The organism is Paucibacter hankyongi (assembly GCF_037482915.1).
Classification (GTDB): Bacteria; Pseudomonadota; Gammaproteobacteria; order Burkholderiales; family Burkholderiaceae_C; genus Paucibacter_A; species Paucibacter_A hankyongi.
The window spans coordinates 1-57671 of record NZ_JBBHJX010000014.1; the positions used below are offsets into that span (position 1 = coordinate 1).

Annotated in this window: 46 protein-coding genes (1 of these 46 running past the window's edge); 29 read left to right on the forward strand and 17 right to left on the reverse strand. The window is 64.7% G+C overall.

The window, feature by feature from the left end; genetic code table 11:
- Positions 1–256: 256 nt before the first annotated feature.
- The 9 genes from WG899_RS17520 to puuE all read right to left on the reverse strand — a co-directional run bounded on the left by WG899_RS17520 (position 257) and on the right by puuE (position 10480).
- Positions 257–796, reverse strand: a complete 540-nt coding sequence (locus WG899_RS17520; protein WP_339596944.1) for a hypothetical protein — start codon at positions 794–796, stop codon at positions 257–259.
- The gene (locus WG899_RS17525; protein ID WP_339596945.1) at positions 774–2045 is read right to left on the reverse strand and encodes a hypothetical protein; all 1272 of its coding nucleotides are present in this window, start codon (positions 2043–2045) and stop codon (positions 774–776) included. Before WG899_RS17525 ends, WG899_RS17520 begins: the two co-directional genes overlap by 23 nt.
- Before the next feature lie 16 nt (positions 2046–2061).
- On the reverse strand, positions 2062–4476 hold the full coding sequence (locus tag WG899_RS17530) for a TonB-dependent receptor (protein ID WP_339596946.1): 2415 nt from the start codon (positions 4474–4476) through the stop codon (positions 2062–2064).
- 120 nt (positions 4477–4596) lie between these two features.
- Positions 4597–5019, reverse strand: a complete 423-nt coding sequence (locus WG899_RS17535; RefSeq protein WP_339596947.1) for a DUF2946 family protein — start codon at positions 5017–5019, stop codon at positions 4597–4599.
- A gap of 73 nt (positions 5020–5092) precedes the next feature.
- Positions 5093–5554, reverse strand: coding sequence for a copper chaperone PCu(A)C (locus WG899_RS17540; protein ID WP_339596948.1), 462 nt, complete (start codon positions 5552–5554; stop codon positions 5093–5095).
- Positions 5555–5638: 84 nt separating this feature from the next.
- Positions 5639–6484, reverse strand: a complete 846-nt coding sequence (locus tag WG899_RS17545; RefSeq protein ID WP_339596949.1) for a substrate-binding periplasmic protein — start codon at positions 6482–6484, stop codon at positions 5639–5641.
- Positions 6481–7734: a M20 family metallopeptidase gene (locus WG899_RS17550; RefSeq protein WP_339596950.1), complete on the reverse strand. Its 1254-nt coding sequence runs from the start codon at positions 7732–7734 to the stop codon at positions 6481–6483. The genes WG899_RS17545 and WG899_RS17550 overlap by 4 nt, the downstream gene beginning before the upstream one ends.
- A complete protein-coding gene (gene uraD, locus WG899_RS17555) occupies positions 7734–9518 on the reverse strand; it encodes a 2-oxo-4-hydroxy-4-carboxy-5-ureidoimidazoline decarboxylase (protein ID WP_339596951.1) in 1785 nt (594 codons plus the stop codon). Before uraD ends, WG899_RS17550 begins: the two co-directional genes overlap by 1 nt.
- A gap of 2 nt (positions 9519–9520) precedes the next feature.
- On the reverse strand, positions 9521–10480 hold the full coding sequence (gene puuE / locus WG899_RS17560; RefSeq protein ID WP_339596952.1) for an allantoinase PuuE: 960 nt from the start codon (positions 10478–10480) through the stop codon (positions 9521–9523).
- A 90-nt stretch (positions 10481–10570) separates the two neighbouring features.
- Between puuE and uraH the strand changes: the two genes are divergently transcribed.
- The 3 genes from uraH (at position 10571) to WG899_RS17575 (ending at position 13436) form a co-directional block, all read left to right on the forward strand.
- On the forward strand, positions 10571–10969 hold the full coding sequence (gene uraH, locus WG899_RS17565; protein ID WP_339596953.1) for a hydroxyisourate hydrolase: 399 nt from the start codon (positions 10571–10573) through the stop codon (positions 10967–10969).
- Between the two features lie 31 nt (positions 10970–11000).
- Positions 11001–11858, forward strand: coding sequence for a xanthine dehydrogenase accessory protein XdhC (xdhC, locus tag WG899_RS17570; RefSeq protein WP_339596954.1), 858 nt, complete (start codon positions 11001–11003; stop codon positions 11856–11858).
- Between the two features lie 342 nt (positions 11859–12200).
- Positions 12201–13436, forward strand: a complete 1236-nt coding sequence (locus tag WG899_RS17575) for a glycerophosphodiester phosphodiesterase (RefSeq protein ID WP_339596955.1) — start codon at positions 12201–12203, stop codon at positions 13434–13436.
- Positions 13437–13533: 97 nt separating this feature from the next.
- Here WG899_RS17575 and WG899_RS17580 read toward each other — a convergent pair whose 3' ends face one another.
- Positions 13534–14121 (reverse strand): DinB family protein, encoded by a 588-nt coding sequence (locus WG899_RS17580; protein WP_339596956.1) that lies wholly within the window; start codon positions 14119–14121, stop codon positions 13534–13536.
- Between the two features lie 199 nt (positions 14122–14320).
- On the opposite strand from WG899_RS17580, the gene WG899_RS17585 reads away from it, so the two are divergent.
- The 4 genes from WG899_RS17585 (at position 14321) to WG899_RS17600 (ending at position 23938) form a co-directional block, all read left to right on the forward strand.
- Positions 14321–15256 (forward strand): caspase family protein, encoded by a 936-nt coding sequence (locus WG899_RS17585; RefSeq protein ID WP_339596957.1) that lies wholly within the window; start codon positions 14321–14323, stop codon positions 15254–15256.
- Positions 15257–15335: 79 nt separating this feature from the next.
- Positions 15336–21275 (forward strand): CHAT domain-containing protein, encoded by a 5940-nt coding sequence (locus tag WG899_RS17590; protein ID WP_339596958.1) that lies wholly within the window; start codon positions 15336–15338, stop codon positions 21273–21275.
- Between the two features lie 152 nt (positions 21276–21427).
- Positions 21428–22615: a urate hydroxylase PuuD gene (locus WG899_RS17595; protein ID WP_339596959.1), complete on the forward strand. Its 1188-nt coding sequence runs from the start codon at positions 21428–21430 to the stop codon at positions 22613–22615.
- 36 nt (positions 22616–22651) lie between these two features.
- A complete protein-coding gene (locus WG899_RS17600) occupies positions 22652–23938 on the forward strand; it encodes a glycerate kinase type-2 family protein (protein ID WP_339597042.1) in 1287 nt (428 codons plus the stop codon).
- Between the two features lie 19 nt (positions 23939–23957).
- Here the strand turns inward: WG899_RS17600 and WG899_RS17605 are convergent, their stop codons facing one another.
- On the reverse strand, positions 23958–24545 hold the full coding sequence (locus WG899_RS17605) for a hemerythrin domain-containing protein (protein ID WP_339596960.1): 588 nt from the start codon (positions 24543–24545) through the stop codon (positions 23958–23960).
- An 82-nt stretch (positions 24546–24627) separates the two neighbouring features.
- On the opposite strand from WG899_RS17605, the gene WG899_RS17610 reads away from it, so the two are divergent.
- Both WG899_RS17610 and WG899_RS17615 read left to right on the forward strand, forming a co-directional pair.
- Positions 24628–25431, forward strand: coding sequence for a Crp/Fnr family transcriptional regulator (locus WG899_RS17610; protein WP_339596961.1), 804 nt, complete (start codon positions 24628–24630; stop codon positions 25429–25431).
- Positions 25432–25599: 168 nt separating this feature from the next.
- Positions 25600–26430, forward strand: a complete 831-nt coding sequence (locus WG899_RS17615; protein ID WP_339596962.1) for an HDOD domain-containing protein — start codon at positions 25600–25602, stop codon at positions 26428–26430.
- A gap of 34 nt (positions 26431–26464) precedes the next feature.
- Here the strand turns inward: WG899_RS17615 and WG899_RS17620 are convergent, their stop codons facing one another.
- Complete coding sequence (locus WG899_RS17620) at positions 26465–27748, reverse strand: citrate/2-methylcitrate synthase (RefSeq protein WP_339596963.1); 1284 nt, start codon at positions 27746–27748, stop codon at positions 26465–26467.
- A gap of 194 nt (positions 27749–27942) precedes the next feature.
- Between WG899_RS17620 and WG899_RS17625 the strand changes: the two genes are divergently transcribed.
- Both WG899_RS17625 and WG899_RS17630 read left to right on the forward strand, forming a co-directional pair.
- Complete coding sequence (locus tag WG899_RS17625) at positions 27943–30135, forward strand: TonB-dependent receptor plug domain-containing protein (protein ID WP_339596964.1); 2193 nt, start codon at positions 27943–27945, stop codon at positions 30133–30135.
- A gap of 212 nt (positions 30136–30347) precedes the next feature.
- On the forward strand, positions 30348–31565 hold the full coding sequence (locus WG899_RS17630) for a serine hydrolase domain-containing protein (RefSeq protein WP_339596965.1): 1218 nt from the start codon (positions 30348–30350) through the stop codon (positions 31563–31565).
- Between the two features lie 150 nt (positions 31566–31715).
- On the opposite strand, the gene xdhB is transcribed toward WG899_RS17630, so the two are convergent.
- The gene (gene xdhB / locus WG899_RS17635; protein ID WP_339596966.1) at positions 31716–34049 is read right to left on the reverse strand and encodes a xanthine dehydrogenase molybdopterin binding subunit; all 2334 of its coding nucleotides are present in this window, start codon (positions 34047–34049) and stop codon (positions 31716–31718) included.
- Positions 34046–35593 carry a xanthine dehydrogenase small subunit gene (gene xdhA, locus WG899_RS17640; RefSeq protein WP_444718866.1) on the reverse strand — a complete coding sequence of 516 codons (1548 nt, stop codon included), beginning with the start codon at positions 35591–35593 and terminating at the stop codon, positions 34046–34048. The genes xdhB and xdhA overlap by 4 nt, the downstream gene beginning before the upstream one ends.
- Before the next feature lie 80 nt (positions 35594–35673).
- On the opposite strand from xdhA, the gene guaD reads away from it, so the two are divergent.
- The 8 genes from guaD (at position 35674) to WG899_RS17680 (ending at position 45137) form a co-directional block, all read left to right on the forward strand.
- A complete protein-coding gene (gene guaD / locus WG899_RS17645) occupies positions 35674–36984 on the forward strand; it encodes a guanine deaminase (protein WP_339596967.1) in 1311 nt (436 codons plus the stop codon).
- A gap of 140 nt (positions 36985–37124) precedes the next feature.
- On the forward strand, positions 37125–38693 hold the full coding sequence (locus WG899_RS17650) for an ABC transporter ATP-binding protein (RefSeq protein WP_339596968.1): 1569 nt from the start codon (positions 37125–37127) through the stop codon (positions 38691–38693).
- The gene (locus WG899_RS17655) at positions 38680–39765 is read left to right on the forward strand and encodes an ABC transporter permease (RefSeq protein WP_339596969.1); all 1086 of its coding nucleotides are present in this window, start codon (positions 38680–38682) and stop codon (positions 39763–39765) included. Before WG899_RS17650 ends, WG899_RS17655 begins: the two co-directional genes overlap by 14 nt.
- Before the next feature lie 2 nt (positions 39766–39767).
- Positions 39768–40688 carry an ABC transporter permease gene (locus tag WG899_RS17660; protein WP_339596970.1) on the forward strand — a complete coding sequence of 307 codons (921 nt, stop codon included), beginning with the start codon at positions 39768–39770 and terminating at the stop codon, positions 40686–40688.
- Between the two features lie 22 nt (positions 40689–40710).
- Entirely contained in the window at positions 40711–41871 is a 1161-nt protein-coding gene (locus WG899_RS17665) for a BMP family ABC transporter substrate-binding protein (protein WP_339596971.1), read from the forward strand.
- A 57-nt stretch (positions 41872–41928) separates the two neighbouring features.
- A complete protein-coding gene (locus tag WG899_RS17670; protein WP_339596972.1) occupies positions 41929–43071 on the forward strand; it encodes an adenosine deaminase in 1143 nt (380 codons plus the stop codon).
- 63 nt (positions 43072–43134) lie between these two features.
- Positions 43135–44037: a phosphoribosylaminoimidazolesuccinocarboxamide synthase gene (locus WG899_RS17675; RefSeq protein WP_339596973.1), complete on the forward strand. Its 903-nt coding sequence runs from the start codon at positions 43135–43137 to the stop codon at positions 44035–44037.
- Positions 44034–45137 carry a hypothetical protein gene (locus WG899_RS17680; protein ID WP_339596974.1) on the forward strand — a complete coding sequence of 368 codons (1104 nt, stop codon included), beginning with the start codon at positions 44034–44036 and terminating at the stop codon, positions 45135–45137. The genes WG899_RS17675 and WG899_RS17680 overlap by 4 nt, the downstream gene beginning before the upstream one ends.
- A 39-nt stretch (positions 45138–45176) precedes the next feature.
- On the opposite strand, the gene WG899_RS17685 is transcribed toward WG899_RS17680, so the two are convergent.
- Positions 45177–46136 (reverse strand): tetratricopeptide repeat protein, encoded by a 960-nt coding sequence (locus WG899_RS17685; RefSeq protein WP_339596975.1) that lies wholly within the window; start codon positions 46134–46136, stop codon positions 45177–45179.
- Between the two features lie 120 nt (positions 46137–46256).
- Between WG899_RS17685 and purE the strand changes: the two genes are divergently transcribed.
- The 9 genes from purE (at position 46257) to WG899_RS17730 (ending at position 55643) form a co-directional block, all read left to right on the forward strand.
- Positions 46257–46754 carry a 5-(carboxyamino)imidazole ribonucleotide mutase gene (purE, locus tag WG899_RS17690; RefSeq protein WP_339596976.1) on the forward strand — a complete coding sequence of 166 codons (498 nt, stop codon included), beginning with the start codon at positions 46257–46259 and terminating at the stop codon, positions 46752–46754.
- Positions 46754–47923 carry a 5-(carboxyamino)imidazole ribonucleotide synthase gene (locus WG899_RS17695; protein WP_339596977.1) on the forward strand — a complete coding sequence of 390 codons (1170 nt, stop codon included), beginning with the start codon at positions 46754–46756 and terminating at the stop codon, positions 47921–47923. The genes purE and WG899_RS17695 overlap by 1 nt, the downstream gene beginning before the upstream one ends.
- 16 nt (positions 47924–47939) lie before the next feature.
- Positions 47940–48914, forward strand: coding sequence for an L-threonylcarbamoyladenylate synthase (locus WG899_RS17700; RefSeq protein WP_339596978.1), 975 nt, complete (start codon positions 47940–47942; stop codon positions 48912–48914).
- A gap of 29 nt (positions 48915–48943) precedes the next feature.
- A complete protein-coding gene (locus WG899_RS17705) occupies positions 48944–49900 on the forward strand; it encodes an esterase (RefSeq protein WP_339596979.1) in 957 nt (318 codons plus the stop codon).
- A 120-nt stretch (positions 49901–50020) separates the two neighbouring features.
- A complete protein-coding gene (tsaB, locus tag WG899_RS17710; protein WP_339596980.1) occupies positions 50021–50740 on the forward strand; it encodes a tRNA (adenosine(37)-N6)-threonylcarbamoyltransferase complex dimerization subunit type 1 TsaB in 720 nt (239 codons plus the stop codon).
- Positions 50737–51249: a ribosomal protein S18-alanine N-acetyltransferase gene (rimI, locus tag WG899_RS17715; RefSeq protein ID WP_339596981.1), complete on the forward strand. Its 513-nt coding sequence runs from the start codon at positions 50737–50739 to the stop codon at positions 51247–51249. Before tsaB ends, rimI begins: the two co-directional genes overlap by 4 nt.
- On the forward strand, positions 51246–52166 hold the full coding sequence (locus tag WG899_RS17720; RefSeq protein WP_339596982.1) for a uracil-DNA glycosylase: 921 nt from the start codon (positions 51246–51248) through the stop codon (positions 52164–52166). The genes rimI and WG899_RS17720 overlap by 4 nt, the downstream gene beginning before the upstream one ends.
- Positions 52159–54522: a putative bifunctional diguanylate cyclase/phosphodiesterase gene (locus tag WG899_RS17725; RefSeq protein ID WP_339596983.1), complete on the forward strand. Its 2364-nt coding sequence runs from the start codon at positions 52159–52161 to the stop codon at positions 54520–54522. Before WG899_RS17720 ends, WG899_RS17725 begins: the two co-directional genes overlap by 8 nt.
- Before the next feature lie 8 nt (positions 54523–54530).
- Positions 54531–55643, forward strand: coding sequence for a class I SAM-dependent methyltransferase (locus WG899_RS17730; RefSeq protein WP_339596984.1), 1113 nt, complete (start codon positions 54531–54533; stop codon positions 55641–55643).
- On the opposite strand, the gene WG899_RS17735 is transcribed toward WG899_RS17730, so the two are convergent.
- Positions 55629–56855, reverse strand: a complete 1227-nt coding sequence (locus tag WG899_RS17735; RefSeq protein WP_339596985.1) for a multifunctional CCA addition/repair protein — start codon at positions 56853–56855, stop codon at positions 55629–55631. The two genes, WG899_RS17730 and WG899_RS17735, sit on opposite strands and share 15 nt — an antisense overlap.
- Before the next feature lie 161 nt (positions 56856–57016).
- Between WG899_RS17735 and WG899_RS17740 the strand changes: the two genes are divergently transcribed.
- Positions 57017–57562 (forward strand): FxDxF family PEP-CTERM protein, encoded by a 546-nt coding sequence (locus WG899_RS17740; RefSeq protein WP_339596986.1) that lies wholly within the window; start codon positions 57017–57019, stop codon positions 57560–57562.
- 106 nt (positions 57563–57668) lie between these two features.
- Here the strand turns inward: WG899_RS17740 and WG899_RS17745 are convergent, their stop codons facing one another.
- Positions 57669–57671, reverse strand: the 3' portion of a protein-coding gene (locus WG899_RS17745; protein WP_339596987.1) for a glutathione S-transferase. Its footprint extends 681 nt past the window's final position; 3 of the gene's 684 nt are visible here — the last part of the coding sequence; its start codon lies beyond the right edge, outside the window; it ends in the stop codon at positions 57669–57671.

The window sequence follows — 57671 nt, forward strand, 5'->3', positions numbered from 1 at the left end:
CGGAGCCGGCTCCAAGTTGCGAGCAGCGCGAGGCAGTCGGCCCATCTGGGCCTACCCCCGAGCCATGAGCCCAGCGACGGCCTGGGCTGCCGTGCCTCACAAGTAAAACCAAGCAGTCCGCTCCGGGCACGTCGCCGTTACTGACCACCACAGAACGACCGGCTCCTGTGAGTGCGAAGGCGGTCATTGGGGCTGGATCGGCTCCAGGGCAGTCGCGGCCACTTTGGTGGCCTACAGACTTGCCAGTGAGCCGGCTTCAGCGCGGCTTGTTGTCCAACCAGTCGCGGAGCTCGGCAGCATCGGGCGGGCCGATGATGAAGCGCGCAGTGGCGCCGGGCTTCAGCAGGGCGATGTAAGGCGTCATGCCTCGCCACTGCGGGTTGACGGCATGACGCAGCACGGCGGACTGGCCTTCAAAAGCCATCAGACGATCGGCCCTGCGGTAATGCGGATTGGCCAAGAGCGCCGCGTCATCGCTGCCCGGTTCTTGGTCCATCACCACCGCAATGACGGGCACTTTCAAACGCTGCCTTTGTCGGTTCGCGGCCAGGTCTTGCAGAACACCCGGGCAATGGACGCAATCGGTGCTGGAGAAGACCACGATGGCGGGCTGCTTCAACTGGGCTTGCAGCGATTGCCACTCGTCGGCGCGAAAGGCTTCGACTTGCTTGGGCGCGGCCTGGGCCGCCAGCGAGAGCAGGCAGGCCGCGACGGCGGCCCCAAGCCAGCGCGCCCAAACGCTTCGGGCCGGGCCTTGCGCTTGCCGATACTTGTCAGGGCTGCAATGCAAGGACATGAGTCTTCTCCGTGGTGCGCCACAGCGCGTAAATCTCTTTGCCGCCGGGCACAAGGCGCAGCAGCAAGCGGGGATGGTCGTTGTCTGAGGCACTGCTGGCCAGCTCCTTCAGCTCAAAGCTTTGGCCGCCGTCCTTGGAGAGCCAGGCCCGCAAGCGATAGACCTGGCCATCAAAGCTGCGCCAAACGATGGCCAGTTGCTTGCCATGAGCCGCGAGGTCGGCATGCTCGGCGGCTTCGTCGGGCAAGGCGCGCACCGAACCCTCGGGGCGCCCCTGCGGGTCTAAGCGGCCATAACGCACCGCGCCCACACCATCACGCAGCCCAAACCAAACTGCGTGGTAGCCGCCTCGGGACTCGTCGGGCACCAGTCCTGGCCCGTGGTGCGGGCAGCCATCCACCGCCCACTGGTCTTGGCTGGCACGCTGCAGCGTTGGCGTTTCGCCTTGCAGCAGGGCAAAGGCATGGTCGCGCTGATTCGGCTCGAACACATGCCTCCACAGCGCCGCCAAGCCGCCCTCGGGCGTGGGGCTGAGGGCGATGCGGCAGCACTCGCAGCTGTGATCGGCCAGCTTGAGATCTGGCCCGAAACTGGCCCCGCCGTCCTTGGATTCGTTGCGATAAAGGGCCGCGCCCCGGTAGGCTTGTTTGCGAGCTTTGCTGCTTTCGATATCGCGCTTGTCGATCCAGACCGTGTGCAGCAGCCCCAGGGCATCAAAGGCGATGCTCTCGAAGCGGTGGGTGATCAGCTGCCGATCCGCATGCACGGTGATGGGCGCCGCAAAAGTCTGGCCGCCGTCAATGGAGCGCAGTAGGCGGATCTCACCGGTGTAGGGCTTGCTCAGCGGCTTGGTGTAGCTGATCACCGCCCAGCTTTTGGGGCCGTAAAACGCCAGCTTGGGGCGGTTCTCGCCGTCTGCAGACACCGTGTCGGCGCCGATGTCCAAGGGTCGGGCTGCGCCCCAACTTTGCCCCAGGTCCGTGCTGCTTTGAACGAATAAGCGACCCTGTGCGTCCAGTCCGGTGATCCAAAGATCGCCATTCGGTGCGAAGGCCGCGCCGGTGCCCAGAGCGATTTTCTTGGGCTTGGAGCTGGGCTTGGGCTCGGCCGGTTTCTCGGCGGCGGCTTGGGGCGCTACGGCCGAAGCCGCCGCGCTGGTGTGCATCGCGTGCTGGGCCTGCACTGCGAACAGGCCCAGGCCCATCAGCGCAGCGGTCAGCCAGTTTCGGAGCAGTTGAAGTTTGCGCATGAAACGGGCCCTCCGGTCAGAAGCTGGCGCGCAGTTCGGTGAACACCGTGCGGCCAGGGTAGGGGTGGGCTTGGTAGCCGCGGCTGTCGAAGGCATTGTCCAGGCCCAGCGCCAACTCCAGCTTGGGGCTGAACTTGTAGCTGGTGCGCAGGTCAACAAAGGTGAAGGAGGACACACCGCCATAGACGTTCGGGTTCGCGTCCAGGTTGTAGACGTCGTTGTAAGCCCGCCCGGAATAGCGCACGCCGACACTGCCCATCCAATGCCCATCGGGCCGGTAGGCTGCCAACACGTTGGCGCGCACCTTAGGAACGCGCAGCCACCATTGGCCCACGCTCTGCGGGTCGCGGGCATTGGCCACGACCTTGGAATGCGCGAAGGCGGCGTTGGCGTCCAGGCTCAGGCCCTTGAGGAACAGGTCTTGGGTTTGCCAGACGAACTCCACGCCATAGGTCCGCACACGATCAACGTTAGACACACGGGTCACGTTCGGCAACACCGAGATATCGGTCTGGCGCAAGATGCTGTCGCTGACCTCGTCATGGAATAAGGAGACACGCAGGCGGTGCAACTCCCAGTCTTGCTCCAGGCTGAACTCCAGCGCATCCGAGCGTTCTGGCTTCAGATTTGGGTCGCTCTGGGTTTGCGCGGTGGCGGTGACCGTGCCGTTGTACAACTCCTCCACATTGGGGAAACGCACGCCGCGGCCATAGCTGGCTTTCAGCACCGTGTCGGGTAGGGCTTGCCAGGCCAAGGAGGCCTTGGGCGAGCTGCCGCTGAGCTTGCGACCGTCGTAGGGCAAGATCTTGTTGAAGCTGCCGTCGCCCGTGGCCTCGCAGCCAAAGCCGGCGGCCGGCTTGCAACTGCTGACGCGCAGCAATTGCTCACCGTCCATGCTGCGGAACTGCTCCTGACGCAGACCCAGAGTCAAGGTCAAGTCGTCCTGCAGCTTCCAGGTGTCTTGCACATAGGCAGCAAAGACCTCGGTGCGCCCGCGATAACGCTGAGTCAACACGGTCTCGGTCTTGCGCCAGTCGCTGGCTTGGGTGGTCGGGCTGTCGAGTTGGTAGCTGTTGTGATGAACGCCCAGCACCAGGCTGTGGCGGCCCTGACCCCAGTCCCCGGCCACCGGGGTGTAGGCGGCTTGCACTTCAAATGTGTCCCATCCGGTGCCGTCTCGGCGTGTCCAACTGCCGGCACCGCCTTCCTGGGCTTGCGGCTCGGGCAGATTGGCCTGGCGCGCAATGTCTTTCAGGATACGGTAGTTGGAGTAAACGACCGAGGCGTTCCAACCGGTCGGGCGTTTGCTTTTGAGTGTCAGGCCGGCATGGCGGTGCAGCTCCTCGCGATTGGAGGGCGCAAAGGCCGTGTCGGGGATGACAAAGCGGTTCGTGCCGTCGCTGACCGTGCCGGACCAGACGGTGTTGCCGGCCGCATCACGCAGAAAGGGGCGGTTGCTGTTTTGGGTGTCATTGGTCCAAAAGCCCAGCATGGCGCTGCCCAGCAATTCGGGCGTGAAGGCATAGCCGGCCTTCAGCTTGACGGTGTCTTGCACCGTGTGATCGATGGCGCCGCCGCTGGCGCCAAAGATGGCCCGTGGCTGGCCCTTGGGGTCGAGGTCGTACTGAATGCCGGTGACGCGCTTGTCGCCGGGCTTGGCCGGGTCGAAGCTGCCGGTCTTGGCATTGACGCCGGCGGTGTAGTAGTTCATCGGCTGCGAGGTCGAGTCCTGGTGGTTCAGCGTGGCGGTGAACCACAGGCCCGAGTCCAGGCGGCTGCCCACATAGGCCGAGGCCTGGCCGCCCGAATAGCGCTCGGACAAACCGTATTGCGAGAAGCTTTGGCTGTAGCCGGTCAAGCGAGCCGAGGCCTCAAATTTTGTGGGCTCTCGCTCGGTGGTGACCACGGTGGTGCCGATCGAGTTGCCGGGGTAGATGGCCGAGAAGGGGCCGTAGAGCATGTCCACCCGAGCGATTGCTTCGGGCGTGATCATGTTCCAGCGCGGGCCGTCAAAGCGTCCCAGGAAGTTGCTGATCAGGTAGCCGTCCACATAGGCCAGGCCGCGGCCCGGCTGCAAAGTGCCAAAGCTGCGCCCGCCGATCATTGAGTTGCGGTCGCCGATATAGCGCTTGCGGATGCTGGTGTTGGGCATGTACTTCAGCGCGTCTTCAGGGTTGAAGAGGTTTTGGTCACGCAGGTCTTCGGCGGTCTTGCTGACGCTATTGCTGGGCAGGTTGGCGGCCAGCCCGGAGCGAATGGCAACGCCATTGACCAAGACGGGAGCCAATTGGCTTTCGGTGGCGACACCTTGAGCCCGGGCTTCTTGTTGCAAAGAGGCCAGGCAGAACGCCGAGAGGGCAAGAGTGGCCAGGCTCAGGGTATGGCGGCGTGGGGCTCGAGTGGAGCGCGTGGGGCGGTAGTTTGCGAACATGGTCGAACAAGCAGTGCGGCGGCCGCCATCGGCGCGTGCAAAACGACGTGCACGGCGAGGGGCGCAGCAAAAGAAGGGGAAGCGGCGGCGCAGTAGAGAAGCGTCGCCCAGGCGGGCTTGTTAGACCGTGCGAGGTGGCGCACGCGACTGCGCCGGGGCCCAGGCATGGGCCGAATCAGGGGCGCTGTAGAAGCGCTCGGGCATGGCAAACCGCAAGTCACTCAGCAGCAGGACGGCTGGCTGTGTGGGCGGCGGTGGGGCCAGGTCTTGCGCCTGCAGGGCGCAGTAGGGGCAGTTCGAAAAGAGTCCGTGTATGGCGCTGTCGGAGTCTTGCTCGGCGGCCTGCGCTGCCAGCACCGATTGCGCCGCGCGCGGCGACACCACACTGCTGCGGCAGACTTGGCTCCAGGCCACCACATCCCCCCGCGCATGGGCCAGCGCCTGCGACAAGGCAGGGGCCAGCGCCGCCAGCAGGAAGGTCACGAGGACCAGCCAGCGGCTCGCCCGGGTCGGGCTGCGGTGAGGGTTGAACGGTGTGGTCACGGTGGGGATTCTAAGGAGCGTGTCTTTGTTCGCCTTGATGCGGCTTAAGAATTACACGCAAGTGTTGAGCCACTCAATGCTTGTGCATGCCCATGTCGGCGGCCGGCGCGCCCAGTTGGCGGGCCTCGGCTTGCACTTCGACAGCGGGCAGCTTCTTGCCGGCCTTGTCTTCAAAGACCAGCGTCAGGGCGACCTTGTCACCGGCCTTGATCGGCGCCTTCAGGTCCATCAGCATCACATGCAGGCCGCCGGGCTTGAGCTCAACCGCCTTGCCCGCCGGCAGGTCCAGCGCCGAGATGGCGCGCATCTTCATCACGCTGCCGTCCATGGCCATCTCATGCACCTCGGTGATGCCGGCCACACTGGAGCGCACTTCGACCAAGCGGGCGTCGCCCTGCGACTTCAATTGCATGAAGGCGCCGGTGGCCTTTTGTTGGGCGACGGTGGCGCGCACCCAGGCTTGCGACACATCGACCTGTGCCCAGGCTTGGACGGAGGCCAACAGCAGTGCGCTGCAGATGAGGGTTTTGTTCATGGGATCTCACTTCGAGTACAGGGCGTGGGCGGCGCAGTGACTGCACTGGGCTGCCCGGGCCGCCGATTCTAGGCGCGAGCTTTATCAAGCCAGTGCTGCAGGGCCCGCGTCGCTGTGCTTCTTCGACGCCAAGGCCTGCAGCCCATAGCGACTCAGGGCCAGCTGCCAATCCGCGTCCTGTGGCATCGCTCGGGCGGCCTCTAAAATATGTTCGCGCCAAGCGAGAGGCAAATGCGGCGAAATCAGAATGCGCCGCTGGAAGCTGTTGCGCGGCTGTTCCGCTACAAAGACCTGATCGTCAAAAGACTCAATCTGCTTGCGCCACCAGGGCAGGCCGCTGCGCGGAATGAACACCACATCCACCCGGCCGCGCAGCAGCTTTTGCAGATTACTCAAGGTGTTGGGTGCGTCTTCTCTTTGCAGCGAGTTCGCCGCGATCATGGCTTCAAACTCTTGGTACACATGACCCGCCACGCCGCCGAGTTTGAGGCCTTGCAGCGAGGCCGTGCCTTGAAACACCACCGGCTTCTTCTTCAAGGACAGCACCAAATCCCCGTCGTCCATCACGGGTGCTGACCAGATATAGCGCTGCATGGTGAGGTCGCCAAAAAACTGCGGGCTGACCCAGGGCACCAAGCCCATCCAGCCGGGTTGACTCATTTCCAGATCGAGCCGTTTGCGCGGCAATAGTTGGGCGCGAACCGGCCCCAGTTCTTGGGGCAGTTTGGCGCTCAGCCACTGAGCCAGGTCTTGCGTCAAGCCCTGGCCCGGGGCCGTGACGAAGGGCGGGTAGTCGTAGTGACTGAACAGGCGGCCCATGGGCTTGGGCGCCAAGTCCGGCTCGGCGCTGCGGGGCTCGGCCGCTGCTTGGGGCTTGCCGCAAGCCAGGCCCAGAGAGAGCGCGAAGGCGAACTGGCGACGGGTGTTCATGCGGGGGTGCTGGGACTCAAAAGCTCCAGCAATGTGCGCGCCACCACCTTGGTGGCGCCGCGCAGTTCGGCCAGGTTCACATGTTCATCGGCACGCTTGGCATTGCTTTCCAGCACCGTGCGCGGGCCGGCACCGTAGATGGCGGCCGGGATGCCGTGCTCGCCATAGAGCCGCACATCGGTGTAGAGCGGCGTGCCCGAGGTCGGGATGGCTTCGCCGAACACCGCTTCGCCATGGCGCTGCAGCGCTTGGACCAGGGCCTTGTTGCCGGGCAGCGGCTGCAGCGCGTGGGCCAGCAACAGGCGCTTGATGTCGACGCTGATGCCGGGGCATTGCGCGGCCGTGTCGCGGATCAGCTTGCGAATATTGGCCTCCACCGCCACCGGGTCCTCTTCGGGGATCATGCGGCGGTCGAGTTTGAAACTGACCTTGCCGGGCACCACATTGGTGTTGCTGCCACCTTCGATGCGGCCCACATTCAGATAGGGGTGGCTGATGCCTTCCACCTGAGAGCTAAGCTTTTTGTACAGCGTGTTCTGCGCATACAGCGCGTTCAGAATCGCCACCGCACCTTGCAAGGCGTCAACGCCGGTGTCGGGGATGGCCGCATGGGCGGCGCGGCCGTGCACGCTGACCTCCATCTGCAGGCAGCCGTTGTGCGCGGTCACCACCTGGTAGCTGAAGCCGGCGGCAATCAAGAGGTCGGGCCGCGTCAATCCTTGCTTGAGCAGCCAGCCGGGGCCAAGCTCGCCACCGAATTCTTCGTCATAGGTGAAGTGAAGCTCGACCCCGCCGTTCAAGGGCAGGCCGAGGGACTCGAGCGCACGCAGCGCAAAGGTGTAGCTGGCGAAGTCGCTCTTGCTGACGGCGGCGGCGCGGCCGTAGAGCTTGCCGCTCTGAAGGTCACCGACGATGTCGCCGCTGTAGGGGCCATGGGTCCAGCCGTCGCCGGGGGGCACCACGTCGCCATGGGCATTCAAGGCGATCACGGGTCCGGTGTCGGCAAAGCGGCGCCGCACGATCAGGTTGGTGATGCTTTGCAAACCATGGGCCTTGACCAGTTCGGCCGGCACCGGGTGGCGCTCGGCGCTCAGGCCCATGGCCGCCAGCAGTTCGGCGGTGCGCTCGGCATGCGGCGCGTTGTTGCCGGGCGGCGTGTCGGTCGGCACCTGCACCAGTGCCTGCAAAAAACGCAGCTCTTCTTCAAAGTGGGCGTCGACCCAGGCATCCAGTTGTTGGTAGTGATTCATCAGGTCTTCTCCTCGGCCAGGCCGTTCAACAAGGCCAGAAAGGCCTGCACGCACAGCTCGGCATCGTCATTGCTGATCGTCTCCAGCGGGTTGTGGCTGATGCCGCCATGGCCGCCGCGCACAAACAACATGGCCTGCGGCAGCAGTTGGTGCAACTTCATCGCATCGTGGCCGGCGCCACTCGGCAGGCGCTGCAGCGGCAGGCCGACGGTGGCCACGGCTGCCTCCCAACGGGCCTGCCATGTCGGGTCACTGGGGGCGGCGTCGGCGCGCATGGTTTGCTGCAGTTGCCAGCGCAAGCCGCGGCGCTCGCAGATGCGCGCCAACTCGGCGCGCACATCGGTGTCCAGTGCGTCACGGGCGGCGTTATCGGCGGCGCGCAGGTCGAGGCTGAATTGGCAGCGCCCGGGGATCACATTGATCGATCCCGCCGGCACTTGCAAGAGTCCCACCGTGCCCACCACATCGGGCTGGCTGCCGGCTCTTTGCTCCACATAGAGCAGCAACTCGGCCACCGCGGCGGCGGCGTCATGGCGTTGCCGCATCGGCGTGGTGCCGGCATGGGCGGCTTGGCCGATCACCTCGCCCAGATAGCGCACGCTGCCATTGATCGAGGTGACGACGCCCAAGGGCATGTCGAGCGCGTTCAAGACCGGCCCCTGCTCGATGTGCATCTCGACAAAGCCGAGGTAGCGCGTCGGGTCGCGCTGCAGGGCCTGGATGGCCGCCATCGTGCCCGGCAGCCCGGCGTTTTGCATGGCGCTGCGCATGCTGATGTCCTCGGCATCGACCTCGTCCAGCCAGGCCGGCTCGAACTGGCCGGTCAAGGCGCTGGAGCCCAAGAAGGTGGCCTTGTAGCGCTGCCCCTCTTCCTCGGCAAAGGCGAGCAACTCAATCGCAAAGGGCAGGCGTCGACCTGCGGCATGCAGCGCCCGCACCGCAGCCATCACCGCCAGAATGCCGAGCCGGCCGTCGTACTTGCCGGCATTGCGCACGGTGTCGTAATGGGAGCCGGTTAACAAGGTGCGCGCGGCCGGGTCGCTGCCGTGATAGCGCGCCACGACATTGCCGACTGCATCGATCTGCACCTCGTCAAAGCCGCAGTCCGTTTGCATCCAGTGCTGCAAGCTGGCGGCGCAGGCGCGGTGCGCCTCGGTCAGGTAGGTGACGGTCAGCTGGCCGAGCTCCTTGAAGCCGGGGTCGGCGTACTCGGCCAAGGCCTCGGCCCAGTCCCAGACTTGGTTGCCCAAAGCGGGTTCTAGCCCGAACTTGTCATTCAAGCGGATCTCGGCGATGCGGTGGATATTGCGCAGGCACTCGTGCATTTCCTGCTCGGGGCTGTCTTGCAGGCGGCGTTCAAAAGTCTCGATGATCTGGCCGCGTGTCAGCCCTTGGCCGCGCGGCCCGCGCACGGCCAGGATGAAGGGCCAGCCGAAGCGCTCGCCGTAGGCGGCATTCAGCTGCTGCAGACGCGCAAATTCGGCGGGCGTGCAGTGTGTCAGCCCGGCGCGGCCTTGCTCGTCGCTGGACTCGGCCGTCAGCGCCTGGGCGACCATGGCCTTGCCAGCCAGTTCCGGGTGGGCGCGGATCAGGCCCAGTTGCTCGTCGCGGCTGGCCTCGCGCACCACCGTGGCCAGCGCATGTTTGAGCCCCGCCACGCTGGCAAAGGGGCGGGCTGCCGCGGCGCGCTCGGCGATCCAGGGGGAGTGCTCGTAAGTGCCCGCCAGCAGCCGGCCGAAATCGGCCGCCGAGGCGGCGTTCAATGCGCTCAAACTCAAGGTCATGATCATTCCCAGATGAAGGCGCGCTGGGCGTCGAAGGGGTGAACGCTGCGCCAATGGCGGGCGATGTCGACACGCCGGCAGATCCAGACCCGGTCGTGCTTCTCCACATGATCGAGAAAACGCTGCAGCGCCCGCATGCGGCCGGGGCGGCCGAGCAGGCGGCAATGCATGCCCACGCTCATCATCTTGGGCGCCTCTTCGCCCTCGGCGTACAGCACATCAAAGCTGTCGCGTAGATATTCGAAAAACTCGTCGCCATGCGAGAAGCCCTGCGGCAGGGCGAAGCGCATGTCATTGCAGTCCAGCGTGTAGGGCACGACCAGATGCGGGCTGAGTGCGCCATCGCTCTTGCGCACCTGCAGCCAGAAGGGCAGGTCGTCGCCATAGTGGTCGCTGTCGTACTCGAAGCCACCATAGTCGGCCACGAGCCTGCGCGTCTGCGGGCTGTCGCGTCCGGTGTACCAACCGGAGGGGCGTTCGCCGATCAGGCGTTGCAGCACATCCATGCCCTCGTTCATGTGAGCGCGCTCGGTGGCCTCATCAATGCCTTGGTAGCTGATCCAGCGCCAACCATGGCAGGCGATCTCATGGTTCATCTGCACCAGAGCCTGGCAGAGCTCGGGGTGGCGCTCCAGCGCCATGGCCACACCAAACACCGTCAGTGGCAGGCCGCGCCCCTCGAACTCGCGCAGTAGCCGCCAGACGCCGGCGCGCGAGCCGTACTCGTAAATGCTTTCCATGCTGAGATGGCGCGCGGCAAAGGCCGGCGGGTTGGCCATCTCGGAGAGGAACTGCTCCGAGCCCGCGTCGCCATGCAGCACCGAGTTCTCGCCGCCTTCTTCATAGTTCAGCACGAACTGCAGCGCGATGCGCGCCTGACCGGGCCACTGCGCCTGCGGGGGGTGTTCGCCATAGCCGATCAGGTCGCGCGGGTAGCGGTGGGGTGTCGGGGCTTGTCTCATGGCGATGGGCAACTCCAGAGCGCTTGGGCGCGTTTTCTTGCCTACACTTTGCCTCAATTTCCGCCGCCGCTGATGCAAAAAGGATCATTGATGACGACAGCCGCCCACACCCGCTCCGGCAGCCCCGCCCAGGGTTGGCTCAGCACCCATGTGCTGGACACCATGCATGGCCGCCCGGCGGCCGGCATGGTATTGCGTCTGTACCGCTTGCAGGCCGATGGCAGTGCGCTTGAGTTGAAGTCGCTGACCTTGAATGATGATGGTCGCAGTGGTGCACCGCTGCTGGAAGGGGAGTCGCTGCAAGTGGGGCGTTACCGCCTGGTGTTTGAGCTGGGTGACTACTTCCGGCGCCAGCCCGGCGTGAGCTTGCCAGAGCCTCCGTTTTTGGATCAGGTGCCTTTGGACTTTGGCATTGCCGATGCGGCGGCGCATTACCACGTGCCGTTGCTGGCCAGCCCCTGGAGCTATTCGACCTACCGTGGCAGTTGAACGCCGCTTGAGATGCGAGTTAATGGCTGCCATGTCGTCTACTTCCTTCTTTGATCTGCACAGCGATATCGAGCAACTACAGGCCGCCCTGCAAGTACAGGCGCGGGTGCTGGTGACGGTCTTGCGTGTGCAGGGCAGTGTGCCGCGCGGCCCCGGCACCTGGATGGCGGTGGGCGACAGTGCGGCCTCTCCGCCCTTGATCGCCACCATTGGCGGGGGTCAGTTGGAGTTTGAGGCCATTGCGCAGGCGCGGCGCCTTTTGCATGGCGGGCGGTTCTCGTCGGCTGTCATCACCGAACATGCCTTGGGCCCCAGCCTGGGTCAATGTTGCGGTGGCGTGGTGGCGCTGCGCTATGAATGGCTGGATGCTAACGACGTTGCCGGCTTGCCGCAGCGCCTGCGCGCGGCCGAGTCAGCCAAGATGCCGGTGGCCTTGTTTGGCGGTGGGCATGTCGGGCAGGCGCTGGCGCGGGTATTGGCCCGCTTGCCGGTGAGTCTGCATTGGATTGACAGCCGCGACGAGGTCTTTCCGTCCGGCGTGCCGGCCCATATCCTGGCCGAACATTCGGAGCCGGTGCAGGCCGCTGTGCAAGACCTGACCCCCGGCTCCCGCGTGCTGATCATGAGCTTCAGCCATGCCGAAGACATGGAGATCTTGCGCGCCTGTTTGACGCGCCGGCGCGAGCGGTGTGATTTGCCCTTCATCGGCCTGATCGGGAGCAAGAGCAAATGGGCCAGTTTTCGTGCCCGCTTGCGGGAGCGTGGTTTCAGCGAGGCCGAGTTGGATGCCGTCAACTGCCCGATCGGTCTGCCCGGTATCGAGGGCAAACAGCCGGAGGTGATCGCCTTGGCGGTGGCGGCCCAGTTGTTGTCTCAACAGCAGGGCTGAGATGGGCGCTTGAGATCAGGGCTTAGGCGACGACTTGGCGCTTAGCCCTCAGTCGCCGCCCCGGGAACGGCTAGCGAGGCCTTCAGTTCGGGCCGGGTGGGGTCTTCGCCATTGCAGGCGCAGTTGCTGGCAGCGAAGGTCTGCAGCGAGTTCCCAAGCAAAGCGTTGTCATTGACGTAACCCTGGCGCCAAAGATCAGTTCGCTATTGGCGCTGTGCGCTTGGTGGAACGCACGTCGAATATTGGCTGGCTTGATGATCCTTTCGGACTATCTTTGGCCGACGCGCGCCGACGGGCTTTCATATTGCTGAGGAATGATGGCGAAAAGCTAAGGAGCCCGCCATGTCATCAAAATTCATCTATTCCGCACTCGCGGCCGCGCTGTTGAGCGCCGCCCCGGCCTTCGCCTGGGACACGCTGGACGGCAATGCGCCCTTGGTGATCGCCCACCGCGGCGCTTCCGGCTATATGCCCGAGCACACCCTCGAGGGTTACACCAAGGCGATCGAGTTGGGTGCCAACTACATCGAACCCGATCTGGTCATGACCCGTGACGGCGTGCTGGTGGCGCGCCACGAGCCGGTCATTGGCGACTCGACCAATGTGCGCCTGCTGCCGCAATTTGCCGACCGCATGACGACCAAGACGATCGACGGCGTGACCTATAAGAACCAGTACTTCGTCGAAGACTTCACCCTGGCCGAGTTGAAGACCTTGGGTGCAATGCAGACCCGCGCCGGCCGCCCGACCACCTATGACGGCCAATTCAAGGTGCCGACCCTGGACGAGGTGATTGCTCTGGCCAAGGCCAAGAGCGCGGAGACCGGCCGCACCATCGGCATCTATCCCGAACTGAAGCACTCGACCTATATGCAGGGCGTGTCGCTGGCGCAAGGGCGCAGCAAGACCTATTTTGAAGACAAGCTGGTGTCGACGCTTCACAGCGCCTACGGCAATAGCGGCAATGCGCCGGTCTTCATCCAGAGCTTTGAAGTCTCGAACCTGCAATACCTGAACACCAAGACCGACATCAAGTTGGTGCAATTGGTGGACGCGGACGATGTCAACGCCGATGGCTCGATGTCTCTGGTGGCGCCTTACGACAAGCCCTATGACGTGGCCAAGCGCGGCGGCAAGCTGACTTTTGCGGACATGGTCACCGATGTCGGCCTGTCTTTCGTCGCCACTTATGCCGATGGTATCGGCCCCTGGAAGCCCTATCTGCTGAAGACGGTGGACGACGGTGTTGACCGCAATGGCGACGGCACCGTCAATGGCAAGGACCGCCGTGTCGTCGGTTCCACCGGCGTGATCGAGTCGGCCCATGCGAATGGGCTGTTCGTGCACACCTGGACCTTCCGCAACGACGCCTCGATGCTGGGCTTCTCCGATCCGCAAAGAGAAATGGAAGCCTATTTGAAGATGGGCGTGGACGGCGTCTTCACCGACTTCACCGACACCGGTGTGGCCGCTGTCGCTGCCGTGGCCGCCAGCGCCGTGCCAGAGCCCGAGAGCTACGCCATGCTGCTGGCCGGTCTGAGCGCCTTGGCGCTTGTGCGTCGTCGCAAGCAGGCTTGAGCATTTCGGCGGTCTTCCGCCGAGGCTTGCACAGAGAAACCGGCCGCGTGCCGGTTTTTTCATGTGGGTGAATGACGACGGGTGCGATCTTCCCAGATCAGCCCCAGATCAGCGCCTCGGTCCAGCCGAGTTCGGCAAAGTCGGCTGCGCGTTCAGCGGCCTCGCCGGCGCAAAAGAACTCATCCAATTGCGGCGGCGCGACCGATGTACCCGCCAGCATCGCGTGCACCTGGCCGCGGTGGTGGATTTGGTGTTGAAACAGATGCGCCAGCAGTCGGCTGCGACTGTCCCGTTGTGGTCGGCCCGGGCGGGCGATGGTGACGATACCCGCCAGTTGCTCATCGCTTTGGGCCGCGCAATAGCGCAGCAGCCGCTGGTCGACACGTCGCTGCTCGGCCCACAGCTCAGTGCACTGCGGATAGGGCTCATCCCGCTCAAAGAACACATAGCAATCGGGATGGGGCGGCTGCGCCAGATGGTCGCGTTCCAGTGCATCCAGGTAGAACCAATCCACGCACAGACTGTGATTCAGGGTGGCCTTGATGGAGGGAAAGAAGCTGCAGCGTTGGGCCTCGAAATCGGCCTGACTCAATTGCGCGCAGGCGCCGATCAGGCGATGGTTGGCCCAGGCATTGTTGTAGGCCATGCCGAGCAAATGCTGGCGCAAGGGGTTGTGGGCAGTCATGGGCGTGGCGGCTGAGGGTGGCATGCGTGGCCCACATGCTAACCAGGGTGGCCTCCCAGCCGGACGCTGGGCGTTCGCCAGAACCTAGGGGTATCGCAATCCCGCGGCTCCGCACAAGATCGCAGGCGGCCGCCATGGGGGCGGTGCGCATCGTCAACCCGCCCAGCGCCGCGTGCGGCTCGGCCAGGAGAGTCTTCAAATGGCAAGCAAAATCAACCCGATCAGCTCCACCAGCCCGTCCAAGCTCACCAGCAAGGCGCGAGGGCTTTCGCTTCATATTGGCTTGAACGCCGTCAACCCAGCGGCCTATGGCGGGTGGGACGGTCCCTTGGCCGCCTGCGAGTTCGATGCCAATGACATGGCCGCATTGGCCAAGTCGCAGGGCATCAAGCCGACCGTCTTGTTGACCAAGAAAGGCACGCGTGCCGCGACCCTGGCCGCAATGCGCAGCGCCGCCAAGACCTTGAAAGCGGGCGACCTGTTCCTGCTGACCTATTCCGGCCATGGCGGGCAGGTTGGCGATGTCAATGGCGACGAGCCCGATCACAAGGACGAAACCCTGTGCCTGTACGACGGCCAGCTGATCGACGATGAACTCTACTTTGAGTTGAATCGTTTTGCCGCTGGCGTGCGCGTGTTGGTCTTGTCCGACAGCTGCCACAGCGGCACCGTCACGCGTGATCTCCCTCCGCCGCCTCCGCCGCCGGGTCAGCGCGTCAAGCTGATGCCGGCCGAAGTGGCTCGACGGGTCTATGAGGCGCACAAGAAGTTCTATGACGATTTGCAGCTCAAGGTGCTGGCCGAGACTTCCAAGAACCTTGTCGATCCGGACGCCGCCCTGGCGCTGGTCGGCGGCGCCTCGCATGCGACGGCGCTGGTGGGGCAATTCAAACCCGCCGTGGTGTTGATCTCGGGCTGCCAGGACAACCAAACCTCGATGGACGGCGAGCATAACGGCGCGTTCACCGGCCAGCTGCTGAAGATCTGGGCCTCAGGCGCCTTTGCCGGCAACTACAGCAGCTTCCACACCCGCATCCGTGCCGGCATGCCGCCGACGCAGTCGCCCAATCTGTTCATGCTGGGCGACCCTGCAGCCTTGGCCGCGTTCATGAAGCAAAAACCGTTCACGGTGTGATCGGTGGACCGTGGGCCGCCCGGCGGCTCGGGCGGCAATCCATCCGGCAGTAACAGCAGCGAGTGAGCAGGAGACGGTCATGGCGGAACAGCAGATCCCGATCAAGTTGAATGGCCGTGCGGCGCAAAGCCCGCAACTGCCGCCGCTGCTGACGCCGGCGGCGCGCTCGGCAGGGCGGCGCGACGATGCCTTTTTGCCCGATGGTTATCTGCAGCCCTTGAGCGCTTTCGACCTGAGCCCGGCTGCGCGCAGCGCCGATGGGGCCGCGGTGGCGCAAAGCCATGCGGCCGCACCCAACGAGGTGATGGTGCTGGAGTTGGCCGACGGCAGCACCTTGATCACCAGCGCCGGGCGGCTGCGCGACACCCTGTTGCAGACGCACCCGGAGCTGATCGGCGAGGACGGCGCGATCTTGCTGGAGGCCTTGCGTTCGCAGGGCGCCGCGCCCGGCCGCGGTCTTGGCGAGGCGATGGGGGGCTTGATCAGCAAGGTCTTTACCTTTGCCGTCGGTGCGGCGCCCGATGCCATCATCGATGCCGCGCTTTCGCAGCTGAAGAACAAGGCCGAGCTGGGCGTCAGCTGGGCCGGCACCAAGGCCTTGATGTGGGCGATCGAACAGCAGCTCTCACAAGAGCCGGGGCTGTACCGCTGGGTATCGGCCACTGGCAAGCCGCAAGACTTGGAACCCTGCGACTTCGCCTCTAATCCGCCTGCCGGCGCCATGCTGGTCTTTGTGCATGGCACCGGCTCCAGCACCTTGGGAAGTTTTGGTGAGTTGCGCAATGGTGATCGTGACCTGTGGGGCGCGCTGCAGGCCCGCTTCAGTGGCGGCATCTATGGCTTCGAGCATCGCACGCTGTCGCAAAGCCCGATTGAGAACGCTATTGCGCTGCTGCGCGCCTTGCCGATCGGCGCGCAAATCTGTCTGGTCTCGCATTCGCGTGGAGGCTTGGTCGCCGACCTGCTCTGCCTGGGGGACTTTGACGCCTTGATCGACGGTTACGCCTATGCCTTCGAGGGCACAGGTGACGCCGACGCGAATGAAGCCCGGCGCGTCGTCCAGGAGCTGGAGACGGCCCATGCGGAGCAGCGCGCTCAGTTGCGGGCCTTGGCCGGGCTCTTGCGCGAGCGGCAGATCGTGGTGCAGCGCTATGTGCGCGCCGCCTCGCCGGCCAATGGCACCAAGTTGGCCAGCGGCAACTTTGATGTGTTCTTGTCGGGGCTGTTGACGCTGATCGGCACCGTGCCCTTCTTCTTTGGTAGCCCGCTGTACTCGGCCTTCAAACGTGTGGTGATCGAGATTGCCAAGAACCGGACCAATGCCCATTTGGTGCCCGGTATCGAGGCCATGCTGCCCGACTCGCCGATGGCCAGGCTGCTGCACGATGCGCCGGTGCGGCCTGGCACGGCCATGTCCATCATTGCGGGCGACATCCAGGGCGGCAATCTGCTGCTCCGCTTGGGCGTTATGTTGACCGACTTTCTGCTCTTCGATAACGACGACAACGATCTGGTCGTCAACACCACCGCGATGCTGGCCGGCATTGCGCCCAAGTCGGGGGCCAGGGTCTTATTTGACCGTGGGGCCGATGTGTCCCATTTCCGTTATTTCGTCAACGTGGATACCCGCAGTGCCTTGCGCGATTGGCTCTTGGTGGCCGATCCGAGCGGCTTGAGCTGCTTCCGCGCCTTGCCTGACCCGGCCGACTATGCGGCGGCCTTGGCCGCAGCCGGTGCCAGCCGCGGCGTGGGCGCGGCGGATCACCCGATCGTCGTGGTGCTGCCCGGCATCATGGGCTCCCACCTGCAGGTCGCGGGCAAGGACCGGGTCTGGTTCGATCCGGGCGACATCGCCACCGGCGGGCTGGCCAAGATCGAATGGGAGCGCCCGAGCGTCGAGGCCGAGGAGCTGTTTGCGATGTTTTATGGCCGTGTCTGCCAGCATTTGGCCGACAGCCACCGGGTGGAACCCTTCCCCTATGACTGGCGCCAGCCACTGGACGTCTTGGCCGAGCGGCTGGGCGAGTTCCTTGACCGCTTGATGCGCCAAACCCAGCAGCCGATCCGTTTGTTGGCTCACAGCATGGGCGGGTTGGTGGTGCGGGCTTGTATCCACAAGCGCCGTGCCGTCATTGACCAACTGATGGCGCGCGAGGGCGCGCGCCTGATCATGCTGGGCACGCCCAATCAGGGCGCGCATTCAATGGTGGAGAACCTGATCGGCAAGGGCGACACCTTGCGCAAGCTGGTGCGTTTGGACCTGACGCACGATATGCAGGAGGTGCTGGACATCATTGCCGGCTTCCGAGGGGCCTTGCAACTGCTGCCCAAGCCCGGCTTTCAGGACACCTTCCAGGGGCAGCCCGATGGCGGCGCCAGCTTCGCCTACCAGCAGGCCGATACCTGGGTGGGACTTAAGAGCAAGGTGCAGGACTTTTGGTTCGGCGACCAACACGCTGGCACGCCCAAGCAAGCGGTCTTGGATGCAGCCAGCTGGTTGTGGAGCCAGGATGGCCTGGGCCTGCCCGCGCTGCCGGCCGCCTACGAAGCCAAGAGCGTCTATGTCTTCGGCCAAGCGCCTAACACGCCCTGTGGCCTGCGCGAGGAGGGCGGCCGACTGAAGATGGTCGGCACCAGCCGTGGCGACGGCACGGTGACCTGGGCCTCGGGCCGCATTGGCGGCATCGGGCGTTTCTATTACATGCCGGCGGCCCACGGCGACCTCTTGTCGACCAGCAGCTACTTCAGCGCCTTGACCGAACTCTTGACTTCCGGGCTGAGCTCGGGCCTGAGTGCCCAGGCGCCGACCACGCGCGCGATTGAACATGCGCAGCCCATCACTTATGACGCCGGGCCGCCTTGCGTCGATGACCCGGACGCTTTGCTGCGCGGCTTGATGGGCAGCTCCGCCCGCAACCGGGTGCCGGCGCGTACGCAGCGGCGCTTGGAGGTGGCCATCCGTGCGATGGACCTGCGTTTTGTCAGCGACCCCATCATGGTCGGCCATTACGACCGCGACCCGATCGCCGGCGCCGAAGCCTTGATCGACCGAGAGTTGTTGGACAAGGAGCTGAGCGAACGCTATAGCCTCGGCCTTTATGCCGGTGCGCGTGGTACGGCCGCGGTGGTGTTGCGCGTGCGCGGCGACTTCGAGCGCAAGCTGGGTGTGCTGAGTGGCGCGGTCGTGACCGGCCTGGGCTCCTACGACCGGGCCTTGAGTCCGGCCGACCTGACCGAAGCGGTGCGCACCGGCGCGCTGCGCTATTTGCTGCAGGTCATTGATGTGCTCGGCAAGGCGGACCGCGAGGTGCCTCTGGCCAGCTTGTTGCTGGGCTACAACTCCTCGGCCAATCTGACCGTGGCGGCCTCGGTTGAGGCTTTGGTACGCGGGGTGATGGAAGCGAATGCGCGTTTTTACGCAACCACGCGGCTGAACATCCGCATCGGCAAGCTCGACATCATTGAGCTTTATCTGGATACCGCCATTGGCGCCACCTATGCCTTGCGGACGCTGAGCACGCAGCTGGCCGCCCAGGCCGAAAAGCAAGGCACGGCCTTGCTGTGTCAGGGTGAGTTGCAGCAGGGCGAGGGCTTCAGGCAGCGCCTGTTCGATGACGGCAATTCCAGCTACTGGCCGCGCCTGATCATCACTGACGCCGAGCGCAGCGAAGCGCAGGGCTCGGCTGCGCCGACGGCACAAGAGGCCGCCGCCGAGGGCTCGCGTATCGGTGCCGCCGCGCCGGTGGCCGACAAGCTGCGTTTCGTTTTTGTCGGCCAGCGGGCGCGTGCCGAGTCGGTCGCCCTGCAGCGCCAACCGGGGCTGATCGAGCAGATGGTGGCGCAACAAATTGGCAACCCGGTCTGGAACGAAGACTTCGGGCGCATGTTGTTCCAACTGATGGTGCCGCATGACTTCAAGGATGCCGCACGCCAGCTGGACCGGGTGGTCTTGGTGGTGGACGCCTACACGGCTAATCTCCCGTGGGAGCTGATGCTGGCCGATGATCCGGATCGGCCGTCCGAGGAGAAACAACCGCTTGCGCTGCGCACGGCGGTGGTGCGGCAACTGGCCTCGCAAACCTTCCGTGCCAGCGTTCATCAAGGGGTGGCGCGGCGGGCCTTGGTGATTGCCAATCCGTCGGTGGCCGGCTTCTCGCGGGGCTTTCCGCGCCTGAATGATCAGCCGACCCAAGACCCCCCTGATCTGCCGGGCGCGCAGGCCGAAGGTGAGGCCTGCCAGCAGCTGCTGACCGGCATGGGCTACCAAGTCGAATCGATGGTGGGCAATTTCAACAAGGCCAGCGATGTGCTGTCCAAGCTGTATGCCAAGCCCTGGCGCATCCTGCATATCTCGGCCCACGGTGTGTTCGACCTGCCGCATGCCGATGGCCACGGTCGCAGCGGCGTGCTCTTGTCCGATGGGTTGCTGATCACGGCGGCCGAGATCATGGCCATGGAGGTGGTGCCCGAACTGGTGTTCCTGAATTGCTGCCATCTCGGGCAGGTCGATCGCGAGCCCCAGGGGGCAGGCAGCAATAAGTTGGCCGCCAGCGTGGCGCGCGAAATGATTGGCATCGGCGTGCGCTGCGTGGTGGTGGCGGGCTGGGCGGTCAATGATGAATCCGCCCGCCGGTTTGGCGAGGTGTTCTACGAGCAGTTGTTGCTGCGCCGTCGGCCCTTTGGCGATGCCGTCTTCAGCGCGCGCAAGGAGGTCTGGCGCGCTCACCCCGAGGACATCACCTGGGGCGCGTTCCAAGCCTATGGCGATCCGGTTTGGTTGGCCGAGCCTGCCGCCGAAGGGGTGCCCGGCGCCGGCCCGGCGAGCCGTTATGTGTCGCCGGACGAGATGTTGGACGAATTGGCCAGCCTGCGTTCCGAACTGGCGCGCCGAGGCGATTCGATGGGCTCGCGCGAGTTGCAGGCCGAGGTGGACCACGTGGCCGACGCCTTGGCCCGGCGTTGCCCGGCCGGCTGGCTGCAGAACCCGCAGCTGCAATATGCGCTGGGCAAGACCTGGTTTGACCTCGGCCGGTGGGAACGGGCGCGGGCGGCGTTTCTGAGCGCTGCGCAGGCCGTCGACCGGATTGGCGGCGTGCCGATTTCTGACCTGGAAAAACTGGTCGATGTCGAGTCGCGGCTGGGCGAGGCCAGGGCGGTTGCGGCGCTGGGCCAAGCCTTGGCCGGCGACGCACAGGCTCAGCAGCAATTGAACGCCGCCGAGGCGCTGATCGATCTGGCCTTGCGGCGCCTGGATGGACTCGACGCGCTGGTGGCCGATGGCGATGCCGTGACGCTGGGCACGGCAGGCGCCAAGGCCTCGACCATGCACAGCGAACGCACCGCCTTGCGCGGCGCCGCTTGGCAGCGCAAGGCCAATTTGCAGGCGCGGCGCTTGTTGAGCGGGCACTTGGATGCGGCCGCCGCCGACACCGCGGCCCAGGCCATGGCCCATTGCCTGCAGCAAGGGGTGGAGGCCTACCGGGCTGGTGAAGGCCGGCCAGGGGCCGATCATTTCAGCCCTTGCCACGCGCTCTATCGCCTGGCCTTGGATGCCTTGACCGATTGGCACAGCCCGGCGGAAAAGGATGCTGCGATTGAATTGGCTCAGCAATGCCGACGTGCCGCAGTGCAGAACTTCGCCATCCAGCCCAGCCCCTGGGATTTGTTGATCCAACCGGAGGCCTTGTTGGTGGAACGGATGATCGATGGCAAGTTGGGCCGTCCGGACGAGGAGGGCCGCCGTTGGTTCGAAGAGTTGGCCGACAGTTACTCGGAAGCGCTGCGTTGCGTGACGGTACGGCCGCTGCAGTTGGAGGCCATGGTCGATCGTTTGGAGCGGCTGTCTCGTTTTGTCGATGCCTTGGCCTTGACCCAGCATGATGATGAGGCGCTGAGCCGCAGTGCCGAGCAGTTGATCGCCCTGGCGCAGCGCATTCTGCCCAGCCATGCAGCGCGCACCGACCGGCCCGGCAAGTCTGCCCCCAAAGCCGGCCGAGCGAAGAAGGGCCGTCGCGCTTGAGGACTCAGGACCGGCTTCAAGCCGGTCTTATTTAGGCGCCAGAAAGCTCGCTACACTTTGCCGCTCCTAAGAATGGTGTCGCAGCGGCATTGATTGACGCGACCTAATGCAGCTCACAGCGCCCGCCTGTGGTGAGCCGCCTCGGGGTCTGGATGAATAGCTCCTACCTGCTCGATTGGGCCGGCCTGCTTTTGCGCTGGTTGCATGTGATCGTTGGCATCGCCTGGATCGGTGCCTCCTTCTACTTTGTCTGGCTCGACAACCATTTGCGCAAGCCGACGGCTGCCGATCTGCGCGCCAAGGGCGTGGACGGTGAGCTCTGGGCCGTCCATGGCGGGGGCTTTTACAACCCGCAGAAGTACCTGGTGGCGCCGCCGGATCTACCCGAGCATCTGCACTGGTTCTACTGGGAAAGCTACTGGACCTGGATCAGTGGCTTCGCGCTCTTTGTGACGCTGTATCTGCTCAATGCCGACAGCTATTTGATCGACCGCCGCGTGTTCGACTGGAGCGCGCCCCTCGCCATCAGCGCGGCGCTGGGCTTCTTGGCGGCGGGCTGGCTGGTGTATGACCAGATCTGTCGCCGCTTGGGTCACACCGTCGATGGCAGCATCGGCCATGACGGCCGAGTCTTGGGGCTGATCGGCGTGTTCATCGCTGCCGCGACCTGGCTGGCCTGTCAGCTCTTCGCAGGCCGCGCGGCCTTCTTGCTGGTCGGCGCCATGATGGCCACGATGATGAGCGCCAATGTGCTGTTCTGGATCATTCCCGGCCAGAAGCAGGTGATTGCGGACATGCGCGCCGGGCGCCCGGTGAACCCAGTCTTTGGTCAGCGCGGCAAGCAGCGCAGCGTGCACAACACCTATTTCACCCTGCCGGTGTTGATCGCCATGCTCAGCAACCACTACGGCATGCTCAACGGCCACGCGCACAACTGGTTGCTGCTGATTGGATTGATGGCGGTGGGCGTGCTGGTGCGCAGTTATTTCGTCAAACGCCACAAAGGCGTCAATGCTTGGGGCCTGCTGGTGGCCGCGGCGGTGTTGTTGATCGGCCTGGTGGTGGGCGCGGCGCCCAAGCCTGCGCCGACCCATGCGCTCTCGGCCGTGCCCAGTTTGGCTGAGGTGCAAGCGGTGGTGGCGCAGCGCTGCCTGCCCTGCCATAACGCTGAAATCGCCCAGAAGGGCGTGCAATTGCACAGCGCCGCCTTGATCGAACAGAATGCGCAGCAGCTGTACCAGCAGGCGGTGCTGCAAAAAACCATGCCGCTGAACAATGCCACCGGCATCACCGAGGATGAGCGCGCCTTGCTGGGCCGCTGGTTTGCGGCACGGCCTTGAATCCAGCAGAGGGAGAATTCTTTGGCCGAAGTGTTGATGCCGCCGCGCGATCTGTTGCGCCATTTGTTCGATGTGGCGGTGGCGCGCGCCTTGCCTTCGGCCGTACTGGCGGCGCATTTACCGCCACCGCCAAGCCGGGGCCGCACGCTGGTGCTGGGTGCCGGCAAGGCCGGTGGCGCCATGGCCCAAGCGCTGGAGGCCGCCTGGCCGAAGGATCAGCCGCTCAGTGGCCTGGTGATCACCCGTTATGGGCACACCCCACCGGACTATGTACCGCGCCGCATCGACTTGGTCGAGGCCGCTCATCCGGTGCCCGACGCAGCCGGCGTTGCCGCCTCGGCGCGCTTGCTGCAGCTGGCGCAGGGTTTGGGGCCGGACGATTTGGTCATCTGTCTGATTTCCGGTGGCGGCTCGGCCTTGCTGAGCCTGCCGGCGCTGGGACTGAGCCTGGCAGATAAGCAGGCCGTCAACCGAGCCTTGCTGAACAGCGGCGCCGCCATCGATGAGATGAATTGCGTGCGCAAACACCTGTCCGCCATCAAGGGCGGCCGCTTGGCCGCGGCCTGTGCGCCGGCGCAAGTCCTGACCCTCATGATCAGCGATGTGCCCGGCGACGAGCCGGCCGTCATTGCGTCTGGGCCAACGGTGGCCGATGCCAGCACTTGCGCCGATGCGCTGGCGATCTGTCAACGCTATGCGATCCATTTGCCGGCGGCCGCCCGCGAGGGCTTGCTGTCGGGCGCGTTTGAAACCCCGAAGCCCGGCGATGCCGTCTTTGCCGGCCAGCAGCTGCGCATGCTGGCAACGCCGCAGCAGAGCCTGCAGGCGGCTGCCGAGGCGGCCCGCGCATTGGGCTTGAACGCCCATGTGCTGAGCGATTCAATCGAGGGCGAGTCGCGCGACATTGGCGCCATGCATGCGGCGATGGCGCGGGCGGTGGCTCGCCGCGGCGAACCTTTCAGCAAGCCTTGCGTGATTTTTTCCGGCGGGGAAACCACGGTGACGGTGCGCGGCGACTCGGCGCGACCCGGCCAAGGTGGGCGTGCGACCGAGTTCCTACTCGGTTGCGCGATCGCTTTGGACGGCGAGCCCGGCGTCTATGCGCTGGCGGCAGATACCGACGGGATCGATGGCGTTGGCGATAACGCCGGCGCCCTGCTGACCCCAAGCAGCCTGGCCCGCGCCCGCGCGCTGGGTTTGAGCGCGCGACGCGAGTTGGATGCGCACAATGCCCGTGGTTTCTTCGAGCCCTTGGGCGACTTAGTGTCGCCAGGCCCAACCTTCACCAATGTGAACGATTTCAGGGCCTTGCTGGTGCTCTGAAGGCGACAGTCAGGGACTTTCAGGGGAGTTGAAGGCCGCGCCTGGCGGCCATCTCCCGGCCCATGCGCTCGAGTTGCTGCGCGTCCAGCGCGGCGGCTGCGGCCGGGAATACCAAGCCATCCTCGCACGCCAGATGCTCGGCGTGCAGCGTCACGAACAGCTGCGCCAAACGCGCCAGTTCGGCGCACTCGGGCTCGGACAGCGCGCCGTCCGCCGCAGCCGTCAAGGGCGCCAGGGCCCCGCGCAGTGCCAGCCATTGGCGATGAATGTCCTCATGCTGGCGGCGCAGCATCTGGCAAGCCTGCAGTAGCTCGGCTTGTTGGCCACGTTCCAGTGCGGGGAAGACATGCAACTCCTCGTCCTGGTGGTGCAAGGGCGCGGCCACGTCAAAGTAACGCAGCAGGTCTTGGGCCGCTGAGCGGGCATTGGCGTCGACGCCTGACGCTCGCAGGTGTTCGCACAGGCGCAGCAACAGGTCCAGGCTGCGCTGCACCCGCTGATGGCAAGCCTCCAACAGGTCGAACGGTTGCGCATAGCTGCTGCCGGGCTGCAAGGACGCATTTGCAGCGAGCGAGGCCTTGCGGGTGATTTGAGTTGGGGAAACCATAGTGGATTGGATCAAACAAGGGCGATGGCGGATTGTGTGTCGATAGGGAGTTTTGATTTTGCGCAAAGACAGGAACGGGGTCATGGCGGACATTGCCCACCATGCTCCGGCGTTTGATGCCGGCGTCTTCTTCCCTCGCCCAGCATCATTTGAATGGACCTCCGCCACCGTGGACACCGCAACCGCCCCTTTGCTTGCCCGTAGTGCCGCCCGCTCCCAGGCCTGGGATCCGGAGTGGGAGGCTGTGTTCGGTCCGCCGCGCCTGACCGAGGCCGAGCGGCAAGCGTTGGGCCTGCTGTTGCGTCCTAGGCAGCTGGCGGTGGGCGAGTTGGTGTTCCGGCGCGGCCAGGCGGCCAGCCAGTTGGTGGCGGTGCTGGACGGCGCGGTTGGGCTCGGGGTGGCCGGCGAAGGGCAGGCCTTTCATCTGGAGCGCAATATCCACGGCCCGGCCTGGCTGGACATCAGCAGCGCATGGGTCGGCGGAGGGCATGTTCAGGACGCCCGCGTCTTGCTCAATGCCACCGTGCTCGAGTTGCCTTTGGAGGGCCTGCGGCAGTTGCTCGGCCGCTTCCCAGACCTGCGCGAGCGCATGATGCGGGCCTTGGCGCAGGCGGTGCAGAACCTGACCGGCGCCACCCATGACTTGATGGCCAAGGACGCGCAAAAGCGCTTGGCGACTTGGCTGCTGTCGCAGCGCTCAGACGCTTGCGGGGGCGATGTGGCCCTGAAGGAACGCAAGCGCGAGCTGGCGGCCCAATTGGCCATCACCCCCGAGACGCTGTCGCGTCTGCTGCGTGGTTTGATGAGTGCCGGCCTGATCGAGGTCAAAGGCTACTCGATCAAATTGCTCAATCTGGGCGCCCTGCAGACCTTGGCGCACGACTGATCCTTGCACGGCGGGAGCCGTTTTTCGATCCAATTGCGTTGGAAATTCACCGCTTTCTTGGTCTTTCTTGCTGGCCTTGGCCTCGCTTCGCCGCTTAGACTGCAAGTGAGGGGTAGTGCAGTTGTGCCCCGCAACTCTCGATCCGTGTCAGAGCCAGAGGAGACCAATGTGACTGCTGCAGCCGAAAAATTCTTCCAGAAGAACCACGCACTGCCCACCATGCCTGAGGTCGCCAGCCGACTGATGCGCAGCTTCGACGATGAGAACATCAGCCTGAATACAGTCGCCGATCTGATCGGCAAGGACGCCGGGCTGGCCGCCAAGGTACTGCGACTGGCCAACTCGGCCCGTTACAGCCCCTCGCACCAAATTTCTAGCCTGACCGATGCCGCCGCGGCGCTGGGCATGGAGACCTTGCGCAATCTGTCCTTGGCGGCTTGCCTGTCGGGCGCCTTCCCGGTCGTGAAGGGCCTGGACCGCTCGCTGTTCTGGCGCCACAGCGTCAGCACGGCGGCCTACGCGCGCATTCTCAGCAAGATGCTGCATCTGGATGCCGACACTGCCTATCTGGCTGGCTTGATGTTACGCACCGGCCAAATCATGATGGCGATGAGTGAACCCGAGATGGTGGCCGATGTGGAAGCGCATGCGGCCGAACCGGGCAGCCGTTTCTCGCTGGAAGAACATCGCTTTGGCTGCACCCATGCCGACGTGACCGCCTCCTTGGCTTCGCACTGGCATTTCCCGGCGACCATGGTCGAGGCCTTCAAGGATGCCAACACGCCGATGGAAATTCGCCCCTTCTCGCTGATGGCGGCGGTGTTGCATCTGGCCGAGGTGCTTGCCGATGCGGCCGAGCATCACGACAACCCGAGCCAGGCCTTGATGGTGGCCGTGCCCGAGTTGGTGGAACATTTGCATTTGGACCTGGACTTCTTGTCGGCCAAGATCGAAGCCGCCGGTGATGTGGCCAGCGATGTGGAGCAAATGCTGAATTGAGCCGTCGTCCAGGCGTGGGCGGGGTCAATTCAAGTCAGGGCCCGATATAGCGCGCCCGCACCCACAGGCGCTGGCCGCTGCGGCGCTGCTCCAGGATATGGGCCAGCACACCGATGCTGCGCCCGGCCATTTGTAGACACAGGGCCGCCTCGGCGGGAGCGCCGATTGCGCGGCGCAGCGCGACCAAGCCGAAGTCAATCGACGGTTTCCAGCCGGTCAAGCGGGCCACGGCCGGGGCCAGGTCTTGCTGCAGGCCGTCGCTGCGGGCCGGCGCCAGCCGTTCGCACTCGTCCAGCAGTCGCCGCGCCCGCGGGTCGCCGCCGGGATAGGACAGGTGGTTGAAGCCCGGCAGGCCTTCTCCGCGGTCGAGTCGGCGCATCAGGGCGGCGTCCAAGTCATCGGCCGCGGCCATCTCGTCCCAGAGCGCCTCCACCTGCATGCAGGCGCCGCCGTTGAAGGTGGCGGTGAGGTTGCACATGGCGGCCAGCAAGGCTGCACCCAAGCTGGCGTCCACCGAGCTCAGGCAGCGGGCGCTGAAGCTGACCATATTCATCTCGTGATCGGCCACCAACACCAGGGCGCGGCGCAGCGCCTCATCGGCCTTGGCGGGCAAATGCCAGGCGCGGCGAAACTGCTGGTGCATCGGTGCATCGCTGGGCGGGCTGGCCAGAAAGCTGGCGATCAACGCCCGCAGGTGCGCCCCGCAAGCGTTCGCCAAAGCCTCGCCATCGGGCAGCCAGGCCGGGCCATGTAATTCGGTGAGCGCGGTGGCGAACAGGGCCAATGGACGACTGGTCGGCTTGTTGGGCAACTGCTCGCAGAGCCGCTGCCAGTGGGCGCCGAGGTCTGGGGCTGGTCCGGTGAAGGGATCAATGGCGGCATCAAACTGCCAGAGCAGACGCGCCACATCCTCGGCGCTGGCCTGCTCGGCCAGTTGCAGTGCCGGCTGGCCGCGGTAGATCGGCTGGCCCTCGCGCACGCAGGACAGGGCGGTGTCCAACAGCGGCAGGCCGTCGTTGAGGGCTGCCATGGTTTGCTGCTCGCGTTGCCGGCCGCCCTCCTTGCGCCGCAGCAGCAACTCAACCTCAAAGCTGGAATAGCGGCGCACGCGCGGGTCGCTCGGGTCTGTGTTGGCATTCAACAGGCCGCGGCTGACATAGGCGTACAGCGTTGCCTTGCTGATGCCCAGACGCGTCGCGGCAGCGGCCGAATCAAGCAGGGTGTAGGTGCCTGAAGCGGGCAGTTGTAGCCCCGCAGGCGCCGGCTCGGTGGGGCTGCTTGCTGCTGTCTTGCGAACCCGTCGCTGTGGTTGATTCATATATTGATGAACTTGATCAAGATTGATTTGTCGGGCGCGCCCCAGTCTAATCGCGACCATGCCGAAGGGGCAAGACGAAGGTTTTCTTGGGAAGTAGTGCCGTGTTGATCGCAATGGATGGAAGTTTTGATTCAAGCCGGATGGCGGTGAGGGGTGCAAAGGGCCGATTGGGCAAGTTAGCCCCATTGGGTTTGATGATCTTATTGGCACCGATCGTGGCCCTGGCGCAGGGTGCGGAGGTGCCACAACAGCCGCCCAAGCAGCCGGCGCCGTCCACGGCTAGCCTGCAGCGCGTTGAGGTGCAGGGCGATGGCGCGGCCAACGCGCTGAGCGCGCGCCGTGAGTCGGTCGGCGCCTTGCTGGTGGTGAACCGGGACGAACTGCTGCGCGCCGGCGACACCCGGCTGAGCGACGCCTTGCGCCGCGTGCCAGGCATCAGCGTGCTCGACCAGGGGCCGCGCGGGGCGGAGATCCGCATGTCGGGCCTGGGGGCCGGCTATACCCAGTTGCTGCTGAACGGCGAGCCGGTGCCGCCGGGTTTTTCGCTGGAGTCGATCTCGCCCGAGGCGATCGAGCGCATCGAGGTGTCGCGCAGTGCCGGCGTCGAACAAAGCAGCCAGGCCATCGCGGGCAGCATCAATATCGTCACCCGGCGCAGCGCCCGCCAGGCGCAGCGTGAGCTGAAGCTCGGCATGGGCTCGCAGTTGAGCCGGCCCATGCTCAGCGCCGACCTCAATCTCGGTGACCGTGACGGTGGTTTTTCCTGGGGGCTGGGCGTGGGCCTGGCGCATGAGCAGCAACAGTGGCCGATGAAACTGGATCAGCAAGCCCTGAATGCCCAAGGTCAGCTAGTGCAGGCCTACCGTACCGACAAGCTCGAATTTGACCGGAGCAATCGGCTCAGCCTGAGCCCGCGCGCCAGTTGGACGCTATCGCCCAGCCAGACGCTGAGCACCGATCATCTGCTGCGCGTCTCACACTCCCGAGGCGGCGCGATCGACGACCGTTTCAGCACGGCGGGCCCAACGCCCGAGCAGGCCCACAATGATCTGGACATCAAGATCCGCGGCTGGCAGCTGCGCAGCCGGCTGAATTGGACCCTGAACGAGGAGGGCGGTGCCAAGTCGGAGTTGAAACTGGGCTACACGCGCTTGCAGCGAGACTCAGACGCACAGTTTGAAGGTTATGACTTCGGTGGGCGTTGGATCCGTGATGCCCATGTTGATTCGTTGGCGATTGACCAAGGCTGGAGTCTGGCGGGGCGCCATCGTCGCGCGCTGGGCGAATCACACAGCCTCAGCACCGGTTTTGATCTGGAAGAAAATCGCCGCAGTGAAGACCGTTTGCAGCGCGAGCAAGCGCTGCCGGGCGGCTTGCCGGTGGAGAACCTGGACGAAATCTACGACGCCCGCATCCGTCGCCTGGCGCTGTTCCTGCAGGATGAACTCGACATCAGCAAGGCTTGGCAGGCCACGCTGGGGCTGCGTTGGGAGTCACTGCAGACGCGCAGCACCGGCAATGTGTTCGAGGGCATCAGCAAGACCTCGGGAGTGCTCAGTCCGGTGTTGCAAGCACTCTGGCGCGTGCCGGATAGCAAGGATCAGCTGCGCCTCGGTTTGGCGCGCAGCTACAAAGCGCCCACGCCCCGCGAGCTGACGCCGCGCCGCTTTGTCGCCAACAACAACAGCCCGACCACGCCCGACCTGCAAGGTAACCCGGACCTGCTGCCTGAGCTGGCCTGGGGCTTGGATGCCAGCTGGACGCATCCCTTGAGCAAGTCCAGCCTGCTCAGCGCCAGCGCTTATCTGAAGCGCATCGAGCAGGTCATCGTCAGCGAGCTGATTCTTCAAAACAAACACTGGGTGGAGCGGCGCACCAATCAGGGCACGGCTTGGGTGGAGGGCCTGGAGTTGGAAGCGCGCCTGAGCCTGCCGGAGCTGATCAAGTCTGGCGCGCCGGCCGTGGAGCTGCGTGGCAACTGGGCGATTCATCGCTCAAGGGTGCTGGCGGTGCCGGGACCAGATAACCGCCTGGCTCAGCAGATTCCGATGAGCCTGAATCTGGGCTTCGATCACCGTTTGGCGGCACCGCCGCTGGAGGTCATGAGCGGCAGCTTCAGCTGGGGCGGCAATCTGAGCCTGAGTCGCGGCGCCACGCAGCGACTGGCTGAAGACCGCTGGGCCGGCTTGCCGTCCACCCGGGTCTTGGACTTCTATGCCTTGTGGAAGTTGGACAAGCAAAACGCCTGGCGGCTCAGCCTCGGCAACCTGCTTCAGCCCGATCGGGTCAGCACCCGCCGCGTCTTGGTCGAGGGGCTGGACCATAGGCTGGAAGATCGGCTGCAAAGCGGCGTCAACGCGCGCCTGCTGTGGGAGCGCAGTCTGTGACAGGGCCTGAAGCACGGCTTGTGGCTCCATGCGCGCCGGGGTGGCCTGTGGTGATACGCAGGGGCCACGTTGAAGCCTTGGCTTGGGGCGAGACATCCACCGAGACTGTGCCAGAAGCAGTCGTTGCCCTGGGTGCACGAGGGGATTCGAAAAATTGTTTGAGGGCCGTCAGAATCAAATCCTGCCTCCGACTTTTCCGTATAAGAAAGCGCATGAGCCATCTATCGTCCAAGCGCCGCATGCGGTTTTTGCCAACGCTGTTTTTGGTCCTTTCCGCGCTCGCAATCAGTTCAGCCCAGGCTCAAGACGATGCGGCAGCCATGATCGCTCGCATTGAAGCGCCGCAAGTTCCAGACCAAACGCCGGGCGAAAGCGATTTGTTTGCATTCAGTATTGCGGCGCTGCTCGAGCGGCTCCACGTCCCAGGCGTGAGCATTGCTGTGGTGAAGGATTTCAAACTGCACTGGGCCAAGGCCTATGGCGTGGCAGATGCAGAAACTGGCCGATTGGTTGATACACAAACTCGTTTCCAGGCCGCATCGATCAGCAAACCAGTCACGGCGCTCGCTGCCATGCACTTGGTCCAAAAGAAGCGGATGAAGTTGGATGCGGATGTCAATACGCTGCTGAAATCATGGCAAGTTCCCACATCCGATCTGACGCACGCGCAAGCGGTGACGCCACGCTCACTGCTCAGCCACACCTCGGGGGCGGATGACGGATTTGGTTTCCCTGGCTACGTGCCCAACACGCCGCTGCCAACGCTGCTGCAAATCATCAAGGGTCAGCCACCGTCCAACGTGGGCGAGGTGGTCTTCACACGCGCGCCGTATGAGGCCTACAAGTATTCCGGCGGTGGCTACACCATCATGCAACTGGCCCTGAGCGAGTTATCAGGACGCCCGTTTGCGCAGTTCATGCGTTCGACGGTATTAACCCCCTTAGGCATGGCCCGCAGCACTTTCGAGTCACTGCCAACGGACTCCGATACTACGAATGCCGCGCTGGCACACGACGAACATGGCCAGCGCAAGGGGCCTCCCTGGCACGTCTATCCGGAACAGGCCGCCGCCAGCTTGTGGAGTACCCCAAGTGATCTCGCAAAAATCATCATCGAAATCCAGACCGGGCTGCGCGGTCCGACCGGCAAGGTCATTGATCAGCGCACTGCTAGAGAAATGATTTCCCCGCCAGGAATAGGCCGCTTCGCCATGGGCCTGGTGATTGATCAGCGCCAAGACGGCTGGTACTTTTCGCACAGTGGTTCGAACTGGGGATATTGGGCGTGGATGAGCGGACATATTCGCAAGGGTTACGGCGTCGTCATCATGAGCAATGGCGCCAATGGCCTGGCCCTGATGAATCAAATCGCAGACCGTGTCGAAAAGGCCTACCAATGGGACTCACTGGAAAAGCCGATGTCGAAATAGGGCACTGCTGGGCCATGCAGTTGTATCGAGGGAGGCGATGCCTCAATTGTTAAGGGCCAACCAAGCTTCGACGCTTCTGATGCCTACCGGGTAGCGGCAGCAACGCCAAGTGCTTCCCTACAAGACTTTTCAGCGCGGGGCGTATGGCGGTCAAAGAGGAGCCAGGCCTTGCGTCGACTGCAATGCTCGCAAGACGGACTCTGCGGTGGCTGGCGCGCGCAGATCGGGGTCGCAACCGGCGGGGCCGGTCGAGGCGACGGCGTCCTTGATGGCCAGCAGCACCGAGATCGGCAAGAGCAGCGGCGGCTCGCCCACCGCTTTGGCGCGGTGGATGCTGTCGGCCGCATTCGGCTGGTCGAACAAGGCCACGCGGAAGTCCGGCGGGCTGTCGTTCGCGGTGGGGATTTTGTAAGTGCTGGGCGCGTGGGTGAGCAGGGCGCCACTGCTGGGGTGCCAGACCAGCTCCTCCATCGTCAGCCAGCCCATGCCCTGCACAAAAGCGCCTTCGATCTGGCCGATGTCCAGCGCGGGGTTGAGCGAGCGGCCCACATCGTGCAAGACGTCGGCGCGGATGACACGGCTTTCGCCCGTCAGGGTGTCGACCAAGACTTCGGAGACAGCAGCGCCGCAGGCGAAGTAGTAAAACGGCTTGCCTTGCAGCTTGGCGCGGTCCCAGTGCAGGCCGGGCGTGGCGTAAAAGCCCTCGCTCCACAGCTGCACCCGCTGCATATAGGCTTTGTGCACCAGCTCGGCAAAACTCATCGAGTGAGTGCCGGCGCTGACCCGCTCGTCCGCAAAGCGCACCTCATCCGCCGAGCATTGCCACAGCTGCGCCGCCAGCGCGGCCAGCCGGGCCTTGATGCGCGCGGCGGCGTCTTGCGCGGCCTTGCCATTCAGGTCGCTGCCGGTGGAGGCGGCCGTGGCCGAGGTGTTGGCGATCTTCTGGGTGTCGGTGGCGCTGCAGCGCACGCGGGCCAGGCTCAACCCCAGCTCATGCGCCACCACCTGCGCCACCTTGGTGTTCAGGCCCTGGCCCATCTCGGTGCCGCCGTGGTTCACCAGCACCGATCCATCGGTGTAAACATGCACCAGCGCGCCGGCCTGGTTCAGGTGCACCACATTGAAGCTGATGCCGAATTTCAGCGGCGTCAGCGCGAGGCCTTTCTTCAAGACCGGGCTGCGAGCGTTGAAGTCGCTCACCGCTTGACGGCGCTGGGCGTAGTCGCTGCTGGCTTGCAGGCCTTCGATCAGCGGGGCCAGGATGTTGTCTTCGACTTGTTGGCCGTAGGGGGTGATGTTGCGGCCACCTTCGTCGGCGTAAAGATTGATCAGCCGCACCTGCAGCGGGTCACGCTGCAAGCGGCGCGCCACCGCGTCCAGAATCATCTCGATGGCCAGCGCTCCTTGCGGCCCGCCAAAGCCGCGAAAGGCGGTGTTGCTCTGCGTGTGGGTGCGGGCGCAAAAGCCGTGCAGGGCCACATGCGGCAGGAAATAAGCGTTGTCGAAATGGCAGAGTGCCCGCGCCATCACCGGCGCCGACAGATCCGCCGAGTGGCCGCAGTTGGAGATCAGCTCCACCTCGGCGCCGAGGATGCGGCCCTGCTCGTCAAAGCCCACATCCCAGCGGTAGTCAAAGCCGTGGCGTCGGCCAGTGATCATGAAGTCGTCATCGCGGTCCAGGCGCAGCTTGACCGGGCGGCGCAGCTTGGTGGCCGCGACGGCGGCCACGCAGGCGAACAGGGCCGACTGCGATTCTTTGCCGCCAAAGCCGCCACCCATGCGCCGGCATTGCACCTGCACCTGATGCGAGGCCCAACCCAAGGCATGAGCGAGTAACTGCTGCATCTCGCTCGGGTGCTGGGTGGAGCAATGCACCAAGAGGCCTTGGTTCTCCTGCGGGACGGCGTAGCTGATTTGGCCCTCCAGATAGAACTGCTCCTGCCCGCCCACCGACCACTCGCCGCTGAGCCTCAGCGGCGCCGCTGCCAGGGCGGCCGCCGCATCGCCTCGGCTCAGGTGCATGGGCGGCAGCACATAGTGGCCTTGAGCATGGGCGTCTTTGGCCGTCAGCACAGCGGGCAGGGCGTCAATTTGCAAGGCCGTCTTGGCCAGGGCGGCGGCGCGGCGCGCCAGCTCGCGGCTGCTGGCGATGATGGCAAAAACTGGCTGGCCCAGATAACTCAAAGTCTCGCCGGCAAGAATCGGGTCATCATGGACCAGCGGGCCGCAGTTGTTTTCGCCGGGGATGTCGGCGGCGGTCAGCACCGCCACCACGCCCGGTTGGGCGCGCAAGAGCGCCAAGTCGATGGACAGCAAGCGCCCATGTGCCACAGGAGACAAGCCCAGGGCCGCATGCAGCGTGCCTTGCAGTTCGGGGATGTCGTCGGTGTAGACCGCTTCGCCGCTGACGTGCAGCGCGGCGGATTCATGCGGCTGGCTTTGGCCCACGCGGTCGCCCGTCTGCATGTGCTGGGGCGCCTTCATGCCGCGCTCCCCGTGCGGCTATTGAAGCTGACGGCCTGCCAGACGCTCAACTCACGCGCCGCCAGTGGCTGCTCGGCGCGTGTTTCCAGCCAGAGTCGGCGCAGCAGGTTTTGCGCCACTTGCAATCGATAGCTGCTGCTGGCGCGGGCGTCGCTCAGAGGCGTGAAGTCTTGGCTCAAGCCGGCCTGCGCCGCTTGCAGCGCCGCCTCATCCCAGACCTGGCCCAGCAAGGCCGCTTCGGCAAGGGCTGCGCGCTTGACCACGGCGGCCATGCCGCCATAGACCAAGCGTGCTGCGAGCACCCGATGGCTGCCGGGCTCCAACTGCAAGGCCAACACCGCGCAGACGGCGGAGATATCGCTGTCAAAGCGCTTGGCCACTTTGTAGGCGCCGAGGCGCCAGTCAGGACCGGGCAGCGGCAGATGCAAGGCCTCGACGAATTCGCCCGGCTGGCGAGCGTTTTGCATATAGCCGAGGTAGAAGTTTTCCAGCCTCATGCGGCGCTGCTGGGCACCGTGGCGCAAGATGATCTCGGCGCCCAGGGCGATCAATGCGGGTGCGCCGTCGCCAATCGGCGAGCCATTGGCGATATTGCCGCCCAGGGTGCCGGCCTGGCGCACCGGCGGCGAGGCAAAGCGCAGCCACAGCTCGCGCAGAGCCGGCGCGGCCTCGGTCAGTGCCGACCAGGCTTCTTCCAACGAGGCGGCGGCGCCTATCCATAAGCCCGGCTGGCCCTGGAAATCTTGCGCGCGAATCTGTCGTAGCTCGGCCACCGCGCCCACAAAAATCAAATCGCCCACATCGCGGAACTGCTTGTTCAGCCACAGGCCGATATCGGTGGCGCCGGCCAGCAGCCGGGCTTGCGGCTTGGCCTCACATAACGCCGCCAATTCGGCCACCGTGCGCGGCGCATCAAAGGCGTCCACCCGGCCTGCATAAGCCGGGTTGGGGGCTTCGTAATGCAGAGCTTCATCGGCCTGCAATTGGCGCAAGGCCGCCACGATGGGCGCGCGATCAATGGTGTGGGGCGGCAGCGCAAACATGCGCTCGCCGGCGTCCAGAATCGGGCGGTAGCCGGTGCAGCGGCACAGATTGCCGGCCAAGTCATCGGCCAGTTGTTGGCGGGTGGGCTGGCTGCCTGCCTCCTGATGGCGCTCATAGCAAGCTTGCAGCGTCATCACAAAGCCGGGGGTGCAAAAGCCGCATTGCGAGCCGTGGCAGTCGATCAGGGCCTGCTGCACCGGGTTGGGCTTGGCGGCCGAGCCTAGGTCTTCCACCGTCAACAGAGCCTGGCCGTCCAGCGTGGGCAGCAGCTGGGTGCAGGCGTTGACATTGCGCAGCCGCAGCTCGCCTTGCTCATTCAGTTCGCCCAGCAAGACGGTGCAAGCGCCGCAGTCGCCTTCGGCGCAGCCTTCTTTCGTGCCTGTGCAGGCTTGGCCGGGCTGGTGTTCGCGCAGATAGCTGAGCAGCGTGGTCGTGGTCGGCAGACCTTGGACGGACCGAATCTGGCCCTGCTGGAAAAAACGGATCGGACGCTGCTGCATGCTCATCGAAACCAAACTCACCAAGCTGCTGGGCCCTTGACGATATACGATCCTGTCCCGCCTCTTTTGAAAACGCTGCCTTGTCCACTACAACGCCACAGAAAATTGCCCTGCGCGGCGACCTGCTCGACTTCACCGCCAGCCCCGCCTGGGGCGACTTGGAGGGCAGCGGCGCGGTGCGCTTCCAGCCTGACCATTGGTTGCTGATCGATGAGCAGGGCCGCATCCAGGGCACGCAGGCGCATGAACCGGATCAGCAGTGGCTCAAGATCGATCACCAAGGCCGACTGATCCTGCCCGGCTTCATCGATACCCATGTGCATTGCCCGCAGCTCGATGTGATCGCCTCTTACGGCGCCGAGCTGCTTGACTGGCTCAACACCTACACCTTCCCGGCCGAATGCCGTTATGCAGACCCGGCCGTGGCGCAGGCCGGCGCGGCGCGTTTTCTGGACGCCCTGCTGGCGCATGGCACGACGGCGGCGGTGGTCTTCCCCACTGTCCACAAGGTTTCGGTCGAGGCCTTGTTCGAGGCCGCGCAGCAGCGCGGCATGCGCCTGATCACCGGCAAGGTGCTGATGGACCGCCACGCCCCGGCCGCTTTGTTGGATCCCAGTGTGGCGCAAGCCGAGCGCGACTGTGTGGACCTGATCTCGCGCTGGCATGGTGTGGATCGCCTCAGTTATGCGGTCACGCCACGCTTTGCGCCCACCAGCACGCCCGAGCAACTGGCCATGGCCGGTGCGCTGTGCCGTGCCGACGCCACGCTGTACATGCAAACCCATGTGGCCGAGAACCGCGAGGAGGTGCGCTGGGTCAGCGAGCTGTTCCCGCAGGCGCGCAGCTATTTGGATGTGTATGCCCGCGAAGGCCTCTTGCACCCGCGTTCGGTGCTGGCCCACGGCATCTGGCTGGATGATGAAGACCGCCGCGTGCTGGCGGCCAGCGGCGCCCAAGTGGCGTTCAGCCCCTCGTCCAATCTCTTCCTCGGCAGCGGCTTGTTTGACTGGCCGGCGGCCCGCGCCGGGCAGGTGCAGGTGTCGGTGGCCAGCGATGTGGGCGGCGGCACCAGCTTGTCGATGCAGCGCACGCTGCTGGATGGCTACAAGGTCCAGGCCATGGCCGGCCAGCGCCTGACGGCCTGGGCCGGACTGCATGCCGCCACTCGCGGCGCCGCCGAGGCCCTGGGCCTGGGCGCGGAAATCGGCCATTTCGGCGCGGGCACCCTGGCCGATGTCTGCGTTTGGGACTGGGCACGCGGCCCGGTGGCCGAGGCGCGCGACGCAGTGGTGCGCGGCCTGCATGAACGGGTGTTTGCCTGGATGAGCTTGGCCGATGACCGCAATCTGCGCGCCGCCTATGTGGCTGGGGTGTGCAAGCACTCGGCCTAAGTTTGCCTTCGGTTTTGCCCCGCTTTTTGCCCGGCTTGCCGGGTTTGTCCTGCCTTCCCATCGATTCTTGGCGCTAGGGTCCAGGCTGATTTGCCCGGATACTTGCGTTTGAACTTGTCGCCCGACCTCTTGCCTTCTTCATGAGCCCAGCCCGCCTGCAACTTTTCGGCATCAGCAAGCAATACCCCGCGGTGCGGGCGAATGACGCCATTGACCTGACGGTGGCTCCGGGCCAGATTCATGCGGTGTTGGGCGAAAACGGCGCCGGCAAGTCCACGCTGATGAAGATCATTTACGGCGCGGTGCAGCCCGATGCCGGTCGCATGCAGTGGATGGGCCAGCCGGTGACCATCAAGTCGCCCGCCCAGGCCCGGGCCTTGGGCATCAGCATGGTCTATCAGCATTTCTCGCTGTTTGACACGCTGACCGCGGCCGAGAACGTCTGGCTGGGCCTGGACAAAAGCATGGGCTTGGCCGAGGTGACCCAGCGCATCGAGACGCTGGCCCAGACCTATGGCCTGGAGGTCGACCCGCAGCGCCCGGTGCACAGCCTCTCGGTGGGCGAGCGCCAACGGGTGGAGATCCTGCGCGCCTTGATGACCGAGCCCAAGCTCTTGATCCTGGACGAGCCCACCTCGGTGCTGACCCCGCGCGCGGTGGACAAGCTCTTCGTCACCCTGCGGCAGTTGGCGGCGCAGGGCTGCTCGATTTTGTATATCAGCCACAAACTCGACGAGATCCGTGCGCTCTGCGATCACTGCACCGTCTTGCGCAGCGGGCGCGTCAGCGGCGAGGTGGACCCGCGCACGCAAAGCAGTGCGGAGCTTTCGCGCCTGATGATCGGCGCCGAGCCGCCGTCAGTGCAGCGCCAGCCGCGCCGGCCCGGCCCTTTGGCGCTGAGCCTGCGCCGGCTCAGTCTGGCCAAGGCTCAGCCCTTTGGCACGACCTTGGTGGACATCGACCTGGACCTGCATGGCGGCGAGATTGTTGGCGTGGCCGGTGTCTCGGGCAACGGCCAACAAGAGTTGCTGGCCGCGCTCAGCGGCGAGGATCGCCGTGCTCAGGCCGGCGCGGTGCAGCTCTTCGGGCAAGACATCGCGCGCAGCGGCCCGAGCCGGCGGCGCAAGCTGGGGCTTCACTTTGTGCCGGAAGAGCGTCTCGGGCGCGGCGCGGTGCCCAGCTTGTCGCTGGCGCAAAACACCTTGCTGACCCGCACCGAGCGGGGGCCGCAGGGCTCGCTGGGCACTTTCGGTTGGCTGCATCAGCGCCGGGTTCAACATCTGGCCGAGCGACTGATTGCGCGCTTTCAGGTGCGCGCCGGCGGCGCCGGGGCGGCGGCGCGCAGCCTCTCGGGCGGCAATTTGCAGAAGTTCATCGTCGGCCGCGAGATCGATGCCGGGCCCAAGGTGCTGATCATTGCCCAGCCGACCTGGGGCGTGGATGTGGGCGCGGCGGCGCAGATTCGCGCCGAGTTGTTGCAGCTCAGTGCGGCCGGCTGCGCCGTGCTGGTGCTGAGTGAGGAGTTGGACGAATTGTTTGAGATCAGTGATCGCCTGGTGGTGATGGCGCAAGGGCGCCTGTCCCCCTCGGTGTCGGTGAGCGAGGCCAGCCGGTCTTTGATTGGCGAGTGGATGAGCGGCCTGTGGCAAAGCTCGCCCAGCGCCGCCCCGGCGCTCAGCGCAGAAGGAGCGGCCGATGTTCAAGCTTGAGCCGCGCCCGCAACCCTCGCGGCTGATGGGCTTGGCCTCGCCGCTGCTGGCGCTGGGCCTGACGGTGCTGCTGGGTCTGGGCTTGTTTTTGCTGCTGGGCAAAGACCCGCTGCGCGGTCTGCAAATGTTTTTCTGGGAGCCGATTCGCAGCCTGCAAGGCTGGAGCGAACTGGGATTGAAGGCCACGCCCTTGCTTTTGATTGCGCTGGGTTTGGCGGTTTGCTTTCGTGCCAATGTCTGGAACATCGGGGCCGAAGGGCAGTTCATCGTCGGCGCCTTGGCGGCCGGCTGGGTGGCGATGCAGGCCGATGCCACCAGCACTGCCGGGGTGATGGTGCCCGCGATCTTGGCCGCCGGGGTGCTGGGCGGCATGGCCTGGGCCGGCATCACCGCGCTGCTGCGGGCGCGCTTCAATGCCAATGAAATTTTGGTCAGCCTGATGCTGGTCTATGTGGCCGATCTCTTGCTGGCTTATTTGGTTTACGGCCCCTGGAAAGACCCGGCCGGCTTCAACTTCCCGCAGAGCATCAGCTTCCTGCCGGTGACCAAGATCCCGCGCTTGTTCGAGGGTTCGCGGCTGAACATCGGCGTCTTGATCGCGCTGGGCTCGGCCCTGGCTTGCTGGGTGCTGCTGTTCCGCTCCTACCTGGGCTTTTCGCTGCAGGTGGGCGGGCTGGCGCCGGCGGCGGCGCGCTATGCAGGCTTTTCTTCAGAGCGGGCGTTGTGGACGGCCTTGCTGCTGTCGGGCGCCATGGCCGGCTTGGCGGGCGCGCTGGAAGTGGCCGGGCCGCTGGGTCAGCTGACGCCTTATGTGCCGGCGGGCTATGGGTTTGCGGCCATCATCGTCGCCTTTGTCGGGCGGCTGCATCCGGCGGGCATTGTGCTGTCCTCGGTCTTGATGAGCATGTTCTACATCGGCGGGGAGTTGGCGCAGTCGCGCATGGGTCTGCCCAAGTCCATCACCGGCGTGTTCCAGGGGCTGCTGCTGTTTTCGCTGCTGGCCTGCGACACCTTGATTCACTACCGCGTGCGGCGCATTGCCGCACCTGGCGCGGCCACCCCAGGGCTTTGAGCATGGAAAGCATTGCACCGCTGATCGCGGCCTCGATGAATGCCGGCACCTTGCTGGCCTTGGCGGCCTTGGGCTTGTTGATCAATGAACGCGCCGGCATCGTGAACCTGGGCGCGGAAGGGCTGATGCTGGTGGCAGCCGTGGCCGGTTTTGCTACCGCGGTTCATACCGGCAGCGACACCTTGGCCTTTGTGGCCGGCATGGTGGCGGGCGCGCTCTTGTCGGCCCTGTTCGGCCTGCTGGTGATTTGGCTCAACACCAACCAGTACGCGGCGGGCCTGGCGCTGAGCCTGTTTGGCACCGGCTTTTCGGCCTTTGTCGGCATCCGCTACACCCAGGAGAAGCTGAGCCCGCGCAGCAGTTATGAGCTGCCCTGGCTGGCCGATCTGCCTTTTGTGGGACCGGCCTTTTTCAAGCAGCACCCGCTGGTGTACGGGGCGATTGCACTGACCGCTTTGCTGGCTTGGTTTTTGTATCGCTCGCGCGCCGGCCTGGTGCTGCGGGCGGTGGGTGAGTCGCCAGAGTCTGCGCATGCGCTCGGTTATCCGGTGCGCAAGATCCGCCTGGCCGCCGTGGTGGCCGGCGGGGCTTTGTGCGGACTGGCCGGGGCTTATGTGTCGGTGATCTATACGCCGCTGTGGGTCGAGGGCATGATTGCCGGCAAGGGCTGGATCGCGCTGGCCTTGACTACTTTTGCCACCTGGCGGCCGGCGCGCATTTTGCTCGGTGCTTATCTGTTCGGCTTTGTCACCATGTTGCAGTTCCATCTGCAGGGGCAGGGCGTGCAGATTCCCAGTCAGTTCCTCAGCATGCTGCCCTATCTGGCCACCATCTTGGTCTTGGTGCTCATCTCCAGCAAGGCGGCCTTCATTCGCGCCAATATGCCGGCCTCGCTGGGCAAACCTTTTTTCCCTGGCTCATGATTCTTGATTGGAGAGAAAGTCTATGAACAAGCGACATCTGCTTTTGAAACTGGCTTCTTTGACCGCCGTGGCTGCGGCTGCGGCGCTGGTGGGCTGCGGCAAAAAGACCGAAGAGGCTGCGGCCCCTGCAGCCAGCGCACCAGCCAGTGGCGCTTCGGCCAAGGCCGAGCCGCTGAAGATCGCCTTTGCCTATGTCGGCCCGGTGGGCGATGGTGGCTGGACTTTCGCCCACGACAACGCCCGCAAGGCGGTGGAAAAAGAATTCGGCGACAAGGTCGTCACCAGTTTCGTCGAGAAAGTGCCTGAAGCCGCCGATGCCGAGCGGGTCTTCCGCGACATGGTCAGCACCGGCAACAAGCTGATCTTCGGCACCACCTTTGGCTATGGCGAGTCCATGCTCAAAGTGGCGGCGGATCATGCCGATGTGAAGTTCGAGCACGCCACCGGCTACAAGCAGGCGGCAAATCAGCGCACCTATGACTCGCGCACCTATGAAGGCGCCTATATGGCTGGCGTGATCGCCGGCAAGATGAGCAAGAGTGGCACGCTGGGTGTGGTCGGTTCCATTCCAATCCCTGAGGTGATCCGCAATATCAACAGCTTCACCCTGGGCGCGCAAAGCATCAACCCCAAGGTGGTGGTGAAGGTGGTGTGGGTGAACAAGTGGTTCGATCCCCCACAAGAAACCGAAGCCGCCCAGACGCTGATCAATGGCGGCGCTGACGTGCTGATGCAAAACACCGACTCCAGCGCGGTGCTGCAAACCGCCGAGAAGAACGGCAAGTACGCCTTCGGCTGGGACTCCGACATGACCGCCTATGGCCCCAAGGCCCACCTGGGCTCGGCGGTGATCAACTGGGCGCCGTACTACATCGCCGCGGTGCGTGAAGCGCTGGACGGCAAGTGGGCCGCCGGCCCGGGCAAGCACGCCTGGTGGGGCGTGAAGGAAGGCGCCATCGATATGGTGTCGGTGGCCGAATCGGTGCCTGCCGAGACCCGCGCCCAGATCGACAAGATCAAGGCCGGCCTGAAGGACGGCAGCTTCGCCATCTGGAAGGGTCCCATCGTCGGCCAAGACGGCAAGGAATTGCTGAAGAAGGACGAGGTGGCGGACGATAAATTCCTCTCCGGCATCAATTTCTACGTCAAGGGCGTGGACAGCAAACTGCCCAACGCGAAGTAAGCCTCGGAGGCCTTGCTTGGCAAGCAAGGCCTGACCCCTGTTTGCAAGGGAGCGACGATGGACAACGGTCAAGACAGCTCGGGCGCCCGCCGCTCCACCGGCATCGCCCGATTGGGCAGTGAGGTCGCGTCGATTGATTTCGATGCGATCGCGCGCCCGGCCTTGCTCGACTTGCTGCGCCTTGCTCCTAAGGCCGAGCTGCATGTGCACATCGAAGGCACGCTGGAGCCGGAGTTGATCTTCGCGCTGGCTCAGCGCAACCGGGTCAAGCTGGGTTATCCCACGGTGGAGGCCTTGCGCGCGGCCTACGCCTTCACCGATTTGCAGAGCTTTCTAGACGTCTACTACGCCGGCGCCGGGGTCTTGCTGACCGAAGAGGACTTCTTCGATCTGGCCTGGGCCTATCTGCAGCGGGCGGCGGCCGATGGGGTGGTGCACGCGGAGATTTTCTTTGACCCGCAGACCCACACCAGCCGTGGCGTGCCGATGCAGGCAGTGATCGAGGGCCTGCACCGGGCTTGCGCTCGCGCGCAGGCCGAATTGGGCTTGCGGGCCGTTTTGATCCTGTGCTTTTTGCGGCATCTGAGCGAGAAGGATGCCTTGGCCACGCTGGATGCGGCCCTGCCTTGGCGGGACCGTTTCATCGGCGTGGGGCTGGACAGCGCCGAGCAAGACAACCCACCAGAGCGCTTCGCCCGCGTCTTTGCGCGCGCCCGCGAGTTGGGCTTGCACTGCGTGGCGCATGCCGGTGAGGAAGGGCCGCCCGACTACATCCGTGGCGCGCTCGATACGCTGCGGGCCGAGCGCATCGACCACGGCGTGCGCTGCCTGGAGGATGCGACGCTGCTGCAAAGACTGGCGGCCGAGCGGGTGCCGCTGACCGTGTGCCCGCTGTCGAATCTGAAACTCTGCGTGGTGAAGTCCTTGGCCGAACACCCGCTGCGGGCCTTGCTCGATGCAGGCCTGTGTGCGATGGTCAATTCGGATGACCCGGCCTATTTTGGCGGCTACCTGAATGACAACCTGCTGCGCTGCTTTGAGGCCGATGCCGGCCTGAGCGCACGCCACGCCTGGGCCTTGTTGTGCAATAGCTTTGAGGCCTGCTTTGGGCTCGACGAGGCGCAGCGCCGCGCCCGTTACACGCAGATTGACGCCCTGTTTCAAGCCGCCGCCGCGCCTTCTTCGCCCGCCAAGGCCTGAGATCGCGCTGGTTGGGGCCGGGAATCCCGCCTAAAATCCTGCCTCCTCGTCGGATACCTCGCTATGACCGCTGCACTGCTCAACTCCTCGCTGACCTCCTTGCCCCTGATCGCCCGTGGCAAGGTGCGTGAAAACTATGCCGTTGGTGAGGATCGCATCCTGATGATCGCCAGCGATCGCCTGTCGGCCTTTGACGTCATCATGGGCGAGCCGATTCCGGGCAAGGGCGCGCTGCTGACGCAGATGGCCTTGTTCTGGTTCGACAAGCTGACCGGCATCGTGCCGAATCATCTGACCGGCGATGACCCGCTGTCGGTCGTCAGCACGGCCGATGAGAAGGCCCAGGTCAAGGATCGCTCGATGCTGGTCAAGCGCCTGAAGCCCTTGCCCGTTGAGGCCGTGGTGCGCGGCTATCTGGCCGGCAGCGGCTGGGCCGAGTACAAGAACAATGGCCAGGTCTGCGGCGTGCAGTTGCCGGCCGGCCTGCAAAACGCCTCCAAGCTGCCCGAGCCCATCTTCACCCCGGCCACCAAGGCCGAGATGGGTGACCACGACGAGAACATCTCCTTTGACCGCATGGTCGACATCATCGGCCTGGATCTGGCGACTCGTGTGCGCGACATCTCGATCCAGCTCTACAAGCGCGCCGCCGATTTCGCCCTGACCAAGGGCATCATCATCGCCGACACCAAGTTCGAGTTCGGCCTCGATGCCGATGGCACGCTGACGCTGATGGACGAGGTGCTGACGCCCGACTCCTCGCGCTACTGGCCGGTGGAAAGCTATGCCGTCGGCATCAACCCGCCCAGCTATGACAAGCAATTCGTGCGCGACTGGCTGGAGCAAGCCCTGGTGGACGGCAAGCCCTGGGGCAAGACCGCACCGGCGCCGGCTCTGCCGGACTCGGTGATTGCCAACACCGCAGCCAAGTATCGGGAAGCTCTGCAGCGCCTGACCCAGGCATGAGCATCAAAAGCCGTCTGCTGAAGCGGCTGGATGCCGATATTGCGGCGGCTTCTGCACTGACCCATCAGGCGGTGCTCAAGGTTAAAAGAGCCTTGCTGATCGCCCGCCATGGGCAAATGAGCAAGGCGCGTGAGCAGCTGACGGCCTTGCATCTGCAGTCCTTCCAGCATCCTCACCCGGAGTTGGGCGCCTGGCTGCACTTTGCCGAGGGCCTGATGAGTTACTACACCGACTTCAGCAGCGCGGCCAAGGAGAAGATCTCGCACGCGCGACTGATGGCCTCCGGCGCCGGTCTGGCTGAGTTGGATGCCCTGTGTTCGGCCTGGTTGGCGCAGCTGGCCTATGTCAGACATGAGCCCGAGGCCATGCTGAGCCATGCCCTGGCATGCGATCAGATCGCCCTTGCGAATGACCATGGTGCCCGTTATCGCTTGTGTACGGTGATGGGTTTGGCCCATGACTTTGCGGCCCAGCATGAGCTCGCGCGCGGCTGGTATGCCAAGGCGCGCGCGCATGCGCAGGCCGAAGGCGACGATGCCTCGGTGTCGGCGCTGATGTACAACATGGCCGAGATGCGCGCCGCCCAACTGCGCCGCGAGGCCGTCTGGTCCGACTCAACGGGACAGGGGCAGGGCTTGTTGCTCGGGGCCGATTCGATCACCCACTACGACGCCGCCGTCGGCGGCTCGGTCAAACCGGATTTGACGCCGGTTTTGCGGGCTCAGATCCTGGTTGTGGAGGGGGAGTTCGCGCAGGCGCTGGCCTTGTACGAGGCGCACCTGCCGCAGACGGTGTCGGCCGGTTTGGCCCGCTTGGGCAGCAGCTTGCTGGCCGATATGGCCTGGTGCCGCAGCAAGCTCGGGCAGACCGAGCCAGCGCTCTTGCAGGCGCAAGAGGCCGAGTTGGAGTTGCAAGAGCAGTGCGATGTGGACGACCGGGCCATCTCGCACAGCCGCTTGGCCCAGGTTTACCACCTGCTGGGTCATGCCGACAAGGCGGACCAGCATGCGACACAGGCCCAGGCGCTGTGGCAGCAGTTCCGCGCCGAGCAGGCGCAGTGGGCGCAGGCCTTGCAGCAAGCCGCCTTGCGGCCCGTCTGAATGCGCTCAGGGCGTGAGCCCTGAGCTTCGCTGTCGACCTTAGTTCAAGGCCATGCTGAGCTTGCGGCGGTACTGGTCCAGCAGCGGGTCGCGCGCCACGGCTACCGCCTGACCGGCCAACTCCAAAGCACCCTTGGCCTTCGCTTCGGTCGCCGCCGGCTTGGGCGCAGGCTTGCTCAGCAATTCCAAGATGGCCACATAGGTTTTGCGGGCCAGTTCTTGGTTCCACGTTTTGTCGCGCATGATGATTTCCAGCAGCGCGTCCATGGCATCGGTGAAACGTTGCTCCGCCATCAGGCCCTGGGCGAGAGCGAAGCGGGCGTCGAAGTCGCGCTTATTGGCCTCGATGGCCGCTTGCAAGGCGGGCGCATCAATACCGGCCGCCGCTCTCTCGCAAGCAGCTAACCAGTGCGCCAGTGCGGCAAAACGTGCATGCGGGGTGATGGTGTCGGCCGCCTTGGCGGCCACCGGTGCAAAAGCCTCTTGGGCCTCGCCGAGCAGACCCAGCTCCAGCAAGGCCTTCACATAGTCAAAGCGGGCGACCTCGTTGGCGGGGTCGCTTTCCAGTGCTTGTTGCAGCTTGCCCAGGGCAGTTTCCAGATCGCCATCGGCCAGCAGCGCTTCCGCTTCGGCCACGTCTTCCTGGGCCGCTAAGACCTCACCGGGCGGCACATGTTTGTCCAGAAACTCGCGGATCTGCGCTTCCGGCACCGCGCCGACGAAACCGTCGACCGGCTGACCGCCGACAAACATCACGCAAAACGGGATGCTGCGCACGCCAAACATCTGGCTCAGCTGGGTGGCGATCTCGGGCACTTCGTCGCTATTGAGCTTGGCCAGGGTGAAGCGGCCGGCGTAGGCTTCTTCCAGCTTTTCCAGCATCGGGCCCAGGGTGCGGCAGGGGCCGCACCAGGGCGCCCAGATGTCCAGCAACACCGGCTGCTGCATGGAGCCGGTGATGAGTTCAGATTCGAAGTTTTGTAGCGTGATGTCGATCATGGCGAGCCGAACTTTGGGGTCAACGGAGGGTGAGCAGGGGCAGATGGCCCTGGCCGCCTACAATTCAAGGCTTTCCAGCCTTTGACGAAGCGAGCCGTGCAGATTCTGCCGGGCACCTCCATGAAGACAGCAACTCCCCTGATTGGCGTGGTGATGGGTTCCAGCAGTGACTGGGAAACCATGAAGCACGCCGCCGACATTCTCGCCGAGTTCGGCATCGCCTATGAGACCCAGGTGGTGTCGGCCCACCGCATGCCGGACGATATGTTCGCCTATGCGGAAAGCGCGGCCGGTCGTGGCCTGCAGGCCATCATCGCGGGTGCAGGCGGCGCCGCGCATCTGCCGGGCATGCTGGCCGCTAAAACAGTGGTGCCGGTGCTGGGTGTACCGGTGGCCAGCCGTCATCTGCAAGGTGTGGATTCGCTGCACTCCATCGTCCAGATGCCCAAGGGCATTCCGGTCGCCACCTTCGCCATCGGCACGGCCGGCGCCGGCAATGCGGCGCTGTTCGCCGTGGCCATGCTGGCCAATCACGACGCCGCTCTGCGCGACAAGCTGCAAGCCTTCCGCGCCCGCCAAACCGAAGTGGCGCGGGCCATGAGCAAGGATCTGGTCTGATGGCCGGCAAGACCTTGCTGCCGGGCGAAGCCACGCTGGGCGTGATGGGTGGCGGCCAACTCGGCCGCATGTTTGTCCATGCCGCCCAAAGTCTGGGCTACCGCACCGTGGTGCTGGACCCCGATGCCGACAGCCCGGCCGGCCTAGTGGCCCATGGCCATGTGCAAAGCGGCTATCTGGACGAAGCCGGCCTGCAAGCGCTGAGCGCGCAGTGCGAGGCAATTACCACCGAATTTGAAAACGTGCCGGCCCAGGCGCTGGAGCGTTTGGCGCAAAGCCGTGTGGTCGCGCCGGCCGGTTCGGCCGTGGCCATCTGCCAAGACCGCGCCGCCGAGAAGGCGCATTTCGCCGCCAGCGGCGTGGCTTGCGCGCCCTATGCGGTGATCAATAGCGAGGCGGCCCTGCAGGCCGTCGGCGATGACCTGCTGCCTGGCATTTTGAAAACCACCCGCATGGGCTATGACGGCAAAGGCCAAGTGCGTGTGCGTAGCCGTGCCGAGTTGGCAGCGGCCTGGGCCGAGTTGAAACAGGTCGACTGCGTGCTCGAGCAAATGCTGCCGCTGGCGCTGGAGTTGTCGGTCATCAGCGCCCGCAATGCCCAGGGCGAGATCGTGCAGTTCCCGGTGCAGCAAAACCTGCATATCGACGGCATTTTGGCCGTCACCCAGGTGCCAGCGCCGGCAGTGTCTGAGGCTTTGCAGGCCGAAGCCCAGGCCTCGGCCGCCCGCATCGCCGCCTCGATGAACTACGTCGGCGTGCTCTGTGTCGAGTTCTTTGTGCTGCAAGACGGCCGCTTGATCGTCAATGAGATGGCTCCGCGCCCGCACAACTCGGGGCATTACACAATGAATGCCTGCGACGTGTCGCAGTTTGATCTGCAGGTGCGCGCCATGGCTGGCCTGCCGCTGCGTCAGCCTCGTCTGCATTCACCGACCGTGATGTTGAACCTGCTGGGTGACTTGTGGTTTGACGCCCAAGGCGTCGAGCGCATACCGCCTTGGGACGAGGTCTTGGCCCTGGCGGGCACGCATTTGCATCTGTACGGCAAGAGCAGCGCCCGCGTCGGCCGCAAGATGGGCCATCTGAACATCACTGCTGCCACGGCCGAGCAGGCCGAGGCCCTGGCACGCCAAGCGGCGGCCCTGCTGGGTCTGCCGACCGCGTGGTGAGCAGAAGGTTCTGACCATGCTTTTGAACGGCAACGATCCTCAGGCCATCGCCACGGCCGCGCGCGCCTTGGCCGCCGGTGAATTGGTGGCCTTGCCGACCGAGACGGTCTACGGCCTGGGTGCCCGTGCCGATGATGACGCTGCCGTGGCCAAGATCTTCGCGGCCAAGGGTCGGCCAGCCGATCACCCTTTGATCGTGCATGTGCTGGACGCGGAGGACGCAGCCTACTTTGCGGCCGAGTTGCCTGAGGTGGCTCGGCGCTTGATGACGGCTTTCTGGCCGGGTCCGCTGACGGTGATCGTGCCGCGCGCCGACGGTATTGCTGCGGCGTCCGCCGGAGGCCAGTCCAGCATCGGCCTGCGTTGCCCGGCGCACCCTGTCGCCCGCGCCTTGCTGGCAGCGGCTCGGCAACAAGGGGTGCGCGGCGTCGCGGCGCCGAGTGCGAACCGTTTTGGCCGCGTCAGCCCGACTCAGGCTGCGCATGTGGTGGACGAGTTTGATGCCGCTTTGCTGGTCTTGGACGGCGGCGACTGCGAGGTGGGCATCGAGTCCAGCATCGTTGATTGCAGCCGGGGTCAGGCCGTGCTGCTGCGGCCCGGCGTGTTGACGGTGGCGCAGATTGAGGCCGCCATCGGCACGCCTTTGCTGGCGCCCGATGCGGCCGCGCCGCGGGCCTCCGGTACCTTGGCGGCCCACTATGCGCCGCATGCGACGGTGCGTTTATTGAGCACCGAACAGCTGCTCGCGGCGCTGGCCGGCCCGAGACCCGAGGGGCTGGCGGTATATTGCCGCACCGAGGGCCTCGGTTTGCCGGCCTTGTCGCGGGCCATGCCGGTGGATGCCTTGGCGGCCGCGCAGCAGTTGTTTACGGTGCTGCGTGAGTTGGATGCGGCGGGCGCGCGCGAGATTTGGGTCGAGTCGCCGCCCGCGGCGAGCGAGTGGGACGGTGTCAGGGATCGCCTGTCGCGTGCCGCCGCAGCTTTTGAATGATGGTGCGAGTTTTCTGGGATGGAGTGTTCATGAAGCGTATTCAGCGTGGCGCAGGTCGCTATGGCCGGGTTTTGATGGTGTCTTTGGCCTTTGGCGCTGTGTTGGCCGGCTGCGGCGGTGGGACTCAGCAGATTGAGCCCTTTGCCCCAACTCGCATGATCAGTTTTGGTGATGAGTCCAGCGTCATCAACACGGACGGTAAGAAGCACTCGATCAATGCTTTGAATACCACCACCGGTGCTCTGGAATGCCAGAACAACCCGAACTGGAATCAGTATTTGGCGGCGAGCTATCGCTTGGTGTTTGCCGAGTGCAACCCCGACAAAGTGGCCTCGCCAAGCAACCTCATGTATGCCAAAGCGGGCGCCAAGGTTGCCGATTTCAAGAAGCAAATCGACGCGCACCAGGCCGGCGGCACGATCGGCCCCAAGGATCTGTTGACGGTGCTGGTCGGCGCCAATGATTTGTGGGCGCTGTACGCCAAGTTCCCTGCGCAGTCACAAGATTCTCTGATGGCTGAAGCGCGCGCCTTGGGCGTGGAATTGGGTCGCCAAGTCAATCGCCTGGCCGATGCCAATGGCCGGACGATCTTGCTGACGGTGCCCGATCTGGGCCTGAGCCCCAAGGCCTTGGCGGATGACAAGCTCAACGCCGGCCGGGCCAAAGTACTCAGCGACTTGACCCATGCTTTCAATATCGAGATGCGCATCACCATCCTCAACGATGGTCGATTCATCGGCTTGGTGGACACCGAGGTCGAAACCCAAAAATGGGTCAGGTTTCAGCAATTTGGCAATTGGGCCGATGCGGCTTGTCTGCCCACCGTGGCGGCCACTGACTGCACGCCCAAGACTTTGACCACGGCTGCCACTGCAAGCGATGCCTGGAAGAACTATATGTGGGCAACCGATAGCTTGCTCAGCCCGGCTGCGCAGAATCAACTCGGCATCATGGCTTACAGCCGGGTGTACAACAACCCGTTCTGATTTGTCAGTCGGCGCGAGCCCTCATCTCGCTCAGCCCGGTCGCCCAGCGGCCGGGCTTTTTCATCTGTGTTCAGCGCGTGCCGAAAGCCGCTGAACTGCCCCCAAAGCTACACTTCGCCGATGACCGTATTGCTGGCCCTGGATAGCTCGACCGAAACAATGGCCTTGGCCCTGACAAGCCCGGCGGGCCGCTGGCTGTTCGAGGCCGAAGGCGGGCCGCAGGCATCGTCGCGCCTGGTGCCGGAGGCGCTGGCCTTGCTGGCTCAAGCGGGCTTGAAGCTGGCGGACGTGGATGCGATTGCCTTTGGCAGTGGACCGGGTGCTTTTACCGGCCTGCGAGCGGCTTGCGCCGTGGTGCAGGGCCTGGCATTTGGCGCCGGCAAACCGGTGCTGGCGGTCGACAGCTTGATGTTGGTGGCCGAGGATGCGCGCCAACAAGCGGGATCAGACTTCGAGGGGCTGATGTGGGTGGCGATGGATGCCCGCATGGGTGAGATTTACGCCGCCGCCTACCGCTGGGCGGCCGGGCAATGGCAGACCGAGCAAGCCCCCGCGCTCTACACACCCGAGGCCTTGTTGGCGCATTGGGGCCAGCCGTCCGCCGTTTGCGGTTCGGCCTTGGCCGTGTTTGCCGAGCAGTTGCAGCCGCAGGCCACGGAGCGCCGAACCTGGCCGCGCAGCCAATCGCGAGCCGCGGCCTTGGCGGCGTTGGCCGCGCAGCGCTGGGCGGCTGGTGCGCTGCTCGATGCGGCCGAAGCCATGCCGGTGTACGTGCGCGACAAGGTGGCGCAAACCACCGCCGAACGATTGGCACTCAAGCAGCAGGCGACTGCACCATGAGCGCATTGCTGAACGCCCCGTTCGAGCGGCCCGGTGCAGCGGCGCGCTTGCATCCGATGAGGGCCGCCGATCTCGCCGAGGTGCTGGCCATCGAGCGCGCCGTCTATGCCTTGCCGTGGACGGAGGGCAATTTCATTGACTCGATGGCGGCCGGTTACCAGGCCTTCGTGCTGCGCCAAGCGCCTTCCCTGCGCGATACCCGTACGCCCTTGCTGGGCTACTTTCTCGCGATGAAGGGCTTCGAGGAAATGCATCTCTTGAACATTTCCGTGGCCGCTGAATGTCAGGGCCAGGGATTGGCGCGTCAGATGTTGGATGCCTTGTGCCGCATCTGCGCTGAGCAGGCCTGTCCGCAACTGTGGCTGGAGGTGCGGGTGAGCAATCAGCGCGCCCGGCATGTCTATAAACAATACGGTTTCTCCGAGGTCGGCCTGCGGCGTGGCTACTACCCGGTCCTACAGGGGCCGCGCGAGGACGCCTGCTTGATGAGTCTGGCGGTGCCGCTGTGAGCTGGGACGAACGTCAACGCGGCATGCTCGCGGCGATGGGCTTGCGCGTCTGGGAGCGGCCTGTCGGAGAGTCTGCGCTTTTGGAGTCGTCGCTCGATCAAGCGGCGCTGACCACCGCCGTTGAGGCTGCCCCGGCGACGCCCGTCATGGCCGCGCATGAGGACTCGAATGAGCACATGGCGCACGCCGCGAATAGCGCGGACAGCCCGAGCCCGGTGAGTGTGGTGCAAGCCCTGCCACCCGAGTTACGTCGAGCTTCGACGGCGCCTGCACCTGCGACTGCGCCGCAGATGCAAGAGGGCCTTGATGCTGAACGGCTGCCGGCCATCGCGGCGATGGATTGGCTGACTTTGCGCCACAGCGTCGGCGACTGCCGCGCCTGCATGCTGTGCGAAGGTCGGCGTGCCGCCAGCGATGCCGTGTTCGGCCGTGGCCAGCCGCAAGCGCCTTGGTTGGTGGTCGGCGATGCGCCGGGTGAGCAAGAAGTTGGCGAGGGTCAGCCCTTTGGTGGCCAAGCCGGGCAGCTATTGGGCAATATGCTGCGGGCGGTGGGTCTGGATCCGGCCGAGTCGGCCGGGCAGGTGGCCATCGTCAACGCGCTGAAGTGCCGGCCCACGCCCGGACGCAACCCCGGCGCCCATGAGTTGCTGCAATGTGAACCCTATCTGCAGCGCCAGATCGAGCTGGTGCAGCCGCGCGTGATTCTGGCCTTGGGGCGTATGGCGGTGCAGTCCTTGTTGCATACGCAAGAGGCGCTGGGGCGTTTGCGCGGACGAGTTCACCGCTATCAACAGATTCCGGTCATCGTCAGTTTCCCGCCCAGCTATTTGCTGCGCAATCCGGCCGAAAAGGCGCGCGCCTGGGCGGATCTCTGCCTGGCTCGGCAAAGCCTGCAGGATCGGGGCGCGCATGAGTAACGAGCTTGTCAGTGTGACCCCGGCCTTCGATTGGCAGTTGTTGCCCGCGGCGCTGGCTCTGCTCGATCGGCAAGGGCGGGTGTTGCAGGCCAATCCTGCTTGGTGCGGCTTGGGCTTGGGCGAGGTGGGTGCGAGCTTTGCCGCCGAACCCATGGCACCGGCGCTCGTGCAAGCCTTGCTTCAAGCGGCTGATTTTGAGTTGACGCTGTCCGCTCCACGCGCTGGGCGCCTGTGTGGGCGCTGGGACGCCAAGGCCTCGGCCCATGTGTGCATGTGGCAGCCTCTTGCTGCGCCGCAGGCGACCGAACAGCTGCGCATGGTGGCCGACAATATGCCGGCCTTGATTGCGCTTTACGACGCGCACAGTTTTCGTTGCTTGTTTGCTAACCGCGAGTATGCGCAGACCTTTGGCTTTGACGAGCGTTCGGTGCTGGGCTTGACCTTCGGTGAAGTGATTGGCCCCGAGGCGACTGCGCTGATACAGCCTCAGATCGACTTGGTGCTGCAGCGCCGTCAAGTGGTGCGGTATGAACGAGAGTTGGTGGATGCGCAGGGCAACAAGCGCTGCAGCCAAATCACGCTGACGCCGCAAATGGACTCCGCAGGTCAGCCGGCGGCTTGCTTGGTGCAGATTGCCGATGTCACGCAGCTGCGTCTGGCGCATCAGGCCGCTCAAGACACCGAAACGCGCATGGAGAAATTCATGCAGGCGTCGGCGGAGGGCATTCTGTTCCACAAGGACGGTGCCATCACCGATGCCAATCCGCCCATGTGCGCCTTGGTGGGCTATCAGCTGAATGAGATATTGGGGCGTCAGGCCTTGGACTTTGTGGCCGAGTCTGAACGTAGCAAGGTGCGCGCGGTGATGGAGGCGGGCCGGGAACTGCGTTACGAAACCGCGGTGTTGCACAGGGACGGCAGCGTCATACCGGTTGAGTTCATCGTACGCACGCTGGAGCGTGGCGGCGAACGACTGCGCATGACCATCGTGCGCGACATCCGCGACCGGGTCGCCGCACAGGCTCGCATCGAGCATCTGGCTCATCACGACGATTTGACGGGGCTGCTCAACCGCAGTGCCTTCATCGAGCAAGCGGCCAGCCTGATGCAGGCAGCCGCACAACAAGAGCGCAAGCTGGCGCTGCTCTTCATCGACCTTGATAACTTCAAACGGGTCAATGATTCGCTCGGCCATATGGAGGGCGACAAGGTCCTGATAACGGTGGCCGAGCGCATCAGCGATTGCCTGCGCTCCACCGATCTGGTGGCTCGCTTTGGCGGCGATGAGTTCGTCGTGCTGCTCGGCGATGTGTATGAGCGCAGCGATGTGATGGCGGTGCTGATGGCCCTGCTCGCCGTGGTGGAAGTACCGGTGATGGCGGATGGCTGCTTGTTGACGGTCACGCCCTCGATTGGCGTGAGCCTGTACCCCGAGCATGGAGGCCGGGTTGAGGAATTGATGCAGCATGCCGACATGGCGATGTACCAGGCCAAGGCGGCCGGGCGCGCGGGCTTCCGCTTCTACGAACCCTCCTTGGCTGAACATGCTTACGCCGATCTGGTGCTCGAAAGCCAGCTCGCCCAGGCTCTCGAACGCGACGAGTTTGTGCTGTTCTTCCAGCCGCAGGTCGACGCTCAAAGCGGCGCCTTGATCGGAGCCGAGGCCTTGCTGCGTTGGCAGCATCCGCAGCGCGGGCTGTTGGGCCCTGACGCTTTCATCGACGTGGCCGAACGCCACCGCTTGATGCTGGACCTGGGCGCTTGGGTGATGCGGGCCTCGGCCCTGCAGGCGCGCGCCTGGCATCAGCACGGCATTGCGCAGGTACCGATCGCCGTCAACCTGTCGCGCATGCAGTTCAGGTTGGAAGGCTTTGGCGATATGGTGGCCCGGGTCTTGAAGGACTTGGGCGTGCCGGGCGCATGGCTGGAGTTGGAGTTGACCGAGCGCATGCTGATGGACGAGATCGCCAGCGCACCTCTGACCTTGGCGGCGCTGCGCGCATTGGGGCTGACCGTGTCGGTCGACGATTTCGGCACTGGCTACACCTCGCTGGCCCATTTGAATCGATTGCCGCTGGACAAGCTCAAGATCGACCAAAGCTTTGTGGCCGGCCTGCCCGCGGACAGCGGTTCGGCCGCGATCACGCGCGCCATCATCCAGATGGCGGCCGGCCTGGGCCTCAAGGTCAGCGCCGAAGGGGTGCGGACCGAAGCGCAGCGCGCCTTGCTGACGCAATGGGGTTGCGGCGGGCTGCAGGGTGAGTTGATCGGCGAGCCGATGTCGGCCCTTGCGTTTGAGCATTGGCTGGCGCAGCGTGGCGCGTGGCCGCAAGAAATCCGGCCAGAGTTGGAATGACAGTTGCAATGAATGACGATGCCGTGCCGGCCCGCTCGGCCTTGGATGACTTGGTGCGACGCCGCATCGCCGAGGCCGGCGGCTGCCTGGGTTTTGACCAGTTCATGGCGCTGGCGCTGTACGCGCCTGGCCTGGGTTACTACAGCAATCAGCGGCAGAAATTCGGGCTGATGCCGCAAAGCGGCTCCGACTTTGTCACCGCCCCGGAACTGTCGCCCTTGTTTGGCCGTGCGTTGGCTGTGCAGCTTGAGCAGGCCTTGGCGGCGACGCAGACCGATGTGCTGTGGGAGTTTGGTGCCGGCACCGGCGCGCTGGCGGCGCAGTTGCTGGCCGCGCTGGGTGAGCGGATCAGCCGCTACTGCATCGTCGATTTGTCTGGGTCCTTGCGTCAGCGGCAGGCCGAGCGTCTGGCGCCTTGGGCCGACAAGGTCGAGTGGCTGGACGCCTTGCCCGAGCGTTTCGAAGGCGTCGTCGTTGGCAATGAGGTGCTCGATGCGATGCCGGTGCAGCTGCTCAGTTTCGATGGCCAGACTTGGTCCGAGCGTGGTGTGGCCTTGGGGCCGGACGATCAGTTGTGCTTCGCTGATCGGCCGACCGAGTTGCGGCCGCCCTTGCAGTCCGCGACTGAGTCCGCCCTGTTCCCGCCGGGCACGGTCACCGAGACGCATGCGCAGGCCGAGGCCTTTGTTCGCACGTTGGCGGCGCGCTTGCAGCGCGGCGCGATCTTTCTGATCGACTACGGCTTCCCCGAGGCCGAGTACTACCACCCGCAGCGCAGTGGCGGCACGCTGATGTGCCACCATTTGCACAAGGCCGACCCTGATCCCTTGCTCCTGCTGGGGCAGAAGGACATCACCGCGCACGTCAACTTCACCGGCATCGCCCTGGCCGGGCAGGACGCGGGCTTGCAGGTGCTGGGTTACACCAGCCAGGCCAATTTCCTGCTGAACTGCGGCTTGGCCAGCATGTTGACGCAGGCCGGCGTGGCCGAACGCGCGATGGCCCACAAGCTGATCGCCGAACATGAGATGGGCGAGTTGTTCAAGGTCATCGGCTTCGCTGCCGGTGATAGCTTCGACGCTCTTGGCTTCGCCCGCGGCGACCGTTCACACACCTTGTAAAGCTTGCAGGGCCGCCAAGCGGGCGGCCTGCACTGCGCGGCCGATGGCCGGCCCGGTCTTGCCCTCGGCCAAGGCCGCCGCGCTGACCGCGGCCAAGTCGATCGCCAGCAAGGTTCGCAGATCCTCCAGCAACAACTGCCGTTGTGGGTAGGGGCGATCTTCAAGGCCGAGGCGCCCGCGTGCATCGCATTCGCAAGCCCACAGCAATTGCTCGAAACGCTCGGGGCGCCTCCAGGCGTCGCAGCGCTCCAGCAAACGCAAGCGAGCCTCCGGGCCAAATCCTTGGCTTTGATGCACATGGGTATGTTCGCGAGCCACCAGCTCGGCCAGTTCGCGGCAGTCGGTGGGGACGCGCCAGCGCTCGCTGAGTTGTTTGACCAAGGGCAGGCCGCGGCTTTCGTGGCCAATATGGCGTGGCAGGACGTCGGCGGGCGTCAGCCCCTTGCCCAGGTCGTGGCACAGGCAGGCGAAGCGAACCGGCAGCGGGGCGCCCTGGGCCGCGCATTGATCCAGCACCATCAGCAGGTGGATCCCGGTGTCAATTTCGGGATGATGGGCCTCGGGCTGCGGCACCCCGAACAATCGCTCGACGGCCGGCGCCAGCCTGGCCAAGGCGCCGCAATCGCGCAGCACCTCAATCATTCGTGAAGGGCGGGCCTCCATCAGGCCGCGCGCAAACTCTTGCCAGACGCGCTCGGCCACCAGTGCATCGACTTCGCCGGCGGCCACCATCTCGCGCATCAAGGCTATCGTCTCCGACGCGACGCTGAAGTCCGCGAAGCGCGCCGCAAAGCGTGCCAGACGCAGAATGCGCACGGGGTCTTCGGCAAATGCCGGCGACACATGGCGCAAGACCTTGGCCTGCAAATCGCGTTGGCCACCGTAGGGGTCGGTGATCGCCCCATGCTCGTCTTGCGCCATGGCATTGATGGTCAGGTCGCGGCGAGCCAGGTCTTGCTCCAGCGTCACATCCGGCGAGGCCTGAAAGTCAAAGCCATGGTAGCCCGGCGCGGTCTTGCGCTCGGTGCGAGCCAAGGCGTATTCCTCGTGGGTGCGAGGATGCAAAAAAACGGGGAAGTCGCGGCCCACCGGTGTGAACCCGGCGCTTTGCATGGCCGCGGGGTCTGCGCCGACCACTACCCAGTCGCGGTCCTTGACGGTGATGCCGAGCAAGGCATCGCGCACCGCACCGCCAACTAAAAATTGTTCCATTGAAGGCAAAAAGTAGAAAAAACTTGAAATTCAAGGGCCAAGCTAGGCCAACCCCTTATTCTGGGGGAGGTCAAGGTGCTTTGAATGCGGCTAAAGTCCAGGCAGATAGTTCTACATTGAGCTCGGCCAGTGATTGCTGAGCTACACAGGGGGAAACGACAGTGAAGAATAAGTTGAAATCGGTGCTGGCTTTGGCGGCTTTGAGCCTGGGATCGGTGGCAGCACAGGCCGCTACGACCGACTGGGGTGTACACGGCAATTTGGAAGTCGGCATTGGCTTCAATTCCGCCATCGGTTCTTTTACCGATTACTTCCTGTTTGAAATCAACCCGGGTCCGAGCACGGTTTCGAGTACGGCCGTTGCCAATAACTTGGGCGACGGCATTGTGTTGAATATTCTGAACGGGAAATATTCCGTTTGGAATGCGGGCACCGATGGTGTGGTTGGCGGCGTTGGTGCGGCTGCCGATTCGCAAGTCTCGGCCGAGTTTTTGTTCAACGGTCTTTCGGGCAACACGACAAATAGCGTGCTGCTGAGCGCTGGCAATTATTACTACAAGGTCACTGGCGATGCGGCTGGCCTGAGTGGTGGTATGTACACCTTGACTTCAACCTTGGCACCGGTGCCTGAACCCGAAACCTACGCCATGTTGCTGGCGGGCCTGGGTGCCGTGGGCTTCATGGTTCGCCGCCGCAAGTTGGTTTGAGCATGGTTTAAGCATGGCCTGAGCCTCGGGCTTAAGCCGGATGCAAAAAGAGCGCCTGTTGGGTTTCCCCAGGCGCTCTTTGCTTTTCAGCCGTGTAGTCAGTGCCTCA

Excerpts from the sequence above, each read along its gene's own strand:
- WG899_RS17520 (WP_339596944.1), bottom strand. The coding sequence starts at position 796 with ATGTCCTTGCATTGCAGCCCTGACAAGTATCGGCAAGCGCAAGGCCCG.
- WG899_RS17525 (WP_339596945.1), bottom strand. The coding sequence starts at position 2,045 with ATGCGCAAACTTCAACTGCTCCGAAACTGGCTGACCGCTGCGCTGATG.
- WG899_RS17530 (WP_339596946.1), bottom strand. The coding sequence starts at position 4,476 with ATGTTCGCAAACTACCGCCCCACGCGCTCCACTCGAGCCCCACGCCGC.
- WG899_RS17540 (WP_339596948.1), bottom strand. The coding sequence starts at position 5,554 with ATGAACAAAACCCTCATCTGCAGCGCACTGCTGTTGGCCTCCGTCCAA.
- WG899_RS17545 (WP_339596949.1), bottom strand. The coding sequence starts at position 6,484 with ATGAACACCCGTCGCCAGTTCGCCTTCGCGCTCTCTCTGGGCCTGGCT.
- WG899_RS17550 (WP_339596950.1), bottom strand. The coding sequence starts at position 7,734 with ATGAATCACTACCAACAACTGGATGCCTGGGTCGACGCCCACTTTGAA.
- uraD (WP_339596951.1), bottom strand. The coding sequence starts at position 9,518 with ATGACCTTGAGTTTGAGCGCATTGAACGCCGCCTCGGCGGCCGATTTC.
- puuE (WP_339596952.1), bottom strand. The coding sequence starts at position 10,480 with ATGAGACAAGCCCCGACACCCCACCGCTACCCGCGCGACCTGATCGGC.
- uraH (WP_339596953.1), top strand. The coding sequence starts at position 10,571 with ATGACGACAGCCGCCCACACCCGCTCCGGCAGCCCCGCCCAGGGTTGG.
- xdhC (WP_339596954.1), top strand. The coding sequence starts at position 11,001 with ATGTCGTCTACTTCCTTCTTTGATCTGCACAGCGATATCGAGCAACTA.
- WG899_RS17575 (WP_339596955.1), top strand. The coding sequence starts at position 12,201 with ATGTCATCAAAATTCATCTATTCCGCACTCGCGGCCGCGCTGTTGAGC.
- WG899_RS17580 (WP_339596956.1), bottom strand. The coding sequence starts at position 14,121 with ATGACTGCCCACAACCCCTTGCGCCAGCATTTGCTCGGCATGGCCTAC.
- WG899_RS17585 (WP_339596957.1), top strand. The coding sequence starts at position 14,321 with ATGGCAAGCAAAATCAACCCGATCAGCTCCACCAGCCCGTCCAAGCTC.
- WG899_RS17590 (WP_339596958.1), top strand. The coding sequence starts at position 15,336 with ATGGCGGAACAGCAGATCCCGATCAAGTTGAATGGCCGTGCGGCGCAA.
- WG899_RS17595 (WP_339596959.1), top strand. The coding sequence starts at position 21,428 with ATGAATAGCTCCTACCTGCTCGATTGGGCCGGCCTGCTTTTGCGCTGG.
- WG899_RS17600 (WP_339597042.1), top strand. The coding sequence starts at position 22,652 with ATGCCGCCGCGCGATCTGTTGCGCCATTTGTTCGATGTGGCGGTGGCG.
- WG899_RS17605 (WP_339596960.1), bottom strand. The coding sequence starts at position 24,545 with ATGGTTTCCCCAACTCAAATCACCCGCAAGGCCTCGCTCGCTGCAAAT.
- WG899_RS17610 (WP_339596961.1), top strand. The coding sequence starts at position 24,628 with ATGGCGGACATTGCCCACCATGCTCCGGCGTTTGATGCCGGCGTCTTC.
- WG899_RS17620 (WP_339596963.1), bottom strand. The coding sequence starts at position 27,748 with ATGAATCAACCACAGCGACGGGTTCGCAAGACAGCAGCAAGCAGCCCC.
- WG899_RS17625 (WP_339596964.1), top strand. The coding sequence starts at position 27,943 with ATGATCTTATTGGCACCGATCGTGGCCCTGGCGCAGGGTGCGGAGGTG.
- WG899_RS17630 (WP_339596965.1), top strand. The coding sequence starts at position 30,348 with ATGAGCCATCTATCGTCCAAGCGCCGCATGCGGTTTTTGCCAACGCTG.
- xdhB (WP_339596966.1), bottom strand. The coding sequence starts at position 34,049 with ATGAAGGCGCCCCAGCACATGCAGACGGGCGACCGCGTGGGCCAAAGC.
- xdhA (WP_444718866.1), bottom strand. The coding sequence starts at position 35,593 with ATGCAGCAGCGTCCGATCCGTTTTTTCCAGCAGGGCCAGATTCGGTCC.
- WG899_RS17650 (WP_339596968.1), top strand. The coding sequence starts at position 37,125 with ATGAGCCCAGCCCGCCTGCAACTTTTCGGCATCAGCAAGCAATACCCC.
- WG899_RS17655 (WP_339596969.1), top strand. The coding sequence starts at position 38,680 with ATGTTCAAGCTTGAGCCGCGCCCGCAACCCTCGCGGCTGATGGGCTTG.
- WG899_RS17660 (WP_339596970.1), top strand. The coding sequence starts at position 39,768 with ATGGAAAGCATTGCACCGCTGATCGCGGCCTCGATGAATGCCGGCACC.
- WG899_RS17665 (WP_339596971.1), top strand. The coding sequence starts at position 40,711 with ATGAACAAGCGACATCTGCTTTTGAAACTGGCTTCTTTGACCGCCGTG.
- WG899_RS17670 (WP_339596972.1), top strand. The coding sequence starts at position 41,929 with ATGGACAACGGTCAAGACAGCTCGGGCGCCCGCCGCTCCACCGGCATC.
- WG899_RS17675 (WP_339596973.1), top strand. The coding sequence starts at position 43,135 with ATGACCGCTGCACTGCTCAACTCCTCGCTGACCTCCTTGCCCCTGATC.
- WG899_RS17680 (WP_339596974.1), top strand. The coding sequence starts at position 44,034 with ATGAGCATCAAAAGCCGTCTGCTGAAGCGGCTGGATGCCGATATTGCG.
- WG899_RS17685 (WP_339596975.1), bottom strand. The coding sequence starts at position 46,136 with ATGATCGACATCACGCTACAAAACTTCGAATCTGAACTCATCACCGGC.
- purE (WP_339596976.1), top strand. The coding sequence starts at position 46,257 with ATGAAGACAGCAACTCCCCTGATTGGCGTGGTGATGGGTTCCAGCAGT.
- WG899_RS17695 (WP_339596977.1), top strand. The coding sequence starts at position 46,754 with ATGGCCGGCAAGACCTTGCTGCCGGGCGAAGCCACGCTGGGCGTGATG.
- WG899_RS17700 (WP_339596978.1), top strand. The coding sequence starts at position 47,940 with ATGCTTTTGAACGGCAACGATCCTCAGGCCATCGCCACGGCCGCGCGC.
- WG899_RS17705 (WP_339596979.1), top strand. The coding sequence starts at position 48,944 with ATGAAGCGTATTCAGCGTGGCGCAGGTCGCTATGGCCGGGTTTTGATG.
- tsaB (WP_339596980.1), top strand. The coding sequence starts at position 50,021 with ATGACCGTATTGCTGGCCCTGGATAGCTCGACCGAAACAATGGCCTTG.
- rimI (WP_339596981.1), top strand. The coding sequence starts at position 50,737 with ATGAGCGCATTGCTGAACGCCCCGTTCGAGCGGCCCGGTGCAGCGGCG.
- WG899_RS17725 (WP_339596983.1), top strand. The coding sequence starts at position 52,159 with ATGAGTAACGAGCTTGTCAGTGTGACCCCGGCCTTCGATTGGCAGTTG.
- WG899_RS17730 (WP_339596984.1), top strand. The coding sequence starts at position 54,531 with ATGAATGACGATGCCGTGCCGGCCCGCTCGGCCTTGGATGACTTGGTG.
- WG899_RS17735 (WP_339596985.1), bottom strand. The coding sequence starts at position 56,855 with ATGGAACAATTTTTAGTTGGCGGTGCGGTGCGCGATGCCTTGCTCGGC.